Origin of the sequence: Pseudomonas sp. LW8, assembly GCF_041956865.1 — a bacterium.
Classification (GTDB): Bacteria; Pseudomonadota; Gammaproteobacteria; order Pseudomonadales; family Pseudomonadaceae; genus Aquipseudomonas; species Aquipseudomonas siliginis.
Genome location: NZ_CP168138.1, coordinates 4389813 through 4447483 on the forward strand (window position 1 = coordinate 4389813; position 57671 = coordinate 4447483).

Here is a 57671-nt window from a genome sequence, read left to right on the forward strand (position 1 = left end):
GCGAGCAGGCTCGCTCCTACAGGGAAAATGCATTCCATTGTGGGAGCGAGCCTGCTCGCGAATATCTACCTTCCAACAAAACCCGAGTGACACCCCACCGCGCAATCCCGACCGAACATCTATTCTGGATAAAGGTCAATCAAGGGAGAACAACACAGCGGAGGGTTGCTCACCGTGCATATCGCCGACATCACCATGTTCTACGCCCCGGCCAGCGGTGGCGTGCGGACTTATCTGGATGCCAAACACCGTCGCCTTGGCGAGCGCAACGCCATTCGCCACAGCCTGCTGATCCCCGGCGCGAGACTGGGTGAACATGACGGCATTTATACGGTTCCAGCGCCCGCCCTGCCCTTTGGCAAAGGCTATCGCTTCCCGCTGCGGCTGGCGCCATGGCGAAACGTCCTGCAGGATCTGCAGCCGGATCTGATCGAAGTCGGCGATCCCTACCTCACCGCATGGGCAGCGCTGGATGCGCGGCGGCAGCTGGACGTTCCGGTGATCGGCTTTTATCACTCGGATCTGCCGCTGCTGGCGGGCAATCGCATGGGCCATTGGGTCACACCGAATGTCGAGGCTTACGTGACTCGTCTGTACGGCAATTTCGACCGCGTTCTCGCGCCGAGCCAGGTCATGGCCGACAAGCTCATCGGGCTTGGTGTACGCAATGTCCATGTGCAACCGCTGGGCGTGGATCTGCACACCTTCCATCCCGACGCCCGCGACCCCGGGCTGCGGGCCGAGCTGGGCATTGCCGAAGACACGCGCCTGCTGATCTTTGCCGGGCGCGGTTCCAAGGAGAAAAACCTGCCGGTGCTGCTCAAGTGCATGCAGCGCCTTGGTCCGCGTTATCACTTGTTGTTGGTCGGCTCGTCGATGCCTGCGGCGGTGCCGGACAACGTCAGCGTCATCGACGAATTCTGCCCGGCGCCGAAAGTCGCGCGGCTGATGGCCAGCGCCGATGCGCTGCTGCATGCCGGCGACCAGGAAACCTTCGGCCTGGTCATCCTTGAGGCCATGGCCTGCGGCATTCCCGTGGTGGCGGTGGCGGCCGGGGCGTTTGAAGAGATCGTCGAAGATTCCTGCGGCCTGCTCTGCGCACCGAATAATCCGCAGGCCATGGCCAATGCCGTGCGCGAGCTGTTCAGTCGCGGCTGCGCCCGCCTCGGTCAACAGGCGCGCCAGCACGTCGAACGGCATTATGCCTGGGACACCGTGGTCGACAGCCTGCTCAGCCACTATCACGCCGTGCTCGGCCATACGCTGCCACGGGTGGCCAATGGTTGAAGAAATGAAAGCTGTTTGCCTGGTGTTGCATGATGTGGCGCCCTCGACGTGGGCGGATTACCAGCCCTTCGTCGAGGCTGTCGATGCCTTGGGTGATGTGCCGATGACGTGGCTGGTGGTGCCGGATTTCCATCGCCACGATGCCCTTGACGCCAACCCGGCGTTTCGCCGAGTGCTCGATGCCAGGGTCACCCGAGGCGATGAACTGGCGCTGCACGGCTACTACCACGACGATCAGGAACCCATGCCAAACACCCCGCGCGACTGGTTCATGCGCCGGGTCTACACCCACGAAGGCGAGTTTTACCGCCTGTCCCGCGAAGCTGCCCTTGCCCGCCTGCACGCAGGTCTGGACATGTTTCAGCGCTTCGACTGGCCGGTGCAGGGTTTCGTCGCCCCGGCCTGGCTGATGAGCGACGGCACCCGCCAGGCCTTGCGCGAATTACCGCTCAGTTACACCAGCGATCCGCAGCATCTTTATCGCTTGCCCGACTTCAGCGCCATAGATGCACCGGGGCTGGTGTGGAGTGCGCGCAGTGCCTGGCGTCGTGGCTTGTCGAAAATCGTCAGCGACCAGCGTGAACAGCGCTGGCGCGAGGCATCGGTGATTCGTCTGGGCCTGCATCCGGTGGACATGCGTCACCGCTTTTCTCGCGATTACTGGTTGCACACGCTGCAACGCCTGCTGGCGGAGGGACGCGTGCCGCTGACCAAGATCGACTGGCTGGCCCGACAGCGCGGTCAGCTGGAACGCGCAGCATGAAGCGCAGCCTGTTGTTGCTGATCGGCCTGCTGGCGGCGGTACTGATTCCGGTACTGCTCGGCGGCGGCGAGACCTGGTCGCGCCTGCGCAGTTTTCCGCTGAACTGGCTGTTGATCATGTTCGGCATGATTCTGCTCTGCTGGGGGATCAATACGCTGCGCTTGCGTTTGTTGCTCGGCGACCAGCGAGAAAAAGTCGCGCCCTTGAAAAGCCTCGGCGTGGTGATGGCGGCCGAGTTCGCGTACTGCGCCACGCCCGGCGGTAGTGGCGGACCGCTGACGATCATGGCATTGCTCGCCCGGTGCGGCGTGCGTCCGGCGCGGGGCAGCGCGGTGTTTGCCATGGATCAGCTCAGCGATCTGCTGTTCTTTCTCTGCGCACTCAGCGGGATTCTGATCTATGCGCTGTTCCAGCACCTGAGCGATCGCCTCGAGTGGCTGCTGACCGTCAGCGCCGTTTCGTTGTTTGGGGGGTTGTTCAGTTGCGTGTTGATCGCGCGTTATCACCGAGCGTTGATTCGCCTGAGCGGGCGGCTGTTGGCAGGAATGAACGTGACGGCACGCACTCGTCGACGCTGGGCGCGCAAGTTGCTGCACTTTCTCGCAGCGTTTACCGATACCTTGAAGTTGCCCTGGCAGACGCTGGTTCAGGTGTTCGTCCTGACCTGCGTGCACTGGCTGCTGCGCTACAGCGTGCTGTATCTGGCCCTGCGCGGGCTCGGCGCGGATTTGCAGTGGGCGTGGAGCTTTCTGGTGCAGATGCTCTCGCTGGGCGCCGGCCAGTTCAGTCTGTTACCCGGCGGTGCCGGTGCGGCAGAGCTGACCTCGGCTGCGCTGCTCGCGCCGATGGTGGGCAAATCCACCGCAGCGGCGGCGATCCTGATCTGGCGCGTGGTGACGTATTACTTCTATCTGCTGGTTGGCGGCCCGGTGTTCGTGTTGATGCTGGGCAAGCCGTTGCTGAAGAAGTTGATGAACGTCAGGCAGGCTTCTTAGGTTCGTCCTGCTCTTGCTGGAGCTGCTCCCAAAGCTCGGCGGCACCGGGGAATTCGGTGCCGTCGTCCGGGCTCATGTCATCCGGGTCGTAACGACTCAGGCAACCCTCGCCGAGAGTGGCGGGCGCTTTGGAAGTGGCTTTGTCCAGCGGATCGCTCATGACTTTTCCTCGGGCTCAAATGACAAGGGCCTGAGCGATTCAACGCCCAGGCCCCTGGTTTTTCAAGCGTGTCGTGCTCGATCAGAACACAACCGTCTTGTTGCCGTGCACCAGCACGCGGTCTTCCAGGTGATAACGCAGACCACGGGCCAGCACCATCTTCTCGACGTCACGGCCGAAACGCACCATGTCTTCGATGCTGTCGCTGTGGCTGACACGCACCACGTCCTGCTCGATGATCGGGCCGGCGTCCAGCTCTTCAGTGACATAGTGGCAGGTCGCGCCGATCAGCTTCACACCACGCAGCGACGCCTGATGATACGGCTTGGCGCCGACGAACGATGGCAGGAAGCTGTGGTGAATATTGATGACTTTGTGCGCGTATTCGCGGCACATGTCCGGCGGCAGGATCTGCATGTAGCGCGCCAGCACCACCACTTCGGCGTCGTGCTGTTTGACCAGCCTCGATACTTCGTCGAATGCTGGCTGCTTGTCCTGCGGATTGACCGGCACGTGGTAGTAAGGGATGCCGTGCCACTCGACCATGCTGCGCAGGTCGTCATGGTTGGAGATCACGCAGGCGATTTCGCAATCCAGTTCATCGCTGTGCCAGCGGTGCAGCAGGTCGGCCAGGCAGTGGGATTCGCGGCTGGCCATCAGCACCACGCGTTTTTTCTGCTCGGTGTCGGTGATGCGCCAGTCCATCGAGAACTCTTCGGCGATCGGCGCGAACTTCTCGCGCAACTCTTCAATACCGAACGGCAGGGAATCGGCACGGATTTCGTGACGCATGAAGAACCAGCCCACTTGATTGTCAGAGTGGTGGCTCGCTTCGGTGATCCAGCCATTATGAGAGGCCAGAAAATTACTGACTTTGGCAACGATGCCAACGCGGTCCGGGCAAGAGATCACCAGCCGAAAAGTGCGCATGAGGGGGAAACTCCAGAACTTCACAAAGGCCGCCATTCTAGCGACTGCGCAGGAAAACTGCAGTACGCATACGCGCCGGGTGGGACAAAGCATGGTCAAACGGCTTTCTGGCGCAGGTCTTACGTCAAGACAGTGACGCTTTAGCGGGGCTTTTGTCAGACAACTGTAAATATCTGTGCTGACTGCATCACATTATTTAACGGAACATTCAAAGCGCGGCTAATTCCTGTAACTCATTTAAATAAAAAGCCGATCTAAATGTTTACTTGATGAAACAGCCTGACTATTATTGCGGCACTGTCCCCTGTCATTCAGCATTCTACAAAAGGTAGTACTCATGTCCTTGATCAACGAATATCGCGCCACCGAAGAAGCCATCAAAGAGCTGCAAGCCCGTCTGAAGAACCTGTCCGAAGACGACAAACTGCAAGCCGAACTGGAATTCGAAGGCAAACTGCGCACGCTGATGGGTGAATACTCCAAGTCCCTGCGTGACATCATCGCGCTGCTGGATCCAGAAGCCAAATCCAAGGCTCCACGTGGCGGCGCAGTGAAAACTACCGGCACCAAGCGTGCACGCAAAGTTAAGCAATACAAAAACCCGCACAACGGTGAAGTCATCGAAACCAAAGGTGGCAACCACAAGACTCTGAAAGAGTGGAAAGCCAAGTGGGGCGGCGACGTGGTTGAAGGCTGGGCGACCCTGCTGGGCTAAGCCGCAACGCCTTCGCAGAGCGATCCGCGAACAAAAGAACGCCAGCTAGCGCTGGCGTTTTTTTATGCCCGCAGATTAATTACGGGTATGTTCGATTTCACAGATTCAAACGTTTGCGTAATGCCTGGACATAATTCTGCCAGTCATTGAGTACCTCTCGCTGCATTGGCGTCGCACTAAGCGACCATTGCTCTGCCGCCTCGATAAATGACTGCACGGTATTCGGCGCACCGGCCTCAGGTTGCGTAAGGCGCTGCTGACAAAATAATTTCCAGCGCTCTTGCTCGGCCACGTCCAGGGTGTCCGGAAAGTTGCGTGCTCGATATCGAAAAAGTAATTCAGGCAAACGTTCATCATCGAAAGGCCACTGCTCTTGCGCCAACTGCGCAGGATCCGCCGTTCGAACTTGTTCGCATAAACGACGATCACGATCACCGATAAATCCATCGTACAACTGCTGCTCGGGATCTTCGCTGGGAGTGAAATCTTCGCTGGCATAAATCGCCGCGACTTTATCTTTCCAGACTTGTTGTGCGTCAGTTAGTCGCACTGCCCGCTCATGATAAAGCGCCATGTCCAGCCCAAGGCGCTGCTGGTCTTGTGCGCGCAATACCGCCAGCGGCGCTACAACCGGGCAGCGATTGATATGAATCAGCTTGAGCGGTACCGGTAACTCACCTTCGGCCAACTCATCGCGACGGGTATAAAGACGCTGACGCAAGGCTTGCGCATCGAGGTCCAGCAACCCCTGCGGATCAAGATGCAGATCACAGACGATCAAGGCGTTGCGATTTTTCGGGTGCCAGGCCAGCGGCAACACCACGCCGACATAACTGCGCGCCGCCGAGAAACGCCCGGACACATGCACCAGTGGCTGCAACAGGCGGATCTGATCCATCACCTTCTGTTTGCTGCGCAACTGGAACAGCCACTCGTAGAGCTTGGGTTGTTTCTCGCGAATCAGCCGCGCCAGTGCGATGGTGGCGCGCACATCCGACAGCGCCTCGTGGGCGTGCCCATGATCGATATTGTTGGCCGCCGTGAGACGTTCGAGCTTGAGGGTCACGCGGCCTTCATCATCGGTCGGCCAGACCAGACCATCGGGGCGCAATGCGTAAGCGGCGCGCACCACATCAATCAGATCCCAGCGACTGTTGCCACCCTGCCATTCACGGGCATAGGGGTCGAAGAAATTGCGATACAGGCTGTAGCGGGTCATTTCGTCGTCGAAACGCAAGGTGTTGTAACCGGCGCCACAGGTCCCCGGTGCGGCCAGTTGCGCATGTACGCGAGTCATGAAGTCGGCTTCGCTCAGGCCTTTTTCAGCGAGCTGGCCCGGGGTGATGCCGGTGATCGCGCACGCCGCCGGGTGCGGCAGGATGTCCTCGCTGGGCTGGCAATAGAGATTGACCGGCTCGTCGATTTCGTTGAGCGCATGGTCGGTGCGAATCCCGGCCACCTGCAGCGGTCGGTCGTTGCGCGGATTGATGCCAGTGGTTTCGTAGTCGTACCAGAAGATTGAAGTCACGGGCGAATCCTGAACAGAAGATCGGCGAAGTCTAGGCGTTTCAGGGTTGCCACGGCCAGCCTGGTCGCCCTCGAACAGCAATTTCTCCAGATTCCTACAACTGAAATGCATTGCCCTTGTGGGAGCGAGCCTGCTCGCGAAGGCTTTCCGTCAGTTGCACATAGGCTGACTGATCCACCACATTCGCGAGCAGGCTCGCTCCCACACCCGAGAGGCTGCTAGCATCAGGCGCACTTGCCCCCCGAACAGGCGAACATCAGGTAGCCCATGCTCGAGCCCACAGCACCGCGAAGGAAAGCACCGCTGGATACCCGGCATCAGGTCGAAACGCCGGAAGGCATCGACCTGCCACTGCGCCCCGCCGGGTTGATGGTGCGCGCCGTGGCGTTTGCCATCGATCTAGGCATTCGCGGCTTGATCCTCGGCGTGCTGTTTATCGCGCTGGCATTTCTCGGCAAGCTCGGCATGGGCCTCGGTTCCTTGCTGCTGTTTGCCATCAGCTGGTGGTACATGGTGCTGTTCGAGGTGCTGCGTCAGGGCCGTTCGCCGGGCAAGCAATGGCTGGGTTTGCGCGTGGTGCACGATGACGGCACGCCGATCGGCTGGTCGGCCTCGCTATTGCGCAACCTGCTGCGCTTTGTCGATCTACTGCCCTTCGGCTATTTCCTCGGTGCGCTCAGTTGCCTGCAACACCCAACCTTCAAACGCCTCGGCGACATTGCCGCCGGCACCTTGGTGGTTTACAGCGAACGCCCGCTGAGCCGCCCGCAACTGCCTGACGCTGAACCTCGCCGCTGCCCCGTTCCACTGACCTTGAGTGAACAACGCGCGGTACTCGGTTTCGCCGAGCGTCAGGCCGAGCTCTCTCCCGCACGGATCAACGAGCTGGCGGCATTGCTGGCGCAGCCGCTGCACATCTCTGCGCCCAAAGCCGTGTCTGAACTCAACGGCATCGCGCGCGGCCTGTTGGGGCCGACCCCATGAAGCAGAGCCTGTTCGAAAGTCGCCACAAGGCCGAATGGGAGCGCTTCGCCGTGGCGCTCGAACGCCTCGAACAAGGCAAGGAGACGCCGCAAGTCAGCGATTTCCCCAAGGCCTATCGGCGTCTCTGCCAACATCTGGCTCTGGCCCAGGCGCGCGGCTACAGCAGTTTTCTGATCGATTCATTGCAACAACAAGTGCTGCGCGGCCATCAACAGCTCTATCGGCATCGCAGTCGGCTCGGGGCGCAAATCATCAGCTTTATCCTCGCCGACTTCCCGCGACTGGTGCGCGAACAATGGCGCTTCGTTGCGGCCGCCAGCCTGTTGTTCTTCGGCAGCCTGATCGGTTTCGGCGTGCTGGTTTATCTGTTCCCGGAACTGATCTACAACCTGATCCCGGCCGAGCAGGTGCGCGAGATGCAAGGCATGTACGACCCCGTTGCCGGCCACCTCGGCCGCTCGGCGGAACGGGCGGCCAGCGAAGACTGGGTGATGTTCGGCTATTACGTGATGCACAACACGGGTATCGCCTTTCAGACGTTCGCCAGCGGTTTGCTGATGGGCGTGGGCAGCGGTTTTTTCCTGCTTTACAACGGCATGATCATCGGCGCGGTGGCCGGGCATCTCAGCGAGATCGGTTTCGGCCAGACCTTCTGGTCGTTCGTGATCGGTCACGGCGCGTTCGAACTGAGCGCCATCGCCCTCGCCGGAGCGGCGGGCCTGAAGCTGGGCTGGGCGCTGATCGCCCCCGGACGCCTGACATGGGGCGAGGCGCTGCGCCTGGCCGCGCGCAAAAGCGTGTTGCTGGTGTGTGGGGCCATGCTGTTCCTGTTGATCGCAGCATTCATCGAGGCTTATTGGTCGTCGAAAACCAGTGTCACGCCGCTGACCAAATACGCCGTCGGCGCCGCGCTGTGGCTGGCCGTCGCGGTTTATCTGTCGTTGGCCGGAAGGATTCGTCATGCGCCTGAGTGACGCCAGCGTAGTGATCCGCCCGCGCACGACCTGGGAAGCCATGGACCTGGGCGTGTTGATGAGCCAGCAGCATCGCCGGTTGTTGATGACCAGTTGGGCGATCGTCACCCTGCCGCTGTTCGCCCTGCTCAGCCTGTTGCTGTGGGATTGGCCATCACTGGCGGTGTTCATTTTCTGGTGGCTGAAACCGGCCTACGAACGCCTGCCGCTGTACATCCTCTCCAAAGCGCTGTTCGGTGAAACGCCAACCCTCAGACAAGCCTTGCGCGAGTGGCCGCGCCTGCTCAAGCCGCAACTGCTGGCCAGTCTGACCTGGCGACGGCTGAGTCTGAGTCGCAGCTTTGTGCTGCCGGTGACGCAACTCGAAGGCCTGAATGGCGAGGCCAGACAACAACGTCTGCAGGTGCTGCTGCAACGCAACGGTGGCGCCGCGCAATGGCTGACGATTATCGGCGTGCATCTGGAAACCGCACTGTGGATCGGCTTGATGCTGCTGTTCTACATGCTCTTGCCGCAGCAGATCGAAACCGACTGGGACTGGCAATCGCTGCTGCTTGCCGCCGATCAGGACTGGCGTTGGCTGGAACACCTGACCAACGCTTTTTATGCACTGATCCTGGTGGCCTGGGGACCGGTGTATGTCGCCTGCGGTTTCAGCCTGTACCTGAACCGCCGCACACAACTGGAAGCCTGGGACATCGAGCTGGTCTTCCGCCGTTTACGCCAGCGCTTGAACAACGGCGTGCTCGGTGTGTTGCTGGCGGCGTGTCTGCTGCTGCCGGACCTGCAACCGGTATGGGCCAGCGATGCGCCGGATGCTCCACGGTTGCTCAATCAGCCGCTGACCAGTCAGGCATCGCGCGACAGCATCCAGTCGCTGCTCGAACAACCGCCGTTCAAGAACAAGGAAAGCGTCACCCGCTATCGCTTCGGAGACGACCCGGCAAGCCCGACCAAGGACGCGCAACCGGGTGAGGCGCCGCAGTGGCTGAAAACCCTTCTCGGTTGGCTCGACGGTCGACACCTTGATGCCTTGGCGAACGTGATTGAGGTGCTGTTGTGGGGCGCGCTGATTGCCGCGCTGGGCTGGCTGGTCTGGCGTTATCGCGAATTTCTCCGGGCCTTCGTCAGTCGTCGCCCGAACCTGCCCTCGCGCAGCAAACCACCGGCGGCGCCACAAGTCTTCGGGCTGGATCTGAACCGTGAAACCCTTCCCGATGACATCGCCGCCAGTGCCGAACAATTGTGGCTGAGCGAACCTCGCGCCGCGCTGGGTCTGCTCTATCGCGGCCTGCTCAGCCATCTGCTGCATGATTTCGACCTGACGCTCAAAGCCGCCGACACCGAGAGCCAGATCCTCAACCGCATCGAGCAATTGCAACGCCCGGACCTGCTCGCCTACAGCCGCAACCTCACTGTTCACTGGCAGAACATGGCCTACGGGCACCGACTTCCAGCCGCGCACCTGCAAGCAGAGCTGTGTAACGGCTGGCGTGAATTGTTCAGCAAAGGATCCGGGCATTGAACCGGCGCATCGGCGGGTCGTTGGCTGCGCTGGCGCTTTTGCTGCTTGGCGGCTTGAGTCTGTTCCTCTACCTCAAAGCCCGTCCTTATCAGGAAGTCATCGATCACGGCCCCTCGCCTGCCGCGCAAGCCAATCCTTATCTGGCGGCGGAAATGTTCCTGCGCGAGCGCGGCCTCGCGGTCAGTCACGCCGAGACCCTGGCGGTACTGCCGCAGATCGATCCGCACAGCCACACCTTGTTGTTGTTCGGCGAGCGCGCCCGGATGACACCGCGTGAAGTCGATCAAGTGTTGAACTGGACTCGCGCCGGAGGACGTCTGGTGTTCGTCGCCGAATCGTTGTGGGATGCGCAAACCGGGCAAAGTAATGATCTGCTGCTCGATAAGGTGCAACTGCACCAATCGCTGAGCAAGGACTTGAAAGATCCTCCCGAGGACGGGGAAAAGGACCGCTTCCCGAAACTGACCAAACTGTATCTGGAAGATGAAGACGCGCCGGCCTACGCCGGTTTCGACACCGACTTCCACCTCGACGACCCGAACAATGTCGCGCAAGCCTGGGCCAACAGCGCCAAAGCCACGCACATGATGCAACGGGTGTACGGCCTCGGCACGATCACCGTGGTCACCGATGCCGAGCTGTGGAAAACCCCGGCTATCGGCAAATACGACAACGCCTGGCTGCTCTGGTATCTGAGCGCCGACACCGACGTCACGCTGATTTACAACACCGCGCACGATGGTCTGTGGACGTTGCTCTGGCGCTACTTTGCGCAGGCCATTGTCGCCCTGCTCGCCTTGATCGGTCTGTGGTTGTGGCAGGCGAGCGTGCGCCACGGGCCGGTGCAAATGCCCGCGCCAGCGGGTCGCCGTCAACTGCTGGAGCATCTGCGCGCCAGCGCCGATTTCCTCCTGCGCCACAACGGCCAGCAGGCGCTGCTCCAAGCCTTGCAACAAGACATCCTGCGCCGCGCGCGCCGCCGCCATCCCGGTTTCGATCAATTGAATGTGGCCGAACAATGGCTGGCGTTATCGCGCCTGACCCGGCAACCCACCCGCGCCATCAGCCAGGCCCTGAGCCCACGACCGAAGCAGCGTTTGTCCAGCGCCGAATTCAGCCGTCAGGTCGCTCATCTGCAAACCTTGAGGAACGCGTTATGACTGAACAGATCGAGCCCGGCAGCGCGACGCACGCCGCCCAGCAGCGCCAGCGTGCCAGCCAGTTGGCGCAAGCGGTGCGCAACGAATTGAACAAGGCGCTGATTGGCCAGGATGCGGTGGTCGACGCTGTCCTGACCGCGCTGATTGCCGGCGGCCACGTGCTGCTCGAAGGCGTGCCCGGCCTGGGCAAGACCTTGCTGGTGAGGGCCTTGGCTCGTTGCTTCGGCGGCGAGTTCGCGCGGATCCAGTTCACCCCGGACCTGATGCCCAGCGACGTCACCGGTCACGCCGTGTATGACTTGCAGACCGAGCAGTTCAAGCTGCGCAAAGGACCGCTGTTCACCAACCTGCTGCTGGCCGACGAGATCAACCGCGCCCCGGCGAAAACCCAGGCGGCGTTGCTCGAAGCCATGCAGGAGCGCCAGGTGACACTCGAAGGTCGCGCCCTGCCCATCGCGCAACCGTTCATGGTGCTGGCGACGCAGAATCCGATCGAACAGGAAGGCACCTATCCACTGCCGGAAGCCGAGCTTGACCGCTTCATGCTCAAGGTGCGCATGGATTACCCCGACGCCGATCAGGAGCTGAACATGGTCCGTCAGGTCTGTCGTTCGACCCGCGCCGACATGCTCGATGTGCAACCGCTGCGCACGGTGTTGCAAGCCAAGGATGTTCAAGCCTTGCAGCGCATCGCCAGTGACTTGCCGCTGGACGATCAGGTCCTCGATTACGCCGTGCGCCTGGCGCGCAGCACGCGCACCTGGCCGGGGCTGACCCTCGGCGCCGGGCCACGCGCCTCGATTGCATTGGTTCGCTGTGCCCGTGCCCGGGCGTTGTTGCGCGGCGGCGAGTTTGTAATCCCGGATGACATCAAAGGCTGCGCGCTGGCGGTGTTGCGTCATCGCGTGCGCATCGCGCCGGAGCTGGATATCGAAGGCCTGCAGGTCGATCAGGTGCTCACGCAATTGCTCGATCAAGTGCCGGCGCCGCGCCTGTGAAACCGTCTCGGCTGCTGCTGATCTGGCTGGCCCTGCTGGTGGTTGTCAGTATCGTGCTCGGCGCGTTGCAGGCGTTGCAGATCGACCTCCCGTCCAGCCTGATTTCGATCAACTGGGGTTTGCTCCTGGCGCTGCTGGCCTTGGCGGTGATCGACGCTGTGCGCCTCAGACGCCTGCCCTCGCCGCGCATCAAGCGACAGATGCCCGGCAGCCTGGCATTGGGGCGCTGGGCGGAGGTGAAGCTGGAGGTGGCCCATGAATTTGCCGAGCCACTGGCCATTGGACTCTTCGACCACGTTCCCGACGGCCTGGCGTTTGAACATCTGCCGATGCTTGTCGAGCTTCAACCCGGCCATTTCAGCCAGATCAGCTACCGTCTGCGTCCTCTCGAACGCGGGCATTTCAGCTTCGAACAGTGCGAAGTCAACCTGCCCAGCCCTTTGGGATTATGGTCCGGCAAACGCCTGCTCAGCGTCCGCGACGAGACCCGCGTCTTCCCGGACTTCGCCCGGCTTTACGGCGGCGAGTTGCGCGCCGTCGACAACTGGCTCAGCCAGCTCGGCGTGCGCCAGCGACAACGTCGCGGTCAGGGTCAGGAATTCCATCAGTTGCGCGAATTTCGCGAGGGCGACAGCCTGCGCCAGATCGACTGGAAAGCCACCGCCCGTCAGCGCACACCGATTGCCCGCGAGTACGAAGACGAAAGAGATCAGCAGATCATTTTCATGCTCGACTGCGGCCGGCAGATGCGCAGCCAGGACGGTGAGCTGTCGCACTTCGATCACGCGCTCAATGCCTGCCTGCTGCTCAGTTATGTGGCGTTGCGCCAAGGGGATGCGGTGGGCATGAGTACCTTTGCCGGTGATAAGCCGCGCCATGTCGCGCCGGTTAAAGGCAGCGGCCAACTGAATGTCTTGCTCAACGCTGTTTATGACCTTGGGAGCACTCAGCGCCCCGCCGATTATCAGGCTGCCGCCAACCAGCTATTGGCCCGCCAAAAGCGCCGGGCGCTGGTAGTGCTGGTAACCAATTTGCGCGATGAAGACGAGCAACTGCTGGCCGCAGTCAAACGCCTGAGCGCACAACATCGGGTGCTGGTGGCGAGCCTGCGTGAACAGGCGTTGGATACATTGCGCCAGACCACGGTGCAAACGTTGCCCGAGGCGCTCGCCTACTGCGGCACCATCGATTTTCTCAATGCCCGCTCGCAACTCCATGAGCGGCTGACTGCTCATGGCGTTGCAGTGATGGATGTTCGGCCCGCCGAGCTGGGGGCCGGACTGGTGACAAGTTACATGAGCTGGAAAAAGACCGCTGCGATCTGACAGATTCGATCAGTTGGTGACTGCAACATACACTGCGCCGCTGTCCGAAGTGCCGTCGCTGTTTTCTACTTTGACGACCAGCGAAATCTGCTCCGTAAGGTTCATCGGCCGCCAGTGAGCCTGGTATCGCCCGCGGTGATCGGTAAACGACTCAGTGAACGGTGCTCCATTAGTGGAAACAAGGATTTTCCGTCTGGGCATGGGCTCTCGCCCCTCCTTGGCCACAATCAGCGCGGTCATGGAGACGTAGGTCTGCAAGGGAACCGGATTAGGCGACGCAACAACGGATTCCACCGCTGCTGGACACTCAGTGACGGTCAACCAGAGCGTTTTTACCACCCAGCCAGCCAAACCACCCTTTACCGACGCCCGCAATGCAGCCTCGCCTGCTCCTCCCAAGACAATGCGCGCCGTTGCCTTGCCTTCGGCATCCGTCAGGGTTGTCGGCAGCGAGGTGCGGTCGTACTCCCACATCACTTCGACATTGGCCAAGGGTTGCGCGGTACTGGCTGACACTACCAGGACTTGCGCGGTCATCACCTGCCCCGGATACCCGCTCGGATCAGCGCTGATCAGTTCCTTGATCTCCCGGGGCTCGTGCAGAACAAACGGTAAAGAAATCGACTCCGAATACAGCGCATCGCCCACCGTAGCGGTCAGTTGCGCCGCACCCGGTGTCGTCGGCACAAACCGTATCCGCGCTTCACCGTAGAAGTTGGTAGTGGTGGTCACCTCACCAAGGTCCGGACTGCTCCAGACAACCTTCATCCCCACCATCGGTCTGCCACTGATGCCCGACACAATGGTGATCTGCTCAGATACAGCCTCGCCCCAAAACAGCGTCTGACTGCTGCGCGAACGATCCGCAATTTTTACCACCTGCGCGCCTTGCCCCAGCGACATTGCAATAACCGGAGAAAGCCTGGCCAACCGCGCCGAGGAAAAGCGCAGGCCGAAACGCCCGTCCTTGAGGTCGCCCGCGTTGAACCGATAGGTCATTCCAGCGCTCGAGAAAAGCCTGGGGTCACCCAGACGTGGCTCCTCGAAGCGCATGCCCAATTCCGTCGGCCCGGTGCCGGTCATGCCCAGCGTCAGGTGCTGGTCAAACAACGCGCTGCCCGCCGGGGCACTCACGCGCAATTGGTGCTGCCCCTTGCGCCGAGGGAACTCAGCGCTTTGACCCAGTGGCTGAAACGGTTGGGAGTCGAAACTGTATTCAAATCCGGCCCAGGGATCCCCTTCCAGCGCTAGAACCTTCATGGTTCGGCGCTCTTCAAAACGGTCATAAGGGCTGATAACCGCCGCTGTCACCACATGTTCACCTGCAGTGGCTGGCGCAAAGGGAAAACCACTCCAGCCGTCGGCAGCCGTCCTGTGCTCTTCGGTGCTGCCGTCGCCTGTCCATTGAACAGGCACTTGATCCAGAGCGAGGTCGGGACGATAAGGGGAGCGTACCTTCAGCCACATCCACGCAGGATCCTGCCCAATGACCGGATCCACCGCAGATGCACGGGCGTCTTCGATAGTGATTTTATTGTGGCCCAGGGTCATCGTATTGATGTCGCTGAAACCATGGGTATCGATAACGAACCGAAGTGCGAAGACACCGGGTTTGGTACTTTTTGAACAGTCCAGCGTCCAGATAAACCCGCTGTCATCCACAAAATTTTCGCTTCCGCGGGGTGGACTCAATTCGATTCCGAGCTCTGCCGCCGGGCTTCCACTCCATACCAGATCCATGGCAATACCCACTAAAGGGCTTAGCGCATTGGTGCGGAAGATATAGCGATGTACAGCGCCGATACACGGAAAGAGCGGCTGGCCCCTGAGATCGGTCATCTGATCCAGGACCACGGTCATTTCTTCATGGAGGTCAGGTGATAACAGTCGGCAAGAAAAATCCTTGTTCGTGAGAGTGTCAGTGCGCAAACTCACCTCGAAAATACTGCTGGTACTTTCGATACGATCAGAGCTGAACAACCAACTCAGATCTTCCCCTTCGCGCAATATTCTCGGTACGTCAAGGTCGCTCACCGCCAGACCGTTCTCTGGATTTTCGTTCCGCCATCCGAGCGTAATTGCCTCGCCAATCAACGGGCTGCCCGCTAATGCCCGGACCGTCAGGATATGCCTCTGGCCGCGCTTGCATGCGATTCCGTCATGGGCAATCGGAACGACATCAAACGTGATGCTGACCTTGTCCTTCCATTCGTCTCGTGCAAACGCCGTGACCGAAAATGAGTGTTCATCTGCCGGCCCGCCTTCGTAGGCACTCACACTGGCGGTAATCGTCTCGTTGCTCAAAGCCGTCAACGGTCGGTAATACAGGCTGGCCCAGCCCCCACTGCCGGTACGAGACTCGACAATGCCCTCGGGGGTTTGCCTGTCGACGATTGCATCAATCACTGGCTCACCGGCACCTTTGTCAGTGACATGCACCACCTGCACCCGCATCAACGTCTTTTCGGAGTCCTCGACAACCGGTGAAATATTCGGGCCGCGCGTGTCAGCGATCCTGACCTTGTTGCGCGCCAGCGACATGGGTTTACGCGGCGATGGCAGTAACAGCTTCGAGCAGACCAATGACAGTTCGAAGCGACCGTCCAGCCAGTCCTCGCAGGCCAGCGTCCAGAGACTATCGTCCCCATCGAAAGCGACCGGTTGCTGGAGTGGCGGGTTGACCGTGACCTTCAGCTCTTCATGCCCGACGCCGCTCCAGTGCAGCGATAGATCAGTCGCCAGCAAAGGGCTGTCGGCGGGCAAGCGCACAATGAAGGGGTAATCAGTGCCACGATTGGGATAACCGATCGCGCTCCACAGGGTTACCTGCGATTCGACAACGCAACGCAAGTCCATCCAGGGATCGGTCGCCAGCACCGTGACCGAAAACTCGAGAGTCACCTCGCCACTAGGGTAATAAGGACTGTCGACCGAAGCTGTGAGGACGAAATCGCCTGCTTGCTCAGGAACGAAATCGAAGTAGACCAAGCCTTGTTCATCAGTGATGCTGGTGCCCAGCACACCTTGCCCGGCAGTCGTCCACCTGACTTCCCGGCCATCAAGCGCCTGACTGGTGTAGTAAGAGAGAACCTGCACACCCAAACGGACACTTTGCGCATACTCCAGGACCGGGTAATAAGCCGCGCACTGTACTTCGCGAAGCGCTAATCGATGATGCCCCAACGATACGTCAATCGTGTAAGGCTCGGCGTTGTACTGGTTCACCAGACTTATCGTGAAGTCATGAGCCTTTTCCTCCTGCATATCCGGGCAATCGAGCGACCACTGCGACAATAGCGGTTGATAGGCGCCCCAGTCGGGGGTCGCCTTGACTGACTCCATCGGGTTGCCGTGAATGATCAATGCGATATTCGTATCCAGCCAGGCGCTGCCGTCTGCCGGAATAAAAGACAGGCCGTGGGGAATGAACAGAGAGTCGTCCGGGTCATCGCCAAGGGAAGCGCCCAGGCAAAGGTATAACGTCTGGCCTGGTGGCAGATCTTCGCTATCCAGTCGCACCGTCTGCAGTTGCAGCGGTTCAAGCTTCAGTTGCAGGTCGATTCGAGTGATGCAGATTGCCGAACGATTGTCGCCCGTGTTGTCAGGGACACCGCTGACCTCGAAGCTCAATGCGTCATCGCTGACGAATTCCAATTGATCCAGCGACCGTTGATACGCGCGCGGCTTGAATTCAAGCGGCTGTCCCGCCAGCCGTCGGGCGTTTTCGAGCTCCGGATTCCGACCTTCTTGCGCCGTGAGCTCGATGCTCATCAACACTTCACCGCGCTTGCGGATGTGCAACCAGCCCGATTCGCCCGACCATGAAACGCCGGGCCGCAGTTCACATAGAAACGTCAGTTCGTAACCGGCTTGTGCACCGGGGGTTTTGGGAGCTTTGACTTCCTGTGTGGCCGAAGCCCCGACACCGACCTCCATGAAATTGACTAACTCGCCATCATAAAACTCGCTCGCCAGGCCAACCCTACCGCTGGTACGCCACTCTTTGAGCCGATCATTGAAGTCACCATTGAGCAGCAGGCTTTCATTTTTTTGCACGACGGGCTCATTCATGATCGCTGGCTCCGTTGCGTTGGCGCGCCAGGTAGGTGTTTTCAGCCTCGGTCACCAGGTCTGTGACCTTTTGGACGTACGTCGGCTCGCCGGCCTTGATGGAGTACCGCACGCGAAGAATGATATTGGTCAAGGATTTGAGCATTGCAGCTTGCGGCTGATTAAGCGGGCGAGGAAAACTCAGCCGCCAATGGGAAACGGCACCCGTGTATTCAAACGGGTTGAGCAATCCTTCGTCGGGTTTCTGGTGGGTCTGGCCATTATCGCCAAGCCCGACCGACAAAACGATCTGCTGACCGCTGCGCAGGTTGAACAGCAGATCGCCAGGTGCGATTGCGGTGGGCTTATGCAAATACTGCACAGACTGTGTGGTCGGTCGGGTCGCGGTCACGCTACTGATCTGCTGCAACGTTGCCCGCACATCCTCGTAGGGACCGGCCAGCACAGGCAGATCGACTTCCACCGAACTGATCTGCCGGCAGAAATGGCCAGGATGATCACGGTCGAACAACAACTGGGTCAGTCTGAACTCCAACACACCTGTTGCCATCAATTGCGCGTGTGCATCTGCCCAGCTGGCTATGCCCTCTTGAGGCTCGATTCTGTCGTCGTACAACTGCTGCAAGGAAATGGTTTTGATCAGTTCCGGCCGCCGCTCGTAGCTTTGCAAGCGCCTGCGCTCCTGGTCCAGCAGGTACATATGCAGTTGTTCACCCGAGCCCAGACCATAACGGTGATCGAGCCAGGCCTGAGGCAAAGGGACGGGGGCATCATAATCCCCGGTTTCGGCAGCCAGTGAAGCCTGAGCACTAAGGCACAGGCTGACGACTGCGTCGTACGCCTGATAGTGCAGAGCCTTGAGCTGGCCAAGCATCCAGCCGAACAGCTCGGCATTGCTCGCGCGTTTTTTAAGGAAGTTGTACATGGTCAACGCTTGGCTGTTGGCCCTGAGCGTCTGTTCAAGGCTGGACCTCGCCGCGCTGACCGCATGGCTTTGCGCTTCGATCTGCGCATCGATTGCGCCCACCTCCGCCAGCGCCTGATCGCGTTGCAGCGCCCACTCACTGCGGCGACGGCGATAACCTTCAGTGGTGGCCTGTCGGTCGGCGTCGATTTGCAGCAATGACGAAGAAACCTCCAGGCCGAAAGCCACCGCATCGAAAGTGTGTTCGGGTTTGAAGCCACCGTTGGAAGTACCATAGATTTTTGGCAACGCCGCGATGACGCCCCCTGCCACCCTGACAACTTTGGCCTGCAGTGCTGATGTCTTCGACTGCTGCAGACTGGCCATGACCTGATACTCGATCGGCGAAACGTTTTCGCTGTAACGCATTGCATAGGCGTCGGCCCGGTCCTGCGCCATTGCCCGACTCTGCTTCAGCGCTGTGACATTCGCCTCCAATTGGGCGATGGATTGTTCCTGTACCGTTTCGGCATAGCGACCCAGCTCGAGCAAATGGTTCTGCTGCGATTCTTCCTGCTCGGCACGGTCGCGTTGCTCGAGCAGACGCAGCACCAGACTGCCGAAATCCCGCAGGCTCTGTACTCCGCGCAACGCGACTTCGAACGTGACCCGCCAGCGATACGCATTGACCACCAGGCGCCCGCCCATCGGTCTGGGCCCGGCCGCGCTACCAGCGGCCAGATCGCGGAGCAATTGCCTGGGATCGGTCATCGGGCTGAACAGCAACACGTCCAGCGGTTTGCCATCGATCGTGAGATTGTTGCGCAGGTTATCAAGGCGTTGCTGCGGCTTTGCGAACAGGTCGAGCAGCGATTGATTGATCGGAATTCTAAAAGGTTCGCAGGCCAACAAACCCAGGATCGGCGGGGTGTCGGAAGCGATCGGGTAATCTGCCAGGTTGAAATCCAGCGTTTTTTCAAGCGCTTCAAGCAGGGGTCGCGATTCGCAATTGTCCAAGAGGTTTTCCACGGTGTCGGTCTGCCAACGAGTCGCTGTGTCGGCGGTGGGCGCCTTGCCCATCAGAAACCCGGCCTGGACATAGCAAAGCTTGGCGGCCACCAGACTGTCACGGGTCAATTGTCGGTAATACCAATCGCCCCACGCCATCAGGTTTTCTACGTAGTCGGTGAACATCAGGATCTGAAAATGTGCGGGTGCGGCATAGCCAATGGCATCCGGATCGAGGGGATTCTGGATTTCCCACCCTGGATTGCCCGGCGCTGTTGCGATATCCAGAGGCCGGCAACGCCAATACGCCGGTTTCGGGTTCGCGATCGGAACCGGCGGATTGGCCGGATCTGCGGTGGCCTGTGGATCGAATACGTAATGCAGCCAGCTCTGCGCTTCCTGAAAGCGTTCTTCGTCGCGCAACCGGGTGGCGATCAAATGCGGCAGGTGAAAAAACAGCTCCCAGAAGTTCAGACCATTGGCACCGTCGAAGGCACCATTGGGTGGTTCAACGAACTCTGCGCCGATCGGCGACGGTTCGCGAATGAACTGGTTGGACCAGTCCAGCACTGCGTCCACGGAAATATTCGAGCATCTCACCAGTTCCGAGCCAAACAAGGAATTGAGCCGAATGAATTTCAACGCCAGTCCAGTTTGATTGAATGAAAGAAACTGTGCCCCGTCGGTACTGTTCTTGTGCAGAGCTGGCGGGACGAAATCCATGAGATCGACAATCGTCAGGTCGAACTCTTTCTGTCCTGTCGGGGAAGTGGGAGAGGCGAATGAAAAAATGACTGGCGTGGGCCAGGTGCCTTTCGTCCGCGAGGAAGTCCACGACTGAGTTACCCAGCCCCCGCCTGCATCCTGTTCTTCGAGGATCGGCGGCGGGTCACTATCAGAAGGCAGACCTGCAATTTGCAGCACCATTTTCAACCGAGCGCTGTCCAGGCCCGAGGGGCTGCAAAAACCCTGCACCGTCAGCACATCTTTGTCATCCGCGCGCGTTGCCATAACGTGCAGGTCGAGATAGGGCGTCAGGGAACCATGGGTCTGTATGCGAGTGACAACAGTCACCTGACTGTTCAGTGGGTGCTGAACCGTATCGTTGCTGACGAATCGCTCCTCAAGCGCCAGATCCAGCCATGCGCCACCGTCCAGAAGGGGGCGCATCAGAACGTCGTAGACACCATGCACCCGCAGACTGCCGGATGGCGAAGATAGGTTGCCCGTCAATAAAATCCCCAACTTGCCCTTCGGATTCAGATAATCGACCTGCACCGTCGCAATCAGTCTGGAGCTCGCCAAACCCTCGTCCTTGTGTTCTGAACTGTGCACACACAACGGCGCAGACCACTGCCCGTTCTGCTTCATGAATGCCAGATTGATCACCAGTTTGCTCGGGCTGAGCGACTCCGCTGCGCTCGCGACTACCGCGTCGCGCCATTCGGCCCAGACCACACACAACCGGCCATTCCAGAACACGGGGCGGATATCCAGCACCTGATCGGCGGTCGGGATTTCCACGGCCTGCCATTCACTCCAGACCGCCGGATTGACCGAAACGCTGGTTGCGCCCAGTTCGATCTCGGCCTTGCGCCAGAAATACTGAAACGGCTGCACCCGCTGCCGCCCCAGAAAGTAGTAATCAGCTTTGGCCGGTGTCACGCCGTCCATGAAACAGCTGATCACATCGAGATCGCAGACTTGTTCGAATGCCTGCAAATAATCCTGCAGCGCCGCCTGCACGGTATCTTTGTCCAGACGGGCCTGGTTCAGGTTGTTTTCCAGATTCTTGAACAGACTGGTTTTGCGCAATCGCACCGATGGAACGATGAAGTTTTCCGCATAGCATGAAATCTGGTGGGGCACGGTCCAGTCGGGATAATTGCTGAAAATCTCCCATTCGCGCAGATGACGCTTGTCGAACTCGTGATCCCGGAATCCTGGTTCCAGCTTTCGATACACCGCATGGATGTACTGCTGCACACAACTTATCGCTTCGGCAACTCTGGAACTCTTGACCTGATAAGTATCCAGAGGATCCATGCGCAGCAATTCAAACAAGTCTTCAGGTGTTTTCAGAAAAGGGTATTTATCATTGGCCACTTGACCGATGCAGTATTCAAGAAGTGCCGAGCGACGTTTTTCCAGCAGCCCGCCAATATTACTCAGTGCCATGATCTTGCTCCTTGGAATATGGCCCGGGGAAAAACGTTCGCCAGGCGGTATGCAACGCCCTGCCGCTACTCCCTGGCAAAGGTAATGGCATGGGGGAATATTCTTTCGCTTTCCCCAGACTGAGAGCGAACGCTGAACACGAATGTGCCGCCCGTCTTGCTTGAGACAAAAACCCGGGTAAGCCCCTGCTGATCAGTGAACCCCTGAGCCGGCCGAATAGTGACGGCATCCATCTTCGCGGGCGGAACGCTCTTGCCGAACCACTCCACGAGCGAGTTTTGTCCGCGGTTTCCGTAGTCGTCCTCCAGCACCGCATACAGTTCTACTTCATGACCGTATTTCACTGTTTCCAAAGGCGTAGGTGAAAGTTCTGCAATAGGGAACGACAACGTAGTGAAGTCGGCAGTTATTTCTATGGGAGGGGCGTATTGCGGCTCGAACAAGTCCAACCAAAGCATTGGCGTGTCGCGGCCCATGACCTTGCCGGGGATAAACTCGGCCAAAAGTGTCCCGTCCGTTCCCGTCGCCTTGTATTCAATGGTGCCCAATGTGGCGCGCCAATAAACATTGACGCCACTCAGCGACTTTCCATTGGCGTCTTTGAGGGTCACTTTATAAGTGACTTTTTCGTCTGGCTTGTTAGCCACGACGGTGCTGTCATCCACCACTTCGCACGTGATTGTGACCAGCCCTTTGACGTCGCCTGGAACATGCACGATCGGGGCACGAGTATCGGACTCGCCGAGCAGGGCATGTTCGGCGGCATCGGCATAGGATTTTTTGTCGACGGTTTCGGGCAGATTACCAATGAGAAAAATCGTTAACGCATCCATGCCGCTCTCGGTGGACAGCGCCAGCACGCGCATCAACAAATCGAGCTGGGGAAGGTTTTTCAACACCTTCAGGTCGGGATCGATGCGGCTCACACATTCGCGCACTTCCTGAACGCTCCAGCCAAAAAAATCGGCCAGTTTGATCGCCGCCGCCTGTTGTGCCAGCCATCTCGCATCTCCGGTGACATCCGGCAATGCGTTGACCTGGCGCAGGTAGTCCAACAGCTTCTGTGGCGGTTGGCCGCTCGAGGCTGAGGCGAGGGCAAAAGCGCGAGTGAGCATGGTCAGGTAATAAAGCGTGCGCACCGTCAACGCATGCTTGTCGTCCTGAACCAGCCAGTCCTTGTAGCCGCTATCCAGATAATCCTGCAACAGCGCCGCGCTTAACCCCAGGGTCGACACCACCTCACTGCGCCGGCGAACTTCAGCCAGTAGATCGAATGATGTGTCGGCAACTCGGGGGCGAGTTCGGCCGCCCCCTTCGCTCCCCGCATCCGCTTGCTCCAGCACATGCAGCAGTAACTGATGCACCGTGACGTCTGCCCAGTTCAGGACCGGCAATGCCTGATCCACGCCAACGCCGGCGTATGCCGCCAGCGTCTCCTTGACCAGCGAAGTCTGCGCATCGCGCATCTGTAAAAACGCGCTGACCATGCTGTCGATGATGCTCTGCCGCAACGCTGGCTCGATCTCACCCAAGGCGCTGTCGACCGCCCAGGCGATTTTTTTATGGACGGAGGCCAGATACATCTCAGCGCTTCCCTCCGGAGGCAGGATCAAACCATGCCCGTCGGTTATCGGCCCCAGGCTGTCGGCGGATGTCGCGAGAAATTCGATCCAGTCCGCGGCCCCGGCTGCCGGAACGCCTGCCATGAGAAACGTACTATTGGACAACTGTGCAGTCGGCAGCAAATTGCGAACCTGCTCGAAAAACTGCTCATCCTGTTCGGATGGATCCTGAGCCGCTGGCGCAGCGACCGCATGCTGCAACACCCACAACACCGGCAGATTGTTTTGCGCGCACCACTGCACGCAACTTTGCATAGCCTCGATCAGTTCCAGCGCATCCGGTGAACCGTCCGGTACATCGTGGATGACAGGAGTACCGGCCAAGCCATTGACCCAGTCATCGCCGCCCAGGATCGATAGCATCAGCACGCCTTCAACCGGAGTGATGTTCAACAGCCGGGCCAGCCTCACCAAACGGTAGAAGCTCGAGATGATCGCTGCGTTGCGCTTCAATTTGTCGGTCAAGCCATGAGCCTTGGCCACAGCGTTCGCCAGCACGTAATAAGTCTGCGGATCAATCGCCAGACCACTGCAGAGCTGGCTGATCGTCAGATCCACCACGCCCGGTATCGGCGCCACCGCAAACTCATCGTTGTCGAGCTTGAAAGGCTCGCGATAACCGGTTTGAAAATTGAACACCTGATCGAATTGCGAGAGCGCTTCACCGCGGCCATAAACCGACAGCTCACCCACAAACACAGCAAAGTCCGCGGCGGTGCATTCGTAGCGCTCGCGCAACGTCTGGAACAACCCAAGCGCATGAACCGCGCCACTGGAGATGTCCATCTCGTTGCTGTGACCTTTCGTTGAATTGCCGCGCCCTGTTGCCCGGATGACCGATGTCAACACTGCGTCCAGCTGTTCGAACGGCAATCCTGTCCAGTTGGCCAGACGCACCATCTGATTCATCCGGGTATAGCGGTTGAACCCGATGAGTTCGTCGGGGTTTGCCGTCATTCGAATGCGAGGCTTGGTTGCAGGATCGAAACCCACCGCCGGCGCAGTACCGTCATTGATGTAAACCGAACCCGAGCGCTCGCTTTCAGGCTGCTTGGGCGTTTCATCCGGGTAGGTCACATTGGCCGAGCGCACGGGAGCAAAGTCGCCGATCGACAGAAGCGCCTCGATCTGTCGGCTGTCGAGCTTGGTGCGCTGACCGAAAAACTCCACCTGATTGAGATTCGAATACATCTCGGTATAGGTACCAAAGTTGTGCGCAAAAAAATCTTCGCGAAGGGCGAAATCCGCACGCGGTTCGGTCAGCAACTGGCGCTGATAAGGGCCAAGCCGCGAGGCATGGGCGAAACCCTGTGCAGTATTGGCACCTCGAGCATTGGCTTGCAGAAAATAGGGATAAGCCAGGTCGACCCGGTGCTCGAAGTCGCCCACCGACAAGTCATGAAACTGCGCGATACCATCAATTGTGACCCAATGCTGGTAATAAGGCAGACCATTGGGGTAGCGGGCTGCGATCAGCGCGTCTTCGATGGATTCGATATCCGTTTGCGCCGCGATGAATTTCTCCAGCACCTCAACGATGATGTCCACAGAAGAGATCGATTGATAAACCGCATTGAAGTCGACCTTCAGTGCCAAGAGATCTGTGCGCCGGTTATGCAGCGAGAAATCGTCTTCCTCTCTGATACCCTCCAGACGGTCACGAACCCAGCGCAACAAGTCGATCAGATACGCCACTGGCGACCAGATGGACTCCAGTGCATCTGGCGGGCACAACGCGGAAAAATCGGTACCGATCAGAGCGTGATAATTGGGACCGTCCACGATCGATAACAAACCGCTGGAGCTGCGCTTTGGCGCGGGCCTGGTGCCCCGCAGCGTCTGCTCGATAAATTGGCGCCGCTGAGACGTGGCTATGCTATTGGCGCCGCGCCAATATTGTTGCGCTTGCTCAACGCTGAGCTGATGCTCTTGGACCATGCATTGAACACCCCTTTCAACCAGTGGATAAATTGATCCACCGTTTTGCAGGTATGTCTCGAGGTTCTGCAGTCCGACGTTCTGTGCTCGTTGTTCCTCGCTGAACAACTCATCGAACAGTTGCAGGGCGGGACGGCGCGAATCAACCATGATCAGATTCCTTTAGGCAACAACTGGCCCGCGCAACCTGACGTCCTTCGTCAGGCTGCACATTCAGTGAGTACGATTGAGCGCTTCGAACGCCGTCAAGTCCACTGTCAGTTCTGACAGTTTTGATAGCCGTTCGTCGGAAGCCGGATTTCAGGAGTCGGCGTGGGGCAAGCGCGCGGCTTCGACTTCAAAACGCGCACTGTCGGCCCAATCGGACATCGTTGCGTCATCCGCCGCGTCAGTCAGCGTCTGCCGGAATCGGTACCAGTTGCCCGCCAGAGGCAGTGCCCTTGTCGCCGCCCCGCGCCAGTGCTCATCGACCACGGGTACCTGAGCCAGCCACTGAACATCCGGGTTGTACCAACTCACGATGGCGCCCACGCCCGTACGGCCCTTGCCGCTGAACTGCACTGGATGACTGACCCAACGTCCGGCTGCAGGCCCGTCGAGCACAGGTCGGAAAGTACCCAGAATGACCGAGCGCAGGGTTTCAAATGATTCGAACCCGTCCAGAGATGCGACTGCCTCGAGCCGGTAAAGCCCCCCGCCGAGCAGACTTGCATCGAGCATCACTGACCAGGTGCGATTTTCCTGCACGACGGCGCTTGCCGGCTCGGAACGCGCGGCACCTACCAGCGTCACCGTAACCGTATCGCCCGGCACGCCAAAACCGCACACCACCACCTGCTGCCCGATGGCATCGCCCTCGATCGGGGTTTCAATGAAGGGTGCCGCTGGCACAATGTCAAAGTGCAGCGGCTCGCTGTCTTTCGACTCTTGTAGTTTGCCGCTTTCATCCATGAAACTTTGCCGGGCCCAGATCGTTTTGCTGCCCACCGGCAACGTCACTTCGGCTTGCCAATTGCCCGCCCAATCCACAATGACATCACTGAGCAGAGGTTCGGCAAGCCCTTGCAGACAGACGTCGACAACCCCGCCCCTCATGCCCGTACCCTTGAGCAACGCGGTTCGTGGCAACTTGCCGTGTTGTATCGGCTGGAGAAATTCTGGCGGCAGCAGCACCACCGTCAATTCATGCTCGTCACTGTGTAGCGAAGGTCGACCGTCCAGTGTCTGCTGGGCGTCAAAGGTGTAGAGCCTGAATTGCTCGAGGCTCAGGTCAATCGACCAGTCGCCATCCTGGCTCAATATTTTCGGATCGCCCAAGGGACGATCAAACTGCTTGTCGCGCAGTTGCAAAGTGGCGCCCACCATCCCCATCGTGCCCTCGACCGTTACAGCACGACCGACTTCCGAGCCGTCCGGCGGCTGGGTAATCACTGGCGTGACCATCGCTCTCCTGACAATGAAGGTCGTGGACGTCGGCTGCGAAGTTTGCTGCGCGGCGACTTGGGTTACCGTGACGGTATGTGTGATATCCAGGGCAAATTCTTTGTCGCGCCTGAACTGCCACGTGTCAGCACTGACGATGCCCTTGTGCACAATGCCGCTTTCGTCGCTGTACTCAATGTTCACGGTTGCACCCGGCCAGCACGTGCCGCTGAACCTGGGCGAAAGTCCGTCATCCTCAGGCTCGTTCAGGCCAGGTGCCTGCGGCGGGATGGTGACTTTGAGGACAAACCAGTTTGGCGACTGGTGACCGTCGAGAAATTGCTTTATGTGTACTTCACGTTCGAAAGAGGGTCCCCAAACGCTCGAGGCCTGGGTGGACCACCGCCCGCCGACGACCTCCACTTCAGGCGCTTCAAGATATGGGCTATTGGGCCTGCGTGGCTGTACCAAGGCTCTGTTGAAACCTTTGCCGCTGAAGGTCGGTTGGTAGTCGTTGGTGAATTGCACATCACTGACATCGGGGAGGATATTTTTTACTTCGAAGGTCAGCGGCAGCGAGTCGATCCAGCCGCTGGCGTTGTCGGCAATTTTTTGAATGACAGAGACGTTGTAGGTACCCAAAGGCCACTGCGCTGCGGTTTCCCAGATGCCTCCCGGCATCACTTCAGCATTTGCAGGCGCGGGAACTTGCACCGCGCCCCCGCTGACGGTGAACTGGATTTCAGATTTGAGATCGCGATCGTAATAACCGTTACCGGCAAAGGTCACCGTGGTCCCGGAGATGGTGACGTTGGGCTGTTTCAGAGTGGGGGGGCGAATCCTGAAGGCTTGTGGTGCACTGCGTCCGGACGACACGTCATCCAGATCCTGTTCGACGACCAGGCTGATCGGCCCTGGCGGCACTTTGATCATCCCCTCCCACGCCCCGTCTGCATTGCTAACGACTTCCCAACCACGAACAGGATCATTCGTCAGATCAAAAAATGCTCTCAATCGCGCCCCAGCCAAGCCGTTGCTTCCTGTCAGAAGGAAGTCTTGTCCATAAACTGTTCCCGCAGGTGGCTCGGATATTAACGGCAGCCCCATGACTCTGAAAGTTATGGCATCGGTATAAAAATGATTGATATTGGGTGATTTAAGTTGGGCGACAACCGAGAACGTCCCGCTGCCAGAGACCTTTATTGCCGGAGCCTCCCAAGTCGTATCGGACTTTCCGACAGTAATAACCTCACTCCAGTTTTCATAATGATCCAAATGCCCAACCACTCTGATAACAGTACACGGCGCAGCCATACCTCTGAAACAAACCAGATCCTTTGCCAACACCAAAGCATTAGCTGCCGGGAAAGTAATTCGAGCGCGGTAGACTGTTACATAAGCCGTCCGCTCGGACACCTTACCGGCGTACATTTGATATGCTTGAAAACTTAGAGAATTCTTGTTGTCTGCCACGGTGACGGGCACTGACCAAGGATCGTAGAAAGCCTCTTCTGCCCCAATCGTACCGCGCCCATCATCCAAGACAACAGTATAACGGTATATTGCTCCCGTGCCCTTGACAGCGAAAGTTGAAGATGTGAAGTTTCGGATTGCATTGATAGTTGGTACAGGCATCCGATAATTGGCAACCTTGTAGGTTTTCAGAACCGGATCGCTTGCGTTACCCACATCATAAATATAATCAAACCCCACTGTTACGTTTCTCTGATTGGCGATAATCGTTTCTCGATAGGGTTCATCAAGATCAATCCACTCACCGGTCTGGCGAGCACTGCCCGTCAGTTCTCTTACATCACCTTCACCGCTAACCAAAGAAAGATAGAATTTTACATTCCCTTCATAACGTCGATTCTCTTTTGCTCTGTACGCTGACACGATGCAAGTAAATGTCGAACCATCGTAGGAGTAGGCATAGCTCACTCGAAGCTGCGCCCACCTACCGTCTTCTTCCGCGTGAAGCTCATGGGTTACAAATGTCACATCCGTTCCGATCTCCTCAGCGCAGACTACCTCTTGTTTCGGGGGCAAGCTGTCGGAAGGATCTTTAATACCATCATCTTGTTCCATGGCCGGATCTCAGAAAGGGCAAGGTGGCTGATTGATGCAACAGGTAAATTCATTGAATACCGGTGCCTCACATCGCCACACCTGTAAAACCTGACAGTCCCGACCAGCGGTAACTATTCCACGCCTTAGTATCCTTGCGTCCTTCAGCCATTAAACGCGACTGCATCAGCTTGCGTCGTTGCCACACATCACTCAGAGTTCACCAGCTTGTACACCTGAATAACGCCGCCCGGCAGAGCTGATAAGACGTACGGCTTCGACTTCAAAACGCGCGCTGTCGGCCCAATCAGACATCGTTGCGTCATCCGCCGCGTCAGTCAGCGTCTGCCGGAATCGGTACCAGTTGCCCGCCAGAGGCAGTGCCCTTGTCGCCGCCTCGCGCCAGTGCTCATCGACCACGGGTACCTGAGCCAGCCACTGCACATCCGGGTTGTACCAACTCACGATGGCGCCCACGCCCGGACGGCCCTTGCCGCTGAACTGCACTGGATGACTGACCCAGCGTCCGGCTGCAGGCCCGTCGAGCACAGGTCGGAAAGTACCCAGAAAGACCGAGCGCAGGGTTTCAAATGATTCGAACTCGTCCAGAGATGCGACTGCCTCGAGCCGGTAAAGCCCCCCGCCGAGCAGACTTGCATCGAGCATCACTGACCAGGTGCGATTTTCCTGCACGACGGCGCTTGCCGGCTCGGAACGCGCGGCACCGACCAGGGTCACCGTAACCGTATCGCCCGGCACGCCAAAACCGCACACCACCACCTGCTGCCCGATGGCATCGCCCTCGATCGGGGTTTCAATGAAGGGTGCCGCTGGCACAATGTCAAAGTGCAGCGGCTCGCTGTCTTTCGACTCCTGCAGTTTGCCGCTTTCATCCATGAACCTCTGCCGGGCCCAGATCGTTTTGCTGCCCACCGGCAACGTCACTTCGGCTTGCCAATTGCCCGCCCAATCCACAATGACATCACTGAGCAGAGGTTCGGCAAGCCCTTGCAGACAGACGTCGACAACCCCGCCCCTCATGCCCGTACCCTTGAGCAACGCGGTTCGTGGCAACTTGCCGTGTTGTATCGGCTGGAGAAATTCTGGCGGCAGCAGCACCACCGTCAATTCATGCTCGTCACTGTGTAGCGACGGTCGACCGTCCAGTGTCTGCTGGGCGTCAAAGGTGTAGAGCCTGAATTGCTCGAGACTCAGGTCAATCGACCAGTCGCCATCCTGGCTCAATATTTTCGGATCGCCCAAGGGACGATCAAACTGCTTGTCGCGCAGTTGCAAAGTGGCGCCCACCATACCCATCGTGCCCTCGACCGTTACAGCACGACCGACTTCCGAGCCGTTCGGCGGCTGGGTAATCACTGGCGTGACCATCGCTCTCCTGACAATGAATGTCGTGGACGTCGGCTGCGAAGTTTGCTGCGCGGCGACCTGGGTCACCGTGACGGTATGTGTGATATCCAGGGCAAATTCTTTGTCGCGCCTGAACTGCCACGTGCCAGCACTGACGATGCCCTTGTGCACAATGCCGGTTTCGTCGCTGTACTCAATGTTCACGGTTGCACCCGGCCAGCACGTGCCGCCGAACCTGGGCGAAAGTCCGTCATCTTCAGGCTCGTTCAAGCCAGGGGCCTGCGGCGGGATGGTGACTTTGAGGACAAACCAGTTTGGCGACTGGTGCCCGTCGAGAAATTGCTTTATGTGTACTTCACGTTCGAACGAGGGTCCCCAAACGCTCGAAGCCTGGGTGGACCACCGCCCGCCGACGACCTCCACTTCAGGCGCTTCAAGATATGGGCTATTGGGCCTGCGTGGCTGAACCAAGGCTCTGTTGAAGCCTTTGCCGCTGAAGGTCGGTTGGTAGTCGTTGGTGAATTGCACATCACTGACATCGGGGAGGATATTTTTTACTTCGAAGGTCAGCGGCAGCGAGTCGATCCAGCCGCTGGCGTTGTCTCTGATCTTCTGGACGGCGTTGATTTTATAGGTGCCAAATTTCCAGCCCGTTACGGTGGTGCTCCAAGTGCCGTTGCGCTGTACTTGTGCATTTGGAGGCGCGACCGGCATTGGGTCGGCTGGACTTTCGAGGATAGTGAACTCGATTTCGGTTCTGAGCTTCTCGTCGAAATGTCCGGTGCCGGAAAATGTGATCGTTTCATTGGCTTGCGTGTATGTGACCGTCGGCTTGCCCGTGCGTACCCGTATGCCGAAGGGTTGGCTGGTCAGTGATGTCGTTCCCAAATAGGTATGCGTGCCGACAATTGAATGCGGACCAGGTGTCAGCGTGAAAGATGCAGACCATGCGCCTGTGGCGGCATCGGTTGGGGTGCTGATTTGAGCTTGGGTGTTTTCCGAACGCACAGCAACAGCACTGGAGATCCCGGCGACGACAGTGCCTGTGAACGTCGATGTCATGTCCACCGTCTGCGTCAATCCAGGAGACGTTATTCGAGGGGGGTCAATAACATAAAAATTTCGTTGGACTGACGGCACAGATGTTGCGCCATCGTATCTTTGACTGGCGACTAGAGAATAATTTTTGCCGAATGCAAACTTATAAGTGCTGGTACCACCCCATGACCCATCAATTTCGATCTTTGCGTAGGCCAATACTTTGATCGATGTGTCTTTGATGTAAACATCAACTCTTGTCAACTCTTGGTACAGACCGCCTGTACCCGCAAATTGCGGCGTTTGTGTACTTATAACCTGCGGCAACGGCCTGAGCGTTACAGGCTTGAGTACGGTCAGTGACGCTTTCCCCGCGTAGCGCCCCTGCGTATTTCCATACTCCTCACGGATGATGAAATCCTGTAAACCCTGGGGGACATTATCAAGGAGCGTGACAGTCCAATTTCCGTAGCCATTGGTAATGGCCGTTGTGCTCAGTACAGTGCCTGAATTGGGACGCACAAGCGTGATTTTGCTGCCTTTACCGGCGAGGCCTGGAACCGTTGTAGTCACAGTACGATTGCTAGCAATGCGAGCAGCCTTTCTGACCAGCAAAGTCCGCGGTGTCCACCTTGACCATTGATCAATGTAATCCCATCTTCCATCAACTCTGACTTGCAGGTCACTCTCGGGAAGGTCTTCGACTCGAATACTGTGCCAGACGCCCCCCAACCATGCACTTTCAGTGATACGTCGGTAGTAATTATCGGCTCCGTGAAAATCCAGATGAACGTTGTGATAACGGCCATCGTTTACCGGTATACGAAACTTGAAGTCCATCGTGGTATCTACTAACAGTGACTCGGAGCCGGCCTCATACTCCAAATCCGCGACCAGGATTCCCGGCTCTTCGGAAATCGGATCATCGGATTTTTGGGAAGGGCGATGGTCCTCAGGAAACGGGCCATCTTCTGGAGGATTGGAGCCTGGGTTCTCATGGTCGGACATGATCGAGCTTCCTTATACCGTCGGTACCTGGGTGCCTCATTGAAGAACCGTAAGCACGAAATGACACCTGTAAAACCTGACAGTCCCGATCAGCGGTAACTATTCCCACGCTGCAACATGCAGACGTCCTTCAGTCATTAACACGCGGCTACATCGGCTTGCGCCGTTGCCTACACATCACTCAGAATCCGCCGGCTTGTGCGCTTTGAAGCTGCCCCGTAACTTGATCCGTGCCGCTGCCAATCAGTGGTCGGGTTTAGTCGCCCGGGGGTTTGTCATCAAGGTGTATAAGCGTCATCCAGTCGGGTAATCCCTATCCCCGCACTCGATGGTGGCTGTACGCAGGGCGCTTCGGCGCGCCGGTTTTTGGTGATACCCCCGGTCGACTAACCTGCGTCCAGCCGCCACCCTTTCGTTTAGTCGCGAGGGGTGAAGGCCCCAACCAAGGGTTATCACCATGATCAAACCAACACCCAATCCCCCCGAAATCGAAGACTCGACCTCCCCCTACGCTTCCCCCGATTCCACCAGACTCCACGAGGCCGCTGAAAAAGCCCTCGATCACTACCTGAAAAAACCCGCCGCTGCGCCGTCGTGCAATTCCGTCGATCGCGGCATGCAGATGTTCATGGTCGCGCCCGACATCAACCCCGAAGCGATGGCCATTCAAACCTACGAAACCTTTTCTTCGGTCAGCATTCTGCTGCTCGACCTGGCGGACAGCCTCGAGGACAAGCCGCGACATCTGGCGATGGCGATCTATCAGTTGAGCGAGATGGGCCTATTGCTGGCGGAAAAGGCGCTGGATCAGGAGCGGGCGATCGCGGTGGCGTGACGTAAAAATCAAAAGATCGCAGCCTTCGGCAGCTCCTGCATTTGGAATGCGCTCCCCCTGTAGGAGCTGCCGAAGGCTGCGATCTTTTGCTGTTCAGGCAGAAGCGGGCAACGGCTGAAAACTGAAATACTGCTTCAGCGCCAGCACCAGTTGGCCGAACTCCGGGGGAGCGCGGCGCAGGATGAAACCGGCGTCGTAATGCAGCGGCGTGGCGTCTTCATGGCACCACACGCAACAGGCGCTGAAATCGATGACTTGCTGGCTGCCATCGCGGGCGGGGACCTTGAGGCGTAACTGAAAATCCACCCCGATCATCATCGGCAACTGGCTGATCAGCATCAGCCCGTCCGTAGACACATTGCCGAGAAAGCCGACGGGTTTGTCGGTGACGCTGTTGAACACTCTGAGGTAATACGGCAATTGATGCCGTTCGATCCGGCGGTCGGTAAACATGATGTGCTGTTCGCCATGCAGGGCTCCGTCACGGAGCCGCACCTGTGCTTCGGAACGAACCTGTGCGACAGGCCCGCTCTCCCCGCTTCCGGTGTGACGGTCGCGACAATCGCCGTCACCTTGTAACTGCCAGTCGCAGGTGTTGCGCCGTTATCGAGACACGGCTCGAAACGGTTTCCTTGACTATAGCGGAGCTTGTACAGACGGCCAGATTTTGTACGAAAACCGCGTCAGAAGCGCGTCGGCCGAACCACCGCAGCGGCGCTGCGTGTCGGGTAATGGCCCAGGCTCTGCAACGTTTCCAGACGCGCGCGGGCGCGGTAGGCGTATTCGCTGTTGGGGTACGAAGCGATAATGAACTGGTAGGTCTGCACCGCGTCGATGTAGAGCTTCTGCCGTTCCAGGCACTGACCGCGCATCATCGACACTTCCGGCCACACGTACGGGCGGGCGCGGCTGGCGCGTTCGACCTTGGACAGTTCGAGCATGACCTGCTCGCAGTTGCCGCGTTCATAGGCGCTGTAGGCGTTGTTCAAATGGTGGTTCATCGACCAACGGGTGCAGCCCGTCGCGGCGAGGGCGCTGAGGGCAAGGGCGGCAATGGGCAACAATCGCATGGGGGTTCTCCTGTCTTGTGCTCTGTATCGACCCCAGGTCGGAAAACTTCAGACGCGCTGGTCGCAAAGTTGCCGCGTTCAATAAAGAAAACGATAAGTAGTGCATTCGAACAATGACTACACCCTTCGAGCATAGTAGCCTCTGCCTGCGCTTGAACTCAGGAGTCTTTGCATGTCCGTCCGTCGTACCAAAATCGTCGCTACCCTTGGCCCGGCCAGTAACTCGCCGGAAGTTCTCGAACAGCTGATTCTGGCTGGTCTGGACGTCGCCCGTCTGAACTTCTCCCACGGCACCCCCGACGAGCACAAGGCTCGCGCGAAGCTGGTGCGTGACCTCGCTGCCAAGCACGGCCGCTTTGTCGCCCTGCTCGGTGACCTGCAAGGCCCGAAAATCCGTATCGCCAAATTCGCCAACAAGAAGATCGAGCTGAAGATCGGTGACAAGTTCACCTTCTCCACCAGCCATCCGTTGACCGAAGGCAACCAGCAGGTGGTCGGCATCGACTACCCGGATCTGGTCAAGGACTGCGGCGTGGGCGACGAGCTGCTGCTCGACGACGGCCGTGTGGTGATGCGCGTTGAAACCGCCACCGCCACTGAACTGCATTGCGTGGTGACCATCGGCGGCCCGCTGTCCGACCACAAAGGCATCAACCGTCGCGGTGGTGGCCTGACTGCCCCGGCCCTGACTGAAAAAGACAAGGCCGACATCAAGCTCGCCGCCGAAATGGAAGTCGACTACCTCGCCGTATCCTTCCCGCGCGACGCCGCCGACATGGAATACGCCCGTCAACTGCGTGACGAGGCCGGCGGCACTGCCTGGCTGGTGGCGAAGATCGAACGCGCCGAAGCCGTGGCCGACGACGAAACCCTCGACGGCCTGATCAAGGCCTCCGACGCGGTGATGGTTGCCCGTGGCGACCTCGGTGTGGAAATCGGCGATGCCGAACTGGTGGGCATTCAGAAGAAAATCATTCTGCACGCACGTCGCCACAACAAGGCCGTGATCGTCGCGACGCAGATGATGGAGTCGATGATCCAGAACCCGATGCCGACCCGCGCCGAAGTGTCCGACGTGGCCAACGCCGTGCTCGATTACACCGACGCCGTGATGCTCTCGGCCGAATCCGCCGCTGGTCTCTACCCGCTGGAAGCCGTGCAGGCGATGGCGCGCATCTGCGTCGGCGCCGAGAAACACCCGACCGGCAAGACCTCCAGCCACCGCATCGGCAAGGAATTCAGCCGCTGCGACGAGAGCATCGCGCTGGCGACCATGTACACCGCCAACCACTTCCCGGGCGTCAAAGCGATCATCGCGTTGACTGAAAGCGGCTTCACCCCGCTGATCATGTCGCGTATCCGCTCCTCGGTGCCGATCTACGCGTTCACCCCGCACCGCGAAGCCCAGGCCCGCGCAGCAATGTTCCGTGGCGTCTACACCATCCCGTTCGACCCGGCCTCGCTGGAACCGCACGAAGTCAGCCAGAAAGCCATCGACGAACTGACCAAGCGCGGCGTCGTGGAAAAAGGCGACTGGGTCATCCTGACCAAGGGCGACAGCTACCACACCACTGGCGGCACCAATGGCATGAAGATCCTGCATGTCGGTGATCCGCAGGTCTGAGTGACCGGCAGCTGAAACGCAAAAGCCCCGCCATGTGAATGGCGGGGCTTTTTTGCTTATGATTCAACAGATATTTTGTCTGGTAAGGCCCTTTTGCGAGCAGGCTCGCTCCCACACTTGAAATGCAATCTCCTGTGGGAGCGAGCCTGCTCGCGAAGGCGTCTTGACACTCAGCGAAAGAACCCGCTCAACGCCGCCACCGCCTCTGGCGAACGCAGCCGCTGGGTAAACAATGCGCCCTCCTCCTCGATCACTTTGCGCAGCAGCTCGCGATCGGGCGCTCGCATCAGTTGCTTGCTGATGTGCACCGCTTCGGCCGGCAGCTCATCAAAACGCAGCGCCATTTCCCGGGCCTTGCTCAACGCAGCCGCGCCACTGTCCAGCGCGTCTGTGGCAATTCCCCATTGCGCAGCCTGTGCGCCGCTAAAGCCTTCGCCGAGCAATAACAACTCAGCCGCTTTCGCTTGCCCGAGCAAACGCGGCAGGATCAGGCTGGAGCCGAATTCCGGGCACAATCCGAGGTTGACGAACGGCATGCGCAGCCGGGCGTCGCGGCTGACATAGACCAGATCGCAATGCAGCAGCAGGGTCGTGCCGATACCCACCGCAGCACCGGCCACGGCGGCGATCACCGGTTTGCGGCATTCGAGCAGATTGAGCATGAAGTGAAACACCGGGCTGTCGAGGTCGCTCGGCGGTTGTTCGATGAAGTCGGCGATGTCATTGCCGGCGGTGAAGCACTCGGCGCTGCCGCTGATCAGTACGGCATTGATTTCGGGGTCGCTGTCGGCCTGTTTCAGTGCTTCGGCGAGGCGGCTGTACATGGCGCGCGTCAGGGCGTTTTTCTTGTCCGGGCGGTTGAGGCGCAGGGTCAGCAAACCGCGTTCGCGTTCCAGCAGGATGGCTTCGGTCATGGCGTGTCTCGCGTCTGAAAATCAGCGCTCAACCACGGCTCACAAACACGTCGGCCAGCAGTTGATTGCGCGGCAATCCGGCCAGGTACAGACGCTTGGCGAATGCGTCGACACTGGTCGTCGAGCCGCAGACTAAGGCCAGGGTCTGCCGGGAAACAAGGCGCAGTTGCGCCAAAGCGGCGGCCGAGTCGGCCGCTGCCCACAGCTCGACACTGAGGTTTTCGCGCTGCGCGGCCAGTGCGGCAAGGGGTTTGGCCAGATAGTGTTCGCGTTCGTCATGGGCCAGGTGAATGACGCGGATGGCGCCTTGGTGATCCTCACGCAAGGCCTCACGCAGCACCCCGAACAACGGACCCAAACCAGTACCGGCAGCCAGCAGCCAAAGCGGCCGGGCGTGCCAGTCCGGATCGTAATGCAAGGCACCGCCGCGCAGTTCGCCGAGGCGGATCGAGTCGCCGATCTGCAGCTGGCGTGCGGCATCGATGAATTCGCCGGGCTGGCGGCAATCGAGGTGAAACTCGAGGAAGCGGTCTTCTTGCGGCAGGCTCGCCAGCGAGTAAGGGCGGGCGATGTGGCCGATCCACAACACCAGATGCTGGCCGGCGCTGTAGCGCAATGGCCGCTGCGGGGTCAAGCGCAGGCGCAGAACGCTGTCGCTGAGCCAATCCAGCGCTTCGACCACGGCCGGGCGGCCGTCGCTGATCGGGTCGAAGGTGTGTACCTGCAAGTCTTCGACCACCTGACACTGACAAGCCAGGCGCCAACCGTCCTGACGTTGCTCGGCACTCAAGGCATCCGGACGATTGTCGGCGGGCAGGCCCTGGATGCATTGCACCAGACAGGCATGGCAACTGCCGGCGCGGCAGCTGTAGGGCACGGCGACGCCGTTCTGATTGAGACTCTCGAGCAGGTTGCTGCCCGCCTCAACCGTCCACTGCCGATCACCGACGCGCAATTCAGGCATCAATGTTCTCCCACGCGGCGGCACAACGATTGCGCCCGTCACGCTTGGCCCGATACAGCGCCTGATCGGCACGCTGCAACGCCTCATCCAGATCATCGCCAACGGACAGCAGGGTCATGCCCGCCGACAGGCTCAGGTTGCGCACTTGCAGGCCCATCAATTCCACCTCACTGAAGGCGATGCGCAAACGCTCGCAACACGCGGTCAGGCGTTCGGCATCGCAGTCGGGCACCAGCACGACGAATTCCTCGCCACCATAACGCGCCAGCACGTCACCGTCGCGCAGACAGGCTTGCGCCACCCCGGCAAACGCCTGCAATACCTGATCGCCGGCGGCGTGGCCGTGCAGGTCGTTGATGCGCTTGAAGTGGTCCAGATCGATCAGCGCCAGCCCGTGCATCACGTCGCTGTCCAGCGCGTTCAGCTCGCGGGAAGCGATGCGCAGGAAATGCCGGCGATTGAACAGCCCGGTCAGTTCGTCGGTGGCGACCAGATCTTCAAGCTGGCGCATCATCCCGCGCAGGGTGTCCTGATGCGCCTGCAAGGCAAACCGGCGCTGGCGCTGACGTTGTCGGGAAACCTGGACAAAACGTGCGTAAAGCACCAGCCACGCCAAGACCATCGCCAGAATGCACACCTGCAACGCTGCGAGCGCAGGCTCGGCCAAGCGGAAGTGGTAGGCGTCCCACAGGGTAATCGCGGAAAAACTGAAGAACACCAACAGCGCACAGCGGATGAACACCCGTCGGGTGAGATGGAACAGGCCAAACAGCAGAATCAGCACATAGAACACCAGAAACGCACCGCGCGCCTCGTCGACATGGGCGATCAGCCACGTCTGCCAGCCCAGACCCATCAGCACTTGCGCTTCGGTCAGGCTGGGGTCGGCGAAGCGCTGGTTGCGCCCGCTCCAGAACATCGCGAAAAGGCTCGCCTGACTGATCACCACCAGCGCGCTGCCGATGGCCACGCCACTGAGCGATTGCTGGTAATGCCCGGTGAAAAACGCCAGCCACAGCAGCAGCAGAGCCAATCCGTAGGTGGCCGCAGCGAGGGCGAAGCGTTTGAGCAAAAGGCGTTGAATGGCGTTATGGGTCAATCGTTGACTCACCGTGCGATAGGAGGCTGACCGAGTGTCCTACTCTACAGACCGGATGCCACTTTAGAGGGCCGGTCGCTAAATGACCACCGATTTTCGGGCTCGAAAATTGACGTCAAAAGTGTGGCCCACTGACACCGCCAAAAGCCCCTCACCCTAGCCCTCTCCCAGAGGGAGAGGGGACTGACCGGGTTGTTTATCCGAGTTACACCGACTTCAAACATCGCGCCGAACTCGAGTCTGGAAACGGCACAAAACAGCTTCATTTTCCTGAGCCGGACTTAGTTTTTGAACAAGATGAAGATCGGCTCCCTTTCCCCCTCGCCCCATCTGGGGGAGAGGGCTGGGGTGAGGGGGGCGATCCTGAAGTGCAAACCCGCTGTCCGATATTCGCCCACCCATGCGACCAACGAATGACTGCCGGCGCGTGTACGCCCCACCGAGGCGCGGTATACTGCCGCGCCTTTTTAGCGTCGCGCCAGCAGCCCCGGCGTGCCAGAGGATCAGCTGTGAGCCGAAAGCCTCAAGCTGCCCCATAGAATGTTCCCGTGTTTCAGAGGAGCGCGACTCATGACCGTGATCAAGCAAGATGACCTGATTCAGAGCGTTGCCGACGCCCTGCAGTTCATTTCCTATTACCACCCCGTGGATTTCATCCAGGCGATGCACGAAGCCTACCTGCGCGAAGAGTCGCCAGCGGCCCGTGATTCGATGGCGCAGATCCTGATCAACTCGCGCATGTGCGCCACCGGCCATCGCCCGATCTGCCAGGACACCGGTATCGTCACCGTGTTCGTCCGTGTCGGCATGGATGTGCGCTGGGATGGCGCCACCATGGGCCTGGACGACATGATCAACGAAGGCGTGCGTCGCGCCTACAACCTGCCGGAAAACGTCCTGCGTGCCTCGATCCTTGCCGACCCGGCAGGCGCTCGCAAGAACACCAAGGACAACACCCCGGCGGTGATCCACTACTCCATCGTCCCGGGTAACACCGTGGAAGTGGACGTGGCGGCCAAGGGCGGCGGTTCCGAGAACAAGTCGAAAATGGCCATGCTCAACCCGTCCGACTCGATCGTCGACTGGGTCTTGAAAACCGTGCCAACCATGGGCGCCGGCTGGTGTCCGCCGGGCATGCTCGGCATCGGCATCGGCGGCACCGCCGAGAAAGCCGCGGTGATGGCCAAGGAAGTGTTGATGGAATCCATCGACATTCACGAGCTCAAGGCCCGTGGCCCGCAGAACCGCATCGAAGAAATGCGTCTGGAACTGTTCGAGAAGGTCAACCAGTTGGGTATCGGCGCCCAGGGCCTCGGTGGCCTGACCACCGTGCTCGACGTGAAGATCATGGATTACCCGACCCACGCCGCATCCTTGCCGGTGTGCATGATCCCCAACTGCGCCGCCACCCGTCACGCACACTTCGTGCTCGACGGTTCCGGCCCGGCCTCGCTGGAAGCGCCACCGCTGGACGCCTACCCGGAAATCGTCTGGGAAGCCGGCCCGTCGGCGCGTCGTGTCAACCTCGACACCCTGACCCCGGAAGACGTGCAGAGCTGGAAGCCGGGCGAAACCGTGCTGCTCAACGGCAAGATGCTCACCGGTCGCGACGCCGCGCACAAGCGCATGGTCGAGATGCTGAACAAGGGTGAAACCCTGCCGGTGGATCTGAAAGGTCGTTTCATCTATTACGTCGGCCCGGTTGATCCGGTCGGTGACGAAGTGGTTGGCCCGGCGGGTCCTACCACCGCAACGCGGATGGACAAGTTCACCCGCCAGATCCTCGAGCAGACCGGCCTGCTGGGCATGATCGGCAAGTCCGAGCGCGGCCCGACCGCGATCGACGCGATCAAGGACAACAAGGCTGTGTACCTGATGGCAGTCGGCGGCGCTGCGTACCTGGTTGCGCAAGCGATCAAGAAGTCCAAGGTGCTGGCATTTGCCGAGCTGGGCATGGAAGCGATCTACGAGTTCGAGGTCAAGGACATGCCGGTCACCGTAGCGGTGGACAGCAAAGGTGAGTCGGTACACATCACTGGCCCGGCGATCTGGCAACAGAAGATCAGCGAAAGCCTGGCGGTAGAAGTGCAGTAAGCCTCTGGCGTCATCAAAACGGCCGGTGCATCCGCAAAGATGCCCCGGCCGTTTTTGCTTGTTCAAACCAATCGCGATAACAGAATTTCCCATGCACAGAAAATGATCTTGCGCACCTGTCAGATCTGACAGGTCCATCTCCGGCCCACTCCTGTTAGCGTCTATCCATACGCCCTATGTAGCGCGAATGGACTCGACCATGGCCGATCAAGACCTCAGCATCACAGCTCCTTCCATCGCCAAAAGCTCATCGATCGCCACCATCGGCAAAAGCTGGAGCGCCGTCGGGCCGACCGCCTCGGCTGGATGCGAATTGCTGATCCCGCTATCGAGCGGTCGTGGCTACGACCCGCAAATACCCTTGGCAATCAACAGCCAGAGCGGTAACGGTCCGTTTGGCCTTGGTTGCCACCTGGGCCTGAGCCAGATCAGTCGCCGCACCAACAAAGGTGTTCCACGTTATACCGAGCACGATGAAATCATCGGGCATGACGGCGAGGTGTGGATGCCGGAGCTCGATGATGCCGGAGACTTGAAGTCGCGCACGGAACACAGCTACAGAGACCGCCCCATTCCCGAACACAACGTCGTGTCTTACCGGGCGCGGATCGAAAGCGATTTTTCCCTGCGCGAATGCTGGCATCCGGCTGACGGTGGAGCCCCCTTCTGGCTGGTCCACGGTGCCGACGGCACGTTGCATGTCTACGGCAAAACCAGCGCCTCACGCCGTGCCGACCCCGACGACGAATCGCGCATCAGTAGCTGGCTGCTGTGTGAAAGCATGAACGCCCATGGCGAACACATCTGCTACGAGTACAAGCCCGACGATCAGCCTGACGAGCACGATCCGATTCACGACTACCGCGCCCAGCGCTATCTGCGCCGGGTGTGTTATGGCAATGCCACGGCGAGCGACCGTCTCTATAGCTGGGACACCGACCGGCCGACGGATTTGCCTTGGCATTTTCAACTGGTGTTCGATTACGGCGAACGCAGCAGTTCGCTGACGGAGACCCCGAGCTACGAAGAAGTGAACCGCTGGCGGCTGCGACCGGATCCGTTTTCCACCTATGGCCAGGGTTTTGAACTGAGCACCCGCAGGCTGTGCCAGCAAGTGTTGATGTTTCATCACTTCCCCGAAGGGCTGGCGACAGAGGCGAAGCTTGTACGTCGCCTGCTGCTGGAATATCGACCTATCCAGAACTCTGCTCCGTGGGCCTACAGCCAGATCAGCGCGGCGCACTATCAGGCCTTCGATGCGCAAGGCAATGTCGAGCATTCACCGCCGCTAGAGTTCGAATACTCGCCCTTCGAGATCAACAAGACACCTGCACGCCTGTTGGAAAACGAGACTCAACCGGGCATCGAAGACGGCGGGTTCTACCAATGTGTCGATCTGTATGGCGAGGGCGTGCCGGGTTTTCTCTGCCGCTATGACAACGCCTGGTACTACCGCGAGCCGCTGCGCGCGGCGCCTGGTACCGAACTGATCGGTTACGGCCCATGGGCTCTGCTGGACAAGATCCCGGTGGCAGATCGTAACCGCGCCGTGGCGCAACTGCTGGATCTGACCGGCGATGGGCGCCTGGACCTGATCATCGCCCGGTTGGGTTACTGCGGGTTCCATGCGCTGAATGCGCAGCGACAATTCGAATTGTTCAGCGCGTTCGACACGTTTCCCCGGGAACACCAGGATCTGACTTTGACCATGGGGGATTTCAGCGGGGACGGCCTGATGTCAGCGGCCAGCATCAGCCACGATCGTGTGAGGCTCTATGCCAGCCTGCGCGAAAAAGGCTTCGCCGCCGCACAGGAAATCCCCCATGCATACGAAGACGACCGTCTGCCGGTATTCAGCAACTCGCGAACCGAACTGGTGCTTCTGGGCAATCTGCTCGGCAGCGACATGCCCGAGCTGTGTCGCATCCGCCATGACGAAGTCCGCTGTTGGCCGAATCTTGGTCATGGCAAATTCGGTCAAGGTCGCAAGATCAGTGCCCTGCCCTTCACCTACGACGAATTCGACGCCGCACGAGTGCGCCTGGCCGACCTCGATGGCTCCGGCGCGCCCGCGCTGATCTATCTGCGATCCGAAGGATTCGACATTTACCTGAACCGGGGCGGCAACGGTCTGGAGCAGATTCCCGTCAGCGTGCCGTGGCCCGAAGAGGTGCGCTATGACCGCTTGTGCCAGGTCAGTTTCGCCGACCTGCAAGGCCTCGGTTGCGCCAGCCTGATTCTGACGGTGCCGCATATCCAGCCTCGGCATTGGCGCTACGATTTTGTTGCAGCCAAGCCCTATCTGCTGGTCAACAGCAACAACAACATGGGTTACTCCAGCAGCGTGACTTATCGCAGTTCGGCTCAGGAATGGCTGGATGAAAAGGAGCGGCTGCTGGCACTTGCGCGTGCACCGGTATGTCATCTGCCGTTTCCGCTGCCCGTGGTGAAGAAACAGGAGCAACACGACGAGATCACCGACAACCGGTTGACCCAGTCATTCACCTGGCGCGAAGGGTTCTACGACGGCAGGGAACGGGAATTTCGCGGGTTCGGCTATTTGCAGCAACTTGACTGCGAGATTGGAGCCGATCCTTCAGAGCCTGGCTTCAACGAGCCGGTGCAAACATGCACCTGGTTTCACAACGGGCAGGAAATGAATCGTTCCCGCGAGGATTATTTCACCGCGGACGTGGACGCCTGCCCGTTGGGCGAAACCCTGTTCAGTCGTTATCACCCCAAAGGTGAAATCGATGAGCCTGTCACCCCGGAAGATGCCGACAGTCGCTACCGGATTGCGCAGGCACTGGTCGGCTCGGTCGCCCGAACGGAGACCCTTGCCTACCAGGAAGATTCGCAGGTACCTGGCGCTGCCAAGCTGTACTCGGTAGAGGAAAAGCGTTATCTGGTGCGCGAGGTGCGGCCCCAGGGGCCATATGCCGCAGCCGTTCTGCTGCCCCTTCAGGTTGAAGCAATCAGTTATCAGTACGACGGCTTTATCAATGACCCGCTGTGCCGCCACGATGTCAGCCTGCGCTGGGACGCTTATGGCGCCGCGACCCATGCACTGACGGTGAGCTATGCGCGCAGGTTGACCGCCCAGAGCCCGCCACCCTTCACCGAGGACCACCTGAATCAATGGTGGTCCGACGCTCACGACGAGGCGCAGCAATACTTTTACATCAGTGAGACCCGTGCGCGTCTGATCAATCTGCCAGAGCCGCAGCAATGGCGACTGGGCTTGCCCTATCAGGAACGGGGCGATGCGCTGAAATTGGCCAAAGGTACGCTACCCGGCGAGCTGAACCCGGCACAGGTGTCTTTTGAATCCTTGAGAACGCTGCAGGATTCGCAAGAATGGGCCATCGAACGGGTACTGACTTCCCAATCCATACAGCACTATGTGGACGTAGAGGGTATTGAACTGGAAGACGGCGTCGCCGGATTCGAAGCCCTGCCGCATTCTCTGGAGCTTGCCCTGCTGGACAAGACCGCGCTGGACGCTTACAGCATTGTGCCGGATCTGAACATTCGCGAGGCCCTCAAGGCAATTGGTTACTCGCCCATGCCGATGCTGTTCGAAGCGACGCCGAGTGAGGAACAAGATCTTTGGTCGTCGCGGTTCAATCTGGCTCGGTACGGCGACTTGCAAGCGTTCTATAAAGTGCTCGATTTCAACGAAACGCCAAGCCATGGCGTGACCAAAGCCGAATACGATCAACACTGGCTGACGGTCATGCGCATGGAGTTGCCCGACGGTTGTGCCGTGCAGGTCGCGGAATTCGATTACCACGCCCTGAAACCCAAGCGAATCACCGACGCCAACGACAACACTGAAGAAGTCATCCATGAGCCTTCCGGTCAGCCGCTGGTCATCAGCTTTCACGGTACCGAGAATGGCCAACCTGCCGGATTCGACAAGCTGACCGATGACTGGACCTTGCCGGCCCCCAGTCCGGAACAGGCCATCCAGTATCCGGAGGACACTGTAAAAAACGCAGCCAGCACCCTGCACAAAAACCTGTTCAGTTGGATGGGCCTGATACCCGCCTCCACGCTTCAAACCCTGTCAATCAAGCAGGGCGATCTGTTGCCCGGCGGGCAGATCCGCGCCAGCGCACGTCGCCGGCTCGCGCAAAGCCTCAATCTGACGCCTGAAGACCAGCAATTGCTCGAGGCCATTGAACTGGCGTACCGAGAGCCGGTACACACCGTGGTGCTCAGTGCCGACCGCTATCCCTACGACACCGTCAAGGCACAGATCCAGATCGTCAAAACCTGCATCGATGGCTTTGGTCGGGTACTGCAAACCCAGCAGAAGGTCGACCCCGGACTGGCTTATGTGGTGGGTGAGGATGGTCAATTGCTGATCGAAGAAGGTGAGCAACCGACGCAGACACGCTGGCGTATCAGCGAACGCGTCGAATACAACAACAAAGGTCTCGCGCAGCGCCAATACCGGCCGTTTTTCGCTAACACGCACCGCTACGTCAATGATCAATCGCTGCGCCAACTCGGGCTCTTCGATCAGCTGTTCTATGACGCAACGGGACGTCCGATCAAGCTGATCAACGCCAAGGGCGACTTTTCCCGCGAGACGTATCATCCCTGGTATCACACCAGCGAAGACTTCAACGACACCGCTGAAGAGGTGGTGTCTACGCGTGGGTCAGGCGCATGAGCGCCTCCACACATTGGCGCACGCCTTCGCTGACCGTCAGCGACGGACGTGGCCTGCCAGTCCGTCAGGTCGCTTATTTGCGTACCGTGGCGGGCGACACGCCTAGCGCACTCGTGACCCGCCAGCACCACGATGTCGCCGGGCGCCTGGTCGCGCAACAGGATCCGCGCCTGCCGATCGCGAACACAACTACCGTGTTTTCGCTGAACGATATCGCCGTGTTTACCAACAGCCGGGATAGCGGCTGGCGCCTGCTGCTGCCGGGCAGGGCCGGGGAGCCCGGACACCGCTGGGACGCGCGCGGCCATGTCTGGCAATCGACCTTTGACGGGCAATTGCGCGTGGTGCAGCTCGAAGTGTCGGGAAACGGCGAAAATCAGCTCGATACCTTCACTTACGCCCCCGGCTCCGCCGGAGCAGACTCCAACCTGCGCGGCCGGTTGATCCGGCAGACAGATCCGTCAGGCTCGCTGGATATCACCAGCTATGCCCTCACCGGACAGACACTGGTGGAAAAGCGCACATTTGATGATCACCAAGCGTTCACCAGCCATCAGGTGTTCAGTCCGCTTGGCGCCGTGCTTGAACAGACCGACGCCGGCGGCCATCGCAGAACCTCGCGCTATGGTCTTGCCGGGCAACTCAGGCAAATGCACTTGCAAGTGAAGGCAAACATCACGCAAGTCCTGGAGGATGCGCACTACAACGCCAATGGCCAGCTCATCGAGCAAGAGGACGGCAACGGTGTGCTCAGCGAATGGACCTACGATCCAGCCGACGGACGCTTGCGCACCCGGATCAGCCATAAGCCCGGCCAACCCGCATTGCAGGATCTGCAATATTTCTACGATCGCGTCGGCAATATCATCCGCATCGAAGACCACGCCTTCGAGCCCACCTGGTTCGCCAATCAACGGGTCGACGGCCACCGTGAATTCAGCTACGACTCCCTGTATCGCCTGATCCGCGCGACCGGTCATGACGACGCCCTGCCCCCGGACATTCCCGGCCTGCCGCGACCGCCCGACGAGCGAAACCGCCTCAATTACACCCAGACGTATAGCTACGACGATGGCGGCAATCTGGCCGAGTTGCGTCATCAGCGCGACGGCAACAGTCGTACCCGCACGATGTGCATCGACCAGAAAAGCAATCGCGGGGTGCGTTGGCAAACAGGTGACGAGCCGCCGGACTTCGACATCTGGTTCGACCCGCACGGCAATCAACGCAAGCTGCGCCACGGTCCGTCATTGCACTGGAACAGCCGTGACGAGCTGGAGCGCGTGGATCTGGTTATCCGTCAGGACAGCGATAACGATGCCGAGTATTACCAGTACAGCGCGGGCCAGCGGGTCCTCAAATGTCATGAATGGTTCACCGACAAGGTCCGCCACTTCCACCAGGTGCGTTACCTGCCAGGGCTGGAAATCCGCAGCAAAGACAACGGCGAAGAGCTGCACATCATCAGCCTCGGTAACGCGCGCTGCCTGCATTGGGCGCAACGTTCAGCGCCGATAGACGACCAGATGCGCTACACCCTCGAAGACCACCTAGGCTCTTGCGTGATGGAGCTCAATGAAGACGCTGTGGTCACCAGCGCAGAAGGCTATTACCCGTTCGGCGAAACCGCATGGATGGCCCCGGAATCGGAAATCGAATACCGCTTCATCCGTTATTCCGGCAAGGAAATGGATGTCAGCGGTTTGTATTACTACGGCGCCCGTTATTACGCGCCGTGGTTGCAGCGTTGGGTCAGTGCTGATCCGGCGGGGGATGTGGATGGGTTGAACCTGTATGGTTTTGTCGGTAACAACCCGATTCTGTTCATCGATAACGACGGTAACAAAAAAGACTTACCGTCTGACGTCAGACAGGACATCGCGACCTACGCAAAAGTCCTGGATAACCTGGGCAATGAGCTGCAAACGTACAATCGGCAATTGAACGGACTGTTCAGCGCTACGGACATTTCCAAACGCATGGCCATAAACACAGGCTTCAACATTGGCAAGGGAGTTGCCACCACGACAGCAGGGAAAGGCGGCGAAGCACTTGGGACGCTGATATTGCCCGGAGTCGGGACATTTATCGGAGGGATTGTCGCCTCAAAAATCTCCGGCGCGGCAATGGACAAACTCGGCGAAATTACAACTGTTTCCACTCCCGTCCTGCCCGATGCCAAAAAACTGAATCCCGAGAGCATTCACAGCAACGCCACAACGAGCATTTTAACCCCTCTGAGATACGCAAAAAAAATAGCCAGATCTTATGATCCTCGGACTTCCGAGGGAGCAAATAAGCTGATCGGAACAGTAGCCGAGAAAACGCTCAGCAAGTTTGCGCAGGTACCCGCTGCGAGTGACATGATGGCCATTGCTTACGCGGGGAAGGACACAGCCACAGCGCTGGCCGGTTTAAGGGATATCGAAATTGATGACCTCGAGACAGCGTTGGGTTTGATTATCGACATGCTTGAACAGGACCAAAGCGACATCAATGCGGCTTTCAGTGAAATCGGAGTCAACGAGTTTTATGACCAAGGCCTGGTGGGCTCATTCGGTTTTGCGCTGGATCTTGCAAAAGGTAGCGTCGGAACCCAGAACTCCAGCTCAATCAGCCGGGATCGGATCAAGAAAGAAATTTCCGTGCGCATGGCTGAAGCAAGGCGCGGTATTGAGTTGATTGGCAGGTATCGCCAATACAGCGGTCAAAAGACGGCGTAAACAAGTTCGCCTACCTTCAGGCAGTTTTGCCGTGGTTCTGCGCCTGGATAAATCATGAGCACCTGGCCCTTGAATAGATCAACGCATATCCATACGCCAAGCGTGCAGGTCAAGGATCCTCGGGCTTTGGTTGTCAGGCATATTGCCTATCTGTGTGCAACGACGCATGGAGAAATCAAGCCCCTGATCACCTGCCAGACTCACAACCCTGCCGGGCGCCTGCTAGAAAAACGGGATCCGCGCTTATCTGCACCCAACCTCACTACTCACTACTCGCTCAACGGCACCGTGTTGAAAATCGACAGCGTCGATGCCGGCTGGCGTTTGGTACTGCCGGGACTGGCCGGTGAGCCTCGGCAACGTTGGGACGAGCGCGGCCATGTCTGGCGATCGACCTTTGACGACCAGCTGCGTGTCGTCAGACTCCAGGTCACCAGAAAGGATGAGGAGGAAGAGGAAGAGGTCGAAACCTTCCTCTACGCCGGTGGCGCCGACACCACCAACCACAACCTGCGCGGACGGTTGATCAAGCAAACCGATGCGTCTGGTGTTCTGGCGATATCCAGCTATTCCCTCGCCGGCCAGCCAATGCAGGAAACCCGAACTTTCCAGGACACACAGGCTTTCACCAGCCATCAGGTGTTCAGCCCGCTGGGCACGGTGCTGGAGCAAACCGATGCCGGCGGCCATCGCAGAGCATCGCGCTATGGTCTTGCCGGGCAACTCAGGCAAATGGAGCTGCAAGTCGAGACGAAAGCCACGCAGGTCTTGCTGGATGCGCAGTACAACGCCAACAATCAGATCATCTCGCAACTGGCCGGTAACGGTGTCCTGAGTCAGTGGACGTATGACCCGGCCGATGGACGCCTGCATACGCGCACCAGTCAGAAAACCGCTCACCCCAGATTGCAGGATCTGCAATATTTCTACGATCGCGTCGGCAATATCATCCGCATCGAAGACCATGCCTTCGAGCCAACCTGGTTCGCCAATCAACGGGTCGACGGTCACCGTGAATTCGACTACGACTCCCTGTATCGCCTGATCCGTGCGACCGGTCATGACGACGCCCTGCCCCCGGACATTCCCGGCCTGCCGCGACCGCCCGACGAGCGAAACCGCCTCAATTACATCCAGACGTATAGCTACGACGATGGCGGCAATCTGGCCGAGTTGCGTCATCAGCGCGACGGCAACAGTCGTACCCGCACGATGTGCATCGACCAGAAAAGCAATCGCGGGGTGCGTTGGCAAACAGGTGACGAGCCGCCGGACTTCGACATCTGGTTCGACCCGCACGGCAATCAACGCAAGCTGCACCACGGTCCGTCATTGCACTGGAACAGCCGTAATGAGCTGGAGCGCGTGGATCTGGTTATCCGTCAGGACAGCGATAACGATGCCGAGTATTACCAGTACAGCGCGGGCCAGCGGGTCCTCAAATGTCATGAATGGTTCACCGACAAGGTCCGCCACTTCCACTTGGTGCGTTACCTGCCAGGGCTGGAAATCCGCAGCAAAGACAACGGCGAAGAGCTGCACATCATCAGCCTCGGTAACGCGCGCTGCCTGCATTGGGCGCAACGTTCAGCACCGATGGACGACCAGATGCGCTACACCCTCGAAGACCACCTAGGCTCTTGCGTGATGGAGCTCAATGAAGACGCTGTGGTCACCAGCGCAGAAGGCTATTACCCGTTCGGCGAAACCGCATGGATGGCGCCGGAATCGGAAATCGAATACCGCTTCATCCGTTATTCCGGTAAGGAAATGGATGTCAGCGGTTTGTACTACTACGGCGCCCGCTATTACGCGCCGTGGTTACAGCGTTGGGTCAGTGCTGATCCGGCGGGGGATGTGGATGGGTTGAATCTGTATGGTTTTGTCGGTAACAACCCGATCGTCCATGTCGACCAGACCGGTGCCTTCAAGGTGGTGTTTGACCTGATCAGAAAAGCGGTGGGTATTTTTGATAAAGCGCAAACTGCGGCGGAGCAATTGCACAACCTGACCACCGAGTTCGATGGCCTGATTCCTGAAGGCCAGAACATCGAGGAGGTGCGCAAAAGCATGACGTTCGGCAAATTCATCACCTCCCGGGCCGGCATCAAATCGGTCTTTTACGGTATCGGCAAAGGCATCGCCATCGGCAGTGTCATCGGCACCGTGGTACCCGGAATCGGCAACGCCATCGGTTCCGGCGCAGGGGCAATCGCGGGGGCAATAGTGTTTCCGGTATTGCGTTACCACTTTTTCAAGAAGGGTTTGAAAGCAGCGCAGACACTGCACACCCAAGAGCTCAAGGACGGGCTGAAAACGCTGGGCGACGGCGCTGCAAAAGCCGTAGACGGCGCGAGGGCTCTTCTCGATGGAGGTGCTGCGCTTATCGACAGCATCAAGACTTTCACGGATAACCTCAACAGCTACTCCGAGCACATCCAGAAGATGTTCTACGCCCAACTGGACGCACTGGATGCAGAAAAACAGCGTCAGGTCATGAAGCTGTCCAGGAATGGTGTAGACCCGTTCGAAGCCATCGACAAGGTCATGCAAACCGCCCAGGCGACTATCGAAGCGCCAAGCGAGGCGCAAGGCGTGACTGAACGCCTGCAGCAACTGGAGCGCTCGCTCGCTGCCGAACCTAAGGCAAGACCGGTGCCGAAGCCGAGGTTGAATCTTGTGCATCGACGTCAGGTACAGGAGACAGCTGTCTAGCAGACACGGCCGGCGCGAACAGCGCGCCCGGCCACCTCGGCCCATGCTATCGTGCCCGCCCGTCCTGCCGACCTTTCATCCAGCATGCTGCCGACTTCCCGTACCCTGCGTCTGTCGTTGTATTCCCTGCTGATCATCGCCGGCACGGTCATTGCCGCGACGCTCGCGATGCGCCACGCGGAAAGTCAGGCGCTGGAAGAAGACGCCGCCCGCGCCAATCAGCAACTGGGGTTGTACGCCAACTCCTTGCACACCCTGATCGACCGCTATCGCGCCCTGCCCGCCGTACTGGCGCTGGATCCGCAATTGCGTTCGGCCCTGGCCGGCCCGGTCGATGCTGCGCAGCAAGCGGCATTGAATGTGAAGCTGGAAAAGATCAACGGCGCCGCGCAATCCTCGACCCTTGAACTGCTCGATCGCACCGGCCTGGCCGTGGCCGCCAGCAACTGGCGCTTGCCCAGCAGTTACGTTGGCCACAATTACGGCTTCCGCCCCTATTTCAGCCAGACCCGCACCCAAGGCACCGGGCGTTTTTACGCGGTAGGCGTGACCAGCGGCATTCCCGGGTATTTCCTTTCCAGCGCCGTACTTGGCGACAACGACGAGTTTCTCGGCGCGATGGTGGTCAAGCTGGAGTTTCCCGAACTGGAGCGCGAATGGAGCCAGGGCAGCGACACGCTGCTGGTCAGCGATGCACGCGGGATCATCTTTATCGCCAATCAGCCGGGCTGGCGTTATCGCGCCTTGCGGCCGTTGAGCGCTGATGATCTGGCCGAGATCAAATCCACGCGACAGTACGACAAGCAATCGCTGCTGCCGCTGACCCATTTGCCGCTGCGGCGCTTCGATGACAACAGCGATCTGCGCCGGGTCGAAGGTCCGCAGGGCACGGCGGACTATCTGTGGGAATCGCTGCCGCTGACGACCGAGGGCTGGACCCTGCATCTGCTGCGTCGTCCGCAAGTGGCCTTCGAAGATTTGCGCAACGCCGCGCTGGCCGCCGCTGGCGTGTGGCTGGCGCTGGTGTTCCTGTTGTTGTTCCTCAATCAGCGCTGGCGGCTGGCCAAGGTCCGTCAGCGCAATCGTGAAGAGCTTGAGCGTTTGGTCGAGGAGCGCACCCGTGACTTGCGCACCGCGCAGGAAGGTCTGGTGCAGTCGGCCAAACTCGCCGCGCTGGGGCAGATGTCTGCGGCGCTGGCTCACGAAATCAATCAACCGCTGACCGCCCAGCGCATGCAACTGGCAACCCTGCGCCTGCTGCTCGAACATGGCCGCGTCGATGACGCCTACAAGGCGCTGAAACCGGTGGACGACATGCTCACGCGCATGGCCGCCCTCACCGGCCACCTCAAGACCTTCGCCCGCAAAAGCCCGAGCGGCTTGCGCGAACGTCTGGATCTGGCGACGGTGGTCGATCAATCGCTGCAACTGCTCGATGCGCGACTGCGTGACGAACAGGTCAGTCTGGTCCTGCATCTGACCCGCCCGGCGTGGGTACGCGGTGATGCGATTCGTCTGGAACAGGTGTTGATCAATTTGCTGCGCAACGCGCTGGATGCGATGCAGGGTAAAGCCTGCAAGCGTGTGGAAATCCGTCTGGAGGCTGATGAACAATTGTGGCGGCTGAGCGTCAGCGACAACGGCGGCGGCATTGCCGAGGAACATGTCGGCCAGGTGTTCGATCCGTTCTTTACCACCAAACCGGTGGGTGACGGTCTGGGCCTGGGGCTGGCAGTATCCTTCGCCATCGTGCATGAATCCGGCGGACGCCTGAGCGTCGAGAATGGCGACCACGGCGCGGTGTTCAGCCTGACCCTGCCAATCGATCTGGAGGCACATATCTGATGCTCAATTCGGTGATGGTGGTCGACGACGAAAGCAGCATTCGCGACGCCGTTGAACAGTGGCTGAGCCTGTCGGGGTTTCAGGTGCAATTGTTCAGCCGTGCCGAAGAATGCCTCGCCGCGCTCCCGGAACATTTTGCCGGGGTGATCCTCAGCGACGTGCGCATGCCCGGCATGGACGGTTTGCAATTGCTCGCCGAAGTGCAAAAGCGCGACAGCGATCTGCCGGTGATTCTGCTCACCGGCCATGGCGATGTGCCGATGGCGGTCGAAGCCATGCGCGATGGCGCCTACGACTTTCTGGAAAAACCGTTCAGCCCGGAAACCCTGCTCGGCAGCCTGCGCCGGGCGCTGGACAAACGCCGCCTGGTCCTGGAAAACCGCGCCCTGCACGAACTGGCCGACAATCGCGCGAAGCTCGATGCAACATTGCTCGGCGTGTCCCGAGGTTTGCAGACTTTGCGTCGGCAAGTGCTGGATCTGGCGACGTTGCCGGTCAACGTGCTGATTCGTGGCGAAACCGGCAGCGGCAAGGAACTGGTCGCGCGTTGCCTGCATGATTTCGGCCCGCGCGCCGGCAAACCTTTCGTGGCGCTGAACTGCGCGGCGATCCCGGAGCAACTGTTCGAGGCCGAGCTGTTCGGCCATGAGAGCGGCGCGTTTACCGGCGCCTCGGGCAAGCGCATCGGCAAGCTGGAATACGCCGATGGCGGCACGCTGTTTCTCGACGAGATCGAAAGCATGCCGCTGGCCCAGCAGGTGAAATTGCTGCGGGTCTTGCAGGAGCAAAAGCTTGAACGGCTGGGTTCGAACCAAAGCATTCGCGTTGATTTGCGTATCGTCGCGGCGACCAAACCGGACCTGCTCGACGAAGCCCGCGCCGGGCGTTTTCGCGAGGACCTGGCGTATCGCCTGAACGTCGCCGAACTGCGCTTGCCGCCGCTGCGCGATCGCCGCGAAGACATTCCGTTGCTGTTCGAGACCTTTGCGCACAACGCCGCCCAGCGTCTGGGCCGGACCTTTCCGCCGTTGACCGGTGCGCAGCTCAGTCACCTGCTCAGCCATGACTGGCCGGGCAATGTGCGCGAACTGGCCAACGTCGCGGAACGTCAGGTATTGGGGCTGGATGAACCGGTCGCCGGAATCGATCCGGGACAATCACTGGCGGCGCAGCAGGAAGCCTTCGAAGCGCAATGCCTGCGCGCGGCGTTGACCCGGCACAAGGGTGATGTGAAAGCCGTGCTCGAAGAACTGCAACTGCCGCGCCGCACGTTCAATGAAAAGATGCAGCGGCATGGGTTGAGTCGGGAGATGTTTCTGGCGGAGTGAGGCAGAGATTTGTGGTGTAGCTGAAATCCATCCCCCTCACCCCAGCCCTCTCCCCCAGGGGGGCGAGGGGGGAGGGAGCCGATCTCCATGCTTTCCCGAATCTGTATTCGACTCGATATTGCAGGTCGATGTAACCCACGAGAACACCTCGGTCAGTCCCCTCTCCCTCTGGGAGAGGGTTAGGGTGAGGGGCTTTTGATCTTCACGCGGTAAGCGGAAATCCGCTCACTCAGCCCAATCAGTCGGCACAAATCCGCTCACTCCTCCCCGCTACCCCCTCTAAACCGGCCCCTCCCCCCTTGGCACACCTCCTGCTATAGCCCTGGCAGGCTGCGTTCCGACGCGCTCCACAAAAACAATTAAACGAAGGATCCTTCAATGGATAACTCCAACGCCCTGCCCCTTGGGTCGGCTGCCGTGCCGGCCAAACCGAGAACCACCGCCAGCCGGATCAAATCGATCTTCAGCGGCTCTGTCGGCAACATGGTCGAGTGGTACGACTGGTATGTGTATGCCGCCTTCTCCCTGTACTTCGCGAAAACCTTTTTCCCCGCCGGCTCCACCACTGCGCAACTGATGAACACCGCAGCGATCTTCGCCGTGGGTTTCCTGATGCGTCCGATCGGTGGCTGGCTGATGGGCATGTACGCCGACAAGGTCGGGCGCAAGAAAGCGCTGATGGCCTCGGTGTACCTGATGTGCTTCGGCTCGCTGCTGATCGCCCTGAGCCCGAATTATGAAACCATCGGCATCGGCGCGCCGATCCTGCTGGTGTTCGCCCGCCTGCTGCAAGGCCTGTCGGTCGGCGGCGAGTACGGCACCTCGGCGACTTATCTGTCCGAGATGGCGACCAAGGAACGTCGCGGCTTCTTCTCCAGCTTCCAGTACGTAACGCTGATCTCCGGGCAGCTCATCGCCCTCGGCGTATTGATCGTGCTGCAAAACATGCTGACCACCGAACAGCTCTACGCGTGGGGCTGGCGTATCCCGTTCGCCATCGGTGCGCTGTGTGCGGTCGTGGCGCTGTACCTGCGTCGCGGCATGGAAGAAACCGAGTCGTTCACCAAAAAAGAGAAATCCAAGGAAAGCGCAATGCGCACCTTGATGCGCCACCCGAAAGAGCTGTTGACCGTGGTCGGCCTGACCATGGGCGGCACCCTGGCGTTCTACACCTACACCACCTACATGCAGAAATACCTGGTGAACACGGTCGGCATGAGCATCTCCGACTCGACCACCATTTCCGCCGCCACGCTGTTCCTGTTCATGTGCCTGCAACCGATCATCGGTGGCCTGTCGGACAAGATCGGTCGTCGTCCGATCCTGATCGCCTTCGGTGTGCTCGGTACGATCTTCACCGTGCCGATCCTGATGACCCTGCACACCATCCAGACCTGGTGGGGCGCGTTCTTCCTGATCATGGCGGCGCTGATCATCGTCAGCGGCTACACCTCGATCAACGCGGTGGTCAAAGCCGAATTGTTTCCGACCGAAATCCGCGCCCTGGGCGTTGGCCTGCCGTACGCGCTGACCGTGTCGATCTTCGGCGGCACTGCCGAATACATCGCGCTGTGGTTCAAGAGCATCGGCATGGAAACCGGTTACTACTGGTACGTCACCGCGTGCATTGCCGTGTCGCTGCTGGTGTACATCACCATGAAAGATACCCAGAAGCACTCGCGGATCGTCACTGACTGATCGCACCGCATCGCTGGCAGGCCACAAAATCTGTGTCCTGCCACGAACCCTACGGGGTCTCGCGTCTGGCTGGAAATATGCGCTGGGTCCTTGCACTATGGCTGCATCCGAATGCAGCTCAGGAATCCGCTCCCCATGCCCGATGACATCCACTTCTACGAACCCGCCAACGGCCACGGCCTGCCTCACGATCCGTTCAACGCCATCGTCGGCCCGCGCCCCATCGGCTGGATTTCCTCGCAGGATGCCGAAGGCCGACTCAATCTCGCGCCGTACAGTTTCTTCAACGCCTTCAACTACGTGCCGCCGATCATTGGTTTTTCCAGTGTCGGGCGCAAAGACAGTCTGAACAACATCGAGCAGACCGGTGAGTTCGTCTGGAACCTCGCCACCCGCCCGTTGGCCGAGCAGATGAACCAGAGCTGCGCGATGGTCGCGCCCGAGGTCAACGAGTTTGAACTGGCGGGGCTGACCACCGTGGCGTCAAAGGTGATTTCGGTCCCACGGGTCGCCGAGAGTCCAGTGTCCTTCGAGTGCAAAGTCACGCAGATCATCCAGCTGCAACGCGCCGATGGCGAAACCGTGCCGAGCTGGCTGATCCTCGGCGAAGTAGTCGCGGTGCACATCGCCAAATGGCTGCTGAAGGATGGCATCTACGACACCGCCGCCGCACAACCGATTCTGCGCGGCGGCGGGCCGGCGGATTATTTCCAGCTGGGGCCTGAGGCGCTGTTCAAAATGTGGCGCCCAGGGGCGCAGAAGTAATTACCAGATCAGCTCGGCGTCATCAGTGACGCCCTTGAGTTTGTCCAGTTCGTTGATGGCTGCATCATCGGCAGCAATGGCGCCGGGGAACACCTGCTCATTGAGCAATTTGTGAAAGCGTGGGGCGCCGCCATCGACCAGGGCTTTGACCGCGATCGCCGCGTAATAACCCTTGTTGCCGCCCAGCTCGACGGGGACGACTGCGGAGACTGCTTCGAAGCGTTCAAACTCTTTACGTGCCATGTCGCGGATCCTGGCTCAATCAAATAAGCCGGACATTAAACCCTCAACCGGCGAGTTTGTGTATCGGCGCCGCGCATTGACCGAGGGCCTGCGCGGCGGAAACGTCCCTGAACGTGTGGAAGTCGAGGCTGTTGACCACCAGGTCCTGCACCAGCTCGGCGAAGACTTCCATCGACGGACTGTTGAAATACGCCGTCATCACTTGCTGACTGCTCCAGTAGCCGCTGACCAGCCAGAGGTCGGCGTCGCACTGCGATTGTTGCAAGGAAAAACTCAGGCAGCCGGGCGCCGCACGCGAGACTTCGATCAATGCGCTCAGGCGCACACCGAGTTCCGCCGAACGCCCGGGCTGGGCACGAACGAAGGCCATATGACTGACAGGCATTTGCTTGGACATGATCAACCCTCCATGAAATCGCGTGGCAGCCGGGGGACGGGCTGCGACTGAAGCAAAGATTAAGGGCCGGGGCAGCTGCGCCGTTAGTCGATTCCTGCCTTCGCGTTGCACAATCCTGCGAGACTGCGCAGACGACCTGTAACAACCTGTAAACCCGCGCAACACGTCTGTCATACGCGTTTTGTGTAGGAGCTGCCGAAGGCTGCGATCTTGTGCTTCTGCCTTGAAGATCAACGGATCGCAGCCTTCGGCAGCTCCTACAGAATCGTATGGCGGGAGACATGTGCGCACCTGCGGGCAGAATCAGGCAAGCATTTGGCAGAATGTGTCTACCGCCGCCGCTTGCACAAACATATGCTCTGCTGCATTCCCCCTCACTTGCCGAGGATGCCGTGCATGACGTCATTCGATCGTTTTCAAGCCGAACCCAGCGCCGACATGGAAAAGCAGCGCGCGGAGCTGGCCGCGATCATCCGCCGCAACACCAGCGACGATGGCAGCTACCAGACCGCCATCGGCTCACTGGTGATGTCGCGTCACACCCAGTCCCATGACTTTGCCCCGGTACTCGCGCAGCCGGCGCTGTGCATCATGGCGCAGGGGCGCAAAGAGGTGCGCCTGGCCGACGAGTTCTTCAACTACGACCCGCTGAATTATCTGGTGGTGTCGGTTTCGATGCCGCTCAGCGGGCGCGTGGTGAATGTCTCG

36 protein-coding genes (1 of these 36 only partly in view) are annotated in these 57671 nt (G+C 59.4%); 21 read left to right on the plus strand and 15 right to left on the minus strand.

What is annotated here, in order from left to right:
* Positions 1–195: 195 nt before the first annotated feature.
* The 3 genes from AB9L16_RS19850 to AB9L16_RS19860 are packed head-to-tail and all read left to right on the plus strand — an operon-like array spanning position 196 to position 3045.
* Positions 196–1287, plus strand: coding sequence for a glycosyltransferase family 1 protein (locus tag AB9L16_RS19850; protein ID WP_310218416.1), 1092 nt, complete (start codon positions 196–198; stop codon positions 1285–1287).
* A complete protein-coding gene (locus tag AB9L16_RS19855; protein ID WP_056787874.1) occupies positions 1280–2050 on the plus strand; it encodes a DUF2334 domain-containing protein in 771 nt (256 codons plus the stop codon). Before AB9L16_RS19850 ends, AB9L16_RS19855 begins: the two co-directional genes overlap by 8 nt.
* A complete protein-coding gene (locus tag AB9L16_RS19860) occupies positions 2047–3045 on the plus strand; it encodes a YbhN family protein (RefSeq protein WP_375122583.1) in 999 nt (332 codons plus the stop codon). The genes AB9L16_RS19855 and AB9L16_RS19860 overlap by 4 nt, the downstream gene beginning before the upstream one ends.
* On the opposite strand, the gene AB9L16_RS19865 is transcribed toward AB9L16_RS19860, so the two are convergent.
* Positions 3029–3205, minus strand: coding sequence for a hypothetical protein (locus AB9L16_RS19865; protein ID WP_016773478.1), 177 nt, complete (start codon positions 3203–3205; stop codon positions 3029–3031). The genes AB9L16_RS19860 and AB9L16_RS19865 overlap by 17 nt on opposite strands.
* A gap of 81 nt (positions 3206–3286) precedes the next feature.
* On the minus strand, positions 3287–4135 hold the full coding sequence (gene purU, locus AB9L16_RS19870; RefSeq protein WP_041479808.1) for a formyltetrahydrofolate deformylase: 849 nt from the start codon (positions 4133–4135) through the stop codon (positions 3287–3289).
* 337 nt (positions 4136–4472) lie between these two features.
* On the opposite strand from purU, the gene mvaT reads away from it, so the two are divergent.
* Positions 4473–4850, plus strand: a complete 378-nt coding sequence (mvaT, locus tag AB9L16_RS19875; RefSeq protein ID WP_016773476.1) for a histone-like nucleoid-structuring protein MvaT — start codon at positions 4473–4475, stop codon at positions 4848–4850.
* Between the two features lie 97 nt (positions 4851–4947).
* On the opposite strand, the gene sbcB is transcribed toward mvaT, so the two are convergent.
* Positions 4948–6378 carry an exodeoxyribonuclease I gene (gene sbcB, locus AB9L16_RS19880; protein WP_252878783.1) on the minus strand — a complete coding sequence of 477 codons (1431 nt, stop codon included), beginning with the start codon at positions 6376–6378 and terminating at the stop codon, positions 4948–4950.
* A 267-nt stretch (positions 6379–6645) separates the two neighbouring features.
* Between sbcB and AB9L16_RS19885 the strand changes: the two genes are divergently transcribed.
* The 6 genes from AB9L16_RS19885 to AB9L16_RS19910 are packed head-to-tail and all read left to right on the plus strand — an operon-like array spanning position 6646 to position 13344.
* Positions 6646–7362, plus strand: a complete 717-nt coding sequence (locus tag AB9L16_RS19885; protein WP_150741936.1) for an RDD family protein — start codon at positions 6646–6648, stop codon at positions 7360–7362.
* The gene (locus tag AB9L16_RS19890) at positions 7359–8336 is read left to right on the plus strand and encodes a stage II sporulation protein M (RefSeq protein WP_150741935.1); all 978 of its coding nucleotides are present in this window, start codon (positions 7359–7361) and stop codon (positions 8334–8336) included. The genes AB9L16_RS19885 and AB9L16_RS19890 overlap by 4 nt, the downstream gene beginning before the upstream one ends.
* Positions 8323–9861 carry a DUF4129 domain-containing protein gene (locus AB9L16_RS19895; protein ID WP_375122584.1) on the plus strand — a complete coding sequence of 513 codons (1539 nt, stop codon included), beginning with the start codon at positions 8323–8325 and terminating at the stop codon, positions 9859–9861. Before AB9L16_RS19890 ends, AB9L16_RS19895 begins: the two co-directional genes overlap by 14 nt.
* Complete coding sequence (locus AB9L16_RS19900) at positions 9858–11021, plus strand: DUF4350 domain-containing protein (RefSeq protein WP_375122585.1); 1164 nt, start codon at positions 9858–9860, stop codon at positions 11019–11021. Before AB9L16_RS19895 ends, AB9L16_RS19900 begins: the two co-directional genes overlap by 4 nt.
* Entirely contained in the window at positions 11018–12019 is a 1002-nt protein-coding gene (locus tag AB9L16_RS19905; protein ID WP_041479813.1) for a MoxR family ATPase, read from the plus strand. The genes AB9L16_RS19900 and AB9L16_RS19905 overlap by 4 nt, the downstream gene beginning before the upstream one ends.
* A complete protein-coding gene (locus AB9L16_RS19910) occupies positions 12016–13344 on the plus strand; it encodes a DUF58 domain-containing protein (protein WP_236168311.1) in 1329 nt (442 codons plus the stop codon). Before AB9L16_RS19905 ends, AB9L16_RS19910 begins: the two co-directional genes overlap by 4 nt.
* Before the next feature lie 9 nt (positions 13345–13353).
* Here AB9L16_RS19910 and AB9L16_RS19915 read toward each other — a convergent pair whose 3' ends face one another.
* The 5 genes from AB9L16_RS19915 to AB9L16_RS19935 all read right to left on the minus strand — a co-directional run bounded on the left by AB9L16_RS19915 (position 13354) and on the right by AB9L16_RS19935 (position 31968).
* Positions 13354–17415: an Ig-like domain-containing protein gene (locus AB9L16_RS19915; protein ID WP_375122586.1), complete on the minus strand. Its 4062-nt coding sequence runs from the start codon at positions 17413–17415 to the stop codon at positions 13354–13356.
* Positions 17408–21505 (minus strand): neuraminidase-like domain-containing protein, encoded by a 4098-nt coding sequence (locus AB9L16_RS19920; protein WP_375122587.1) that lies wholly within the window; start codon positions 21503–21505, stop codon positions 17408–17410. Before AB9L16_RS19920 ends, AB9L16_RS19915 begins: the two co-directional genes overlap by 8 nt.
* Positions 21506–21570: 65 nt before the next feature.
* Positions 21571–25215, minus strand: coding sequence for a Tc toxin subunit A (locus AB9L16_RS19925; protein ID WP_375122588.1), 3645 nt, complete (start codon positions 25213–25215; stop codon positions 21571–21573).
* 150 nt (positions 25216–25365) lie between these two features.
* Complete coding sequence (locus AB9L16_RS19930) at positions 25366–28575, minus strand: hypothetical protein (protein ID WP_375122589.1); 3210 nt, start codon at positions 28573–28575, stop codon at positions 25366–25368.
* Between the two features lie 192 nt (positions 28576–28767).
* A complete protein-coding gene (locus AB9L16_RS19935) occupies positions 28768–31968 on the minus strand; it encodes a hypothetical protein (RefSeq protein ID WP_375122590.1) in 3201 nt (1066 codons plus the stop codon).
* 457 nt (positions 31969–32425) lie between these two features.
* On the opposite strand from AB9L16_RS19935, the gene AB9L16_RS19940 reads away from it, so the two are divergent.
* Positions 32426–32803 (plus strand): DUF6124 family protein, encoded by a 378-nt coding sequence (locus AB9L16_RS19940; protein ID WP_095181454.1) that lies wholly within the window; start codon positions 32426–32428, stop codon positions 32801–32803.
* A gap of 93 nt (positions 32804–32896) precedes the next feature.
* Here the strand turns inward: AB9L16_RS19940 and AB9L16_RS19945 are convergent, their stop codons facing one another.
* Positions 32897–33256 carry a PilZ domain-containing protein gene (locus AB9L16_RS19945; protein WP_041479819.1) on the minus strand — a complete coding sequence of 120 codons (360 nt, stop codon included), beginning with the start codon at positions 33254–33256 and terminating at the stop codon, positions 32897–32899.
* A 230-nt stretch (positions 33257–33486) separates the two neighbouring features.
* Complete coding sequence (locus AB9L16_RS19950; protein WP_095181453.1) at positions 33487–33873, minus strand: tol-pal system YbgF family protein; 387 nt, start codon at positions 33871–33873, stop codon at positions 33487–33489.
* Between the two features lie 172 nt (positions 33874–34045).
* Between AB9L16_RS19950 and pyk the strand changes: the two genes are divergently transcribed.
* A complete protein-coding gene (gene pyk, locus AB9L16_RS19955) occupies positions 34046–35497 on the plus strand; it encodes a pyruvate kinase (protein WP_024014116.1) in 1452 nt (483 codons plus the stop codon).
* A gap of 170 nt (positions 35498–35667) precedes the next feature.
* Here pyk and AB9L16_RS19960 read toward each other — a convergent pair whose 3' ends face one another.
* Genes AB9L16_RS19960 through AB9L16_RS19970 form a run of 3 tightly spaced genes read right to left on the minus strand, consistent with a single transcriptional unit; the run spans position 35668 to position 38474 of the window.
* The gene (locus AB9L16_RS19960) at positions 35668–36411 is read right to left on the minus strand and encodes an enoyl-CoA hydratase-related protein (protein WP_056787833.1); all 744 of its coding nucleotides are present in this window, start codon (positions 36409–36411) and stop codon (positions 35668–35670) included.
* A gap of 28 nt (positions 36412–36439) precedes the next feature.
* Positions 36440–37375 (minus strand): iron-sulfur-binding ferredoxin reductase, encoded by a 936-nt coding sequence (locus AB9L16_RS19965; protein WP_252876807.1) that lies wholly within the window; start codon positions 37373–37375, stop codon positions 36440–36442.
* Positions 37368–38474, minus strand: coding sequence for a diguanylate cyclase (locus AB9L16_RS19970; RefSeq protein ID WP_041479822.1), 1107 nt, complete (start codon positions 38472–38474; stop codon positions 37368–37370). The genes AB9L16_RS19965 and AB9L16_RS19970 overlap by 8 nt, the downstream gene beginning before the upstream one ends.
* Before the next feature lie 570 nt (positions 38475–39044).
* Between AB9L16_RS19970 and AB9L16_RS19975 the strand changes: the two genes are divergently transcribed.
* From AB9L16_RS19975 to AB9L16_RS20010, 8 genes are all read left to right on the plus strand, one after another.
* Positions 39045–40568, plus strand: a complete 1524-nt coding sequence (locus tag AB9L16_RS19975) for a fumarate hydratase (protein WP_016773454.1) — start codon at positions 39045–39047, stop codon at positions 40566–40568.
* Positions 40569–40767: 199 nt separating this feature from the next.
* Entirely contained in the window at positions 40768–45249 is a 4482-nt protein-coding gene (locus tag AB9L16_RS19980; RefSeq protein ID WP_375122592.1) for a SpvB/TcaC N-terminal domain-containing protein, read from the plus strand.
* A complete protein-coding gene (locus AB9L16_RS19985) occupies positions 45246–47972 on the plus strand; it encodes an RHS repeat domain-containing protein (protein ID WP_375122593.1) in 2727 nt (908 codons plus the stop codon). The genes AB9L16_RS19980 and AB9L16_RS19985 overlap by 4 nt, the downstream gene beginning before the upstream one ends.
* A 54-nt stretch (positions 47973–48026) precedes the next feature.
* Positions 48027–50687, plus strand: coding sequence for an RHS repeat domain-containing protein (locus AB9L16_RS19990; protein WP_375122594.1), 2661 nt, complete (start codon positions 48027–48029; stop codon positions 50685–50687).
* A gap of 84 nt (positions 50688–50771) precedes the next feature.
* A complete protein-coding gene (locus AB9L16_RS19995; RefSeq protein ID WP_375122595.1) occupies positions 50772–52532 on the plus strand; it encodes an ATP-binding protein in 1761 nt (586 codons plus the stop codon).
* Positions 52532–53860: a sigma-54 dependent transcriptional regulator gene (locus tag AB9L16_RS20000; protein WP_252868184.1), complete on the plus strand. Its 1329-nt coding sequence runs from the start codon at positions 52532–52534 to the stop codon at positions 53858–53860. Before AB9L16_RS19995 ends, AB9L16_RS20000 begins: the two co-directional genes overlap by 1 nt.
* Before the next feature lie 378 nt (positions 53861–54238).
* Entirely contained in the window at positions 54239–55558 is a 1320-nt protein-coding gene (locus tag AB9L16_RS20005; RefSeq protein WP_024014128.1) for an MFS transporter, read from the plus strand.
* A gap of 135 nt (positions 55559–55693) precedes the next feature.
* Complete coding sequence (locus AB9L16_RS20010; RefSeq protein WP_071173402.1) at positions 55694–56323, plus strand: flavin reductase family protein; 630 nt, start codon at positions 55694–55696, stop codon at positions 56321–56323.
* Here AB9L16_RS20010 and AB9L16_RS20015 read toward each other — a convergent pair whose 3' ends face one another.
* Positions 56324–56566 carry a hypothetical protein gene (locus AB9L16_RS20015; RefSeq protein ID WP_041479831.1) on the minus strand — a complete coding sequence of 81 codons (243 nt, stop codon included), beginning with the start codon at positions 56564–56566 and terminating at the stop codon, positions 56324–56326.
* A 43-nt stretch (positions 56567–56609) separates the two neighbouring features.
* Entirely contained in the window at positions 56610–56963 is a 354-nt protein-coding gene (locus AB9L16_RS20020; protein ID WP_375122596.1) for a putative quinol monooxygenase, read from the minus strand.
* Positions 56964–57359: 396 nt separating this feature from the next.
* Between AB9L16_RS20020 and AB9L16_RS20025 the strand changes: the two genes are divergently transcribed.
* Positions 57360–57671, plus strand: the 5' end (the start) of a protein-coding gene (locus AB9L16_RS20025) for an AraC family transcriptional regulator (protein ID WP_016773445.1). Its footprint extends 618 nt past the window's final position; the window shows 312 of its 930 coding nt (coding positions 1–312); its start codon is at positions 57360–57362; its stop codon lies beyond the right edge, outside the window.

Coding starts and splice junctions, on each gene's coding strand:
- AB9L16_RS19860 (WP_375122583.1), top strand. CDS start 2,047: ATGAAGCGCAGCCTGTTGTTGCTGATCGGCCTGCTGGCGGCGGTACTG.
- AB9L16_RS19990 (WP_375122594.1), top strand. CDS start 48,027: ATGAGCACCTGGCCCTTGAATAGATCAACGCATATCCATACGCCAAGC.
- AB9L16_RS19865 (WP_016773478.1), bottom strand. CDS start 3,205: ATGAGCGATCCGCTGGACAAAGCCACTTCCAAAGCGCCCGCCACTCTC.
- AB9L16_RS19890 (WP_150741935.1), top strand. CDS start 7,359: ATGAAGCAGAGCCTGTTCGAAAGTCGCCACAAGGCCGAATGGGAGCGC.
- purU (WP_041479808.1), bottom strand. CDS start 4,135: ATGCGCACTTTTCGGCTGGTGATCTCTTGCCCGGACCGCGTTGGCATC.
- AB9L16_RS19895 (WP_375122584.1), top strand. CDS start 8,323: ATGCGCCTGAGTGACGCCAGCGTAGTGATCCGCCCGCGCACGACCTGG.
- AB9L16_RS19885 (WP_150741936.1), top strand. CDS start 6,646: ATGCTCGAGCCCACAGCACCGCGAAGGAAAGCACCGCTGGATACCCGG.
- AB9L16_RS19960 (WP_056787833.1), bottom strand. CDS start 36,411: ATGACCGAAGCCATCCTGCTGGAACGCGAACGCGGTTTGCTGACCCTG.
- AB9L16_RS20020 (WP_375122596.1), bottom strand. CDS start 56,963: ATGTCCAAGCAAATGCCTGTCAGTCATATGGCCTTCGTTCGTGCCCAG.
- AB9L16_RS20015 (WP_041479831.1), bottom strand. CDS start 56,566: ATGGCACGTAAAGAGTTTGAACGCTTCGAAGCAGTCTCCGCAGTCGTC.
- AB9L16_RS20010 (WP_071173402.1), top strand. CDS start 55,694: ATGCCCGATGACATCCACTTCTACGAACCCGCCAACGGCCACGGCCTG.
- AB9L16_RS19950 (WP_095181453.1), bottom strand. CDS start 33,873: ATGCGATTGTTGCCCATTGCCGCCCTTGCCCTCAGCGCCCTCGCCGCG.
- AB9L16_RS19965 (WP_252876807.1), bottom strand. CDS start 37,375: ATGCCTGAATTGCGCGTCGGTGATCGGCAGTGGACGGTTGAGGCGGGC.
- AB9L16_RS19925 (WP_375122588.1), bottom strand. CDS start 25,215: ATGGTTGATTCGCGCCGTCCCGCCCTGCAACTGTTCGATGAGTTGTTC.
- AB9L16_RS19995 (WP_375122595.1), top strand. CDS start 50,772: ATGCTGCCGACTTCCCGTACCCTGCGTCTGTCGTTGTATTCCCTGCTG.
- AB9L16_RS19930 (WP_375122589.1), bottom strand. CDS start 28,575: ATGGAACAAGATGATGGTATTAAAGATCCTTCCGACAGCTTGCCCCCG.
- AB9L16_RS20005 (WP_024014128.1), top strand. CDS start 54,239: ATGGATAACTCCAACGCCCTGCCCCTTGGGTCGGCTGCCGTGCCGGCC.
- AB9L16_RS19975 (WP_016773454.1), top strand. CDS start 39,045: ATGACCGTGATCAAGCAAGATGACCTGATTCAGAGCGTTGCCGACGCC.
- AB9L16_RS19915 (WP_375122586.1), bottom strand. CDS start 17,415: ATGAATGAGCCCGTCGTGCAAAAAAATGAAAGCCTGCTGCTCAATGGT.
- AB9L16_RS19850 (WP_310218416.1), top strand. CDS start 196: ATGTTCTACGCCCCGGCCAGCGGTGGCGTGCGGACTTATCTGGATGCC.
- AB9L16_RS19935 (WP_375122590.1), bottom strand. CDS start 31,968: ATGTCCGACCATGAGAACCCAGGCTCCAATCCTCCAGAAGATGGCCCG.
- mvaT (WP_016773476.1), top strand. CDS start 4,473: ATGTCCTTGATCAACGAATATCGCGCCACCGAAGAAGCCATCAAAGAG.
- AB9L16_RS19855 (WP_056787874.1), top strand. CDS start 1,280: ATGGTTGAAGAAATGAAAGCTGTTTGCCTGGTGTTGCATGATGTGGCG.
- AB9L16_RS19985 (WP_375122593.1), top strand. CDS start 45,246: ATGAGCGCCTCCACACATTGGCGCACGCCTTCGCTGACCGTCAGCGAC.
- AB9L16_RS19945 (WP_041479819.1), bottom strand. CDS start 33,256: ATGTTTACCGACCGCCGGATCGAACGGCATCAATTGCCGTATTACCTC.
- AB9L16_RS20000 (WP_252868184.1), top strand. CDS start 52,532: ATGCTCAATTCGGTGATGGTGGTCGACGACGAAAGCAGCATTCGCGAC.
- AB9L16_RS19980 (WP_375122592.1), top strand. CDS start 40,768: ATGGCCGATCAAGACCTCAGCATCACAGCTCCTTCCATCGCCAAAAGC.
- AB9L16_RS19940 (WP_095181454.1), top strand. CDS start 32,426: ATGATCAAACCAACACCCAATCCCCCCGAAATCGAAGACTCGACCTCC.
- pyk (WP_024014116.1), top strand. CDS start 34,046: ATGTCCGTCCGTCGTACCAAAATCGTCGCTACCCTTGGCCCGGCCAGT.
- AB9L16_RS19920 (WP_375122587.1), bottom strand. CDS start 21,505: ATGGCACTGAGTAATATTGGCGGGCTGCTGGAAAAACGTCGCTCGGCA.
- AB9L16_RS19905 (WP_041479813.1), top strand. CDS start 11,018: ATGACTGAACAGATCGAGCCCGGCAGCGCGACGCACGCCGCCCAGCAG.